This window comes from Campylobacter concisus (assembly GCF_002912895.1).
In the GTDB taxonomy this organism is placed as follows: Bacteria; Campylobacterota; Campylobacteria; order Campylobacterales; family Campylobacteraceae; genus Campylobacter_A; species Campylobacter_A concisus_G.
The window spans coordinates 1-57,671 of sequence record NZ_POZX01000002.1 but is presented as its reverse complement, the minus strand read 5'-3'; the positions used below and the strand labels follow the sequence as shown (position 1 = coordinate 57,671).

At 38.7% G+C, this 57,671-nt stretch carries 59 protein-coding genes (1 of these 59 running past the window's edge); 41 read left to right on the top strand and 18 right to left on the bottom strand.

Features of this window, described 5'->3' with window-relative positions:
- The 4 genes from CYP51_RS00315 to CYP51_RS00300 form a co-directional block, all read left to right on the top strand.
- Window positions 1-144, top strand: the 3' end of a protein-coding gene (locus CYP51_RS00315; protein ID WP_103623931.1) for an OmpA family protein. It extends 948 nt beyond the left edge of the window; the window shows 144 of its 1,092 coding nt (coding positions 949-1,092); its start codon lies off the left edge, out of view; its stop codon occupies window positions 142-144.
- Complete coding sequence (locus CYP51_RS00310) at window positions 137-988, top strand: pyridoxal-phosphate dependent enzyme (RefSeq protein WP_103623930.1); 852 nt, start codon at window positions 137-139, stop codon at window positions 986-988. The genes CYP51_RS00315 and CYP51_RS00310 overlap by 8 nt, the downstream gene beginning before the upstream one ends.
- Window positions 985-2,277, top strand: a complete 1,293-nt coding sequence (gene hisD / locus CYP51_RS00305) for a histidinol dehydrogenase (protein ID WP_103623929.1) — start codon at window positions 985-987, stop codon at window positions 2,275-2,277. The genes CYP51_RS00310 and hisD overlap by 4 nt, the downstream gene beginning before the upstream one ends.
- A gap of 84 nt (window positions 2,278-2,361) precedes the next feature.
- Window positions 2,362-3,117 carry a flagellin gene (locus CYP51_RS00300; protein ID WP_180997710.1) on the top strand — a complete coding sequence of 252 codons (756 nt, stop codon included), beginning with the start codon at window positions 2,362-2,364 and terminating at the stop codon, window positions 3,115-3,117.
- A gap of 228 nt (window positions 3,118-3,345) precedes the next feature.
- Here CYP51_RS00300 and rpoD read toward each other — a convergent pair whose 3' ends face one another.
- Window positions 3,346-5,202: an RNA polymerase sigma factor RpoD gene (gene rpoD / locus CYP51_RS00295; protein WP_103623928.1), complete on the bottom strand. Its 1,857-nt coding sequence runs from the start codon at window positions 5,200-5,202 to the stop codon at window positions 3,346-3,348.
- A gap of 150 nt (window positions 5,203-5,352) precedes the next feature.
- Between rpoD and CYP51_RS00290 the strand changes: the two genes are divergently transcribed.
- Together CYP51_RS00290 and flgG are read left to right on the top strand one after the other, a co-directional pair.
- Window positions 5,353-6,162 carry a flagellar hook-basal body protein gene (locus tag CYP51_RS00290; protein WP_072594622.1) on the top strand — a complete coding sequence of 270 codons (810 nt, stop codon included), beginning with the start codon at window positions 5,353-5,355 and terminating at the stop codon, window positions 6,160-6,162.
- Between the two features lie 15 nt (window positions 6,163-6,177).
- On the top strand, window positions 6,178-6,966 hold the full coding sequence (gene flgG / locus CYP51_RS00285) for a flagellar basal-body rod protein FlgG (protein WP_021091447.1): 789 nt from the start codon (window positions 6,178-6,180) through the stop codon (window positions 6,964-6,966).
- A 199-nt stretch (window positions 6,967-7,165) separates the two neighbouring features.
- Here the strand turns inward: flgG and CYP51_RS00275 are convergent, their stop codons facing one another.
- Window positions 7,166-7,609 carry a tetratricopeptide repeat protein gene (locus CYP51_RS00275; protein WP_103623926.1) on the bottom strand — a complete coding sequence of 148 codons (444 nt, stop codon included), beginning with the start codon at window positions 7,607-7,609 and terminating at the stop codon, window positions 7,166-7,168.
- A 103-nt stretch (window positions 7,610-7,712) separates the two neighbouring features.
- Here CYP51_RS00275 and CYP51_RS00270 point away from each other — a divergent pair, with 103 nt between their 5' ends.
- From CYP51_RS00270 to CYP51_RS00240, 7 genes are all read left to right on the top strand, one after another.
- On the top strand, window positions 7,713-8,375 hold the full coding sequence (locus CYP51_RS00270; RefSeq protein WP_103623925.1) for an AzlC family ABC transporter permease: 663 nt from the start codon (window positions 7,713-7,715) through the stop codon (window positions 8,373-8,375).
- Window positions 8,372-8,707: a branched-chain amino acid transporter permease gene (locus tag CYP51_RS00265; protein ID WP_103623924.1), complete on the top strand. Its 336-nt coding sequence runs from the start codon at window positions 8,372-8,374 to the stop codon at window positions 8,705-8,707. The genes CYP51_RS00270 and CYP51_RS00265 overlap by 4 nt, the downstream gene beginning before the upstream one ends.
- Before the next feature lie 115 nt (window positions 8,708-8,822).
- The gene (locus CYP51_RS00260; RefSeq protein ID WP_440588224.1) at window positions 8,823-9,839 is read left to right on the top strand and encodes a type II asparaginase; all 1,017 of its coding nucleotides are present in this window, start codon (window positions 8,823-8,825) and stop codon (window positions 9,837-9,839) included.
- A gap of 108 nt (window positions 9,840-9,947) precedes the next feature.
- A complete protein-coding gene (locus tag CYP51_RS00255) occupies window positions 9,948-10,547 on the top strand; it encodes a LysE family translocator (RefSeq protein WP_103623922.1) in 600 nt (199 codons plus the stop codon).
- Window positions 10,548-10,621: 74 nt separating this feature from the next.
- A complete protein-coding gene (locus CYP51_RS00250) occupies window positions 10,622-10,981 on the top strand; it encodes a DsrE/DsrF/TusD sulfur relay family protein (protein WP_103623921.1) in 360 nt (119 codons plus the stop codon).
- A 19-nt stretch (window positions 10,982-11,000) separates the two neighbouring features.
- Window positions 11,001-11,897 (top strand): DUF4299 family protein, encoded by an 897-nt coding sequence (locus CYP51_RS00245; protein WP_103623920.1) that lies wholly within the window; start codon window positions 11,001-11,003, stop codon window positions 11,895-11,897.
- A 167-nt stretch (window positions 11,898-12,064) separates the two neighbouring features.
- Window positions 12,065-12,916, top strand: coding sequence for a hypothetical protein (locus tag CYP51_RS00240; protein WP_103623919.1), 852 nt, complete (start codon window positions 12,065-12,067; stop codon window positions 12,914-12,916).
- Window positions 12,917-12,936: 20 nt separating this feature from the next.
- Here the strand turns inward: CYP51_RS00240 and CYP51_RS00235 are convergent, their stop codons facing one another.
- Window positions 12,937-13,896: an SLAC1 anion channel family protein gene (locus tag CYP51_RS00235; RefSeq protein ID WP_103623918.1), complete on the bottom strand. Its 960-nt coding sequence runs from the start codon at window positions 13,894-13,896 to the stop codon at window positions 12,937-12,939.
- A gap of 83 nt (window positions 13,897-13,979) precedes the next feature.
- Here CYP51_RS00235 and CYP51_RS00230 point away from each other — a divergent pair, with 83 nt between their 5' ends.
- The 12 genes from CYP51_RS00230 to glyS all read left to right on the top strand — a co-directional run bounded on the left by CYP51_RS00230 (window position 13,980) and on the right by glyS (window position 24,018).
- Entirely contained in the window at window positions 13,980-14,624 is a 645-nt protein-coding gene (locus CYP51_RS00230; protein ID WP_103623917.1) for a Crp/Fnr family transcriptional regulator, read from the top strand.
- Window positions 14,625-14,708: 84 nt separating this feature from the next.
- Complete coding sequence (locus CYP51_RS00225) at window positions 14,709-16,046, top strand: NAD(P)/FAD-dependent oxidoreductase (protein ID WP_103623916.1); 1,338 nt, start codon at window positions 14,709-14,711, stop codon at window positions 16,044-16,046.
- Window positions 16,047-16,056: 10 nt separating this feature from the next.
- Window positions 16,057-16,218, top strand: a complete 162-nt coding sequence (locus tag CYP51_RS00220) for a YgaP family membrane protein (protein ID WP_021091464.1) — start codon at window positions 16,057-16,059, stop codon at window positions 16,216-16,218.
- A gap of 4 nt (window positions 16,219-16,222) precedes the next feature.
- Window positions 16,223-16,405 (top strand): YgaP family membrane protein, encoded by a 183-nt coding sequence (locus CYP51_RS00215; protein WP_103623915.1) that lies wholly within the window; start codon window positions 16,223-16,225, stop codon window positions 16,403-16,405.
- 128 nt (window positions 16,406-16,533) lie between these two features.
- Window positions 16,534-17,019: a 3-isopropylmalate dehydratase small subunit gene (locus CYP51_RS00210; RefSeq protein WP_103623914.1), complete on the top strand. Its 486-nt coding sequence runs from the start codon at window positions 16,534-16,536 to the stop codon at window positions 17,017-17,019.
- A 4-nt stretch (window positions 17,020-17,023) separates the two neighbouring features.
- A complete protein-coding gene (leuB, locus tag CYP51_RS00205) occupies window positions 17,024-18,091 on the top strand; it encodes a 3-isopropylmalate dehydrogenase (RefSeq protein WP_103623913.1) in 1,068 nt (355 codons plus the stop codon).
- On the top strand, window positions 18,088-18,333 hold the full coding sequence (locus tag CYP51_RS00200) for a hypothetical protein (RefSeq protein WP_021091490.1): 246 nt from the start codon (window positions 18,088-18,090) through the stop codon (window positions 18,331-18,333). The genes leuB and CYP51_RS00200 overlap by 4 nt, the downstream gene beginning before the upstream one ends.
- A complete protein-coding gene (locus CYP51_RS00195) occupies window positions 18,330-18,746 on the top strand; it encodes a CiaD-like domain-containing protein (RefSeq protein ID WP_103623912.1) in 417 nt (138 codons plus the stop codon). The genes CYP51_RS00200 and CYP51_RS00195 overlap by 4 nt, the downstream gene beginning before the upstream one ends.
- Window positions 18,706-19,893 carry a CCA tRNA nucleotidyltransferase gene (locus CYP51_RS00190; RefSeq protein WP_103623911.1) on the top strand — a complete coding sequence of 396 codons (1,188 nt, stop codon included), beginning with the start codon at window positions 18,706-18,708 and terminating at the stop codon, window positions 19,891-19,893. The genes CYP51_RS00195 and CYP51_RS00190 overlap by 41 nt, the downstream gene beginning before the upstream one ends.
- Before the next feature lie 74 nt (window positions 19,894-19,967).
- A complete protein-coding gene (locus tag CYP51_RS00185) occupies window positions 19,968-20,447 on the top strand; it encodes a tRNA (cytidine(34)-2'-O)-methyltransferase (RefSeq protein WP_103623910.1) in 480 nt (159 codons plus the stop codon).
- Window positions 20,444-21,784: an endonuclease/exonuclease/phosphatase family protein gene (locus CYP51_RS00180; RefSeq protein WP_258032744.1), complete on the top strand. Its 1,341-nt coding sequence runs from the start codon at window positions 20,444-20,446 to the stop codon at window positions 21,782-21,784. Before CYP51_RS00185 ends, CYP51_RS00180 begins: the two co-directional genes overlap by 4 nt.
- A gap of 215 nt (window positions 21,785-21,999) precedes the next feature.
- Window positions 22,000-24,018 (top strand): glycine--tRNA ligase subunit beta, encoded by a 2,019-nt coding sequence (glyS, locus tag CYP51_RS00175; RefSeq protein WP_103623909.1) that lies wholly within the window; start codon window positions 22,000-22,002, stop codon window positions 24,016-24,018.
- 45 nt (window positions 24,019-24,063) lie between these two features.
- Here the strand turns inward: glyS and CYP51_RS00170 are convergent, their stop codons facing one another.
- The 6 genes from CYP51_RS00170 to alaS form a co-directional block, all read right to left on the bottom strand.
- Complete coding sequence (locus CYP51_RS00170; RefSeq protein WP_103623908.1) at window positions 24,064-25,635, bottom strand: phosphoethanolamine transferase; 1,572 nt, start codon at window positions 25,633-25,635, stop codon at window positions 24,064-24,066.
- A 78-nt stretch (window positions 25,636-25,713) separates the two neighbouring features.
- On the bottom strand, window positions 25,714-26,001 hold the full coding sequence (locus tag CYP51_RS00165) for a ComEA family DNA-binding protein (protein ID WP_103623907.1): 288 nt from the start codon (window positions 25,999-26,001) through the stop codon (window positions 25,714-25,716).
- 9 nt (window positions 26,002-26,010) lie between these two features.
- Window positions 26,011-27,939 (bottom strand): transglycosylase domain-containing protein, encoded by a 1,929-nt coding sequence (locus CYP51_RS00160; protein ID WP_103623906.1) that lies wholly within the window; start codon window positions 27,937-27,939, stop codon window positions 26,011-26,013.
- Window positions 27,936-28,478: a septum formation inhibitor Maf gene (gene maf, locus CYP51_RS00155; protein WP_054196864.1), complete on the bottom strand. Its 543-nt coding sequence runs from the start codon at window positions 28,476-28,478 to the stop codon at window positions 27,936-27,938. Before maf ends, CYP51_RS00160 begins: the two co-directional genes overlap by 4 nt.
- Entirely contained in the window at window positions 28,475-28,975 is a 501-nt protein-coding gene (locus CYP51_RS00150; protein WP_054196863.1) for a hypothetical protein, read from the bottom strand. The genes maf and CYP51_RS00150 overlap by 4 nt, the downstream gene beginning before the upstream one ends.
- Entirely contained in the window at window positions 28,972-31,530 is a 2,559-nt protein-coding gene (gene alaS, locus CYP51_RS00145) for an alanine--tRNA ligase (protein ID WP_103623905.1), read from the bottom strand. The genes CYP51_RS00150 and alaS overlap by 4 nt, the downstream gene beginning before the upstream one ends.
- Before the next feature lie 167 nt (window positions 31,531-31,697).
- On the opposite strand from alaS, the gene CYP51_RS00140 reads away from it, so the two are divergent.
- From CYP51_RS00140 to CYP51_RS00130, 3 genes are read left to right on the top strand one after another with little or no spacing between them, the layout of a single operon-like run.
- The gene (locus tag CYP51_RS00140; protein WP_103623904.1) at window positions 31,698-32,567 is read left to right on the top strand and encodes a Gfo/Idh/MocA family protein; all 870 of its coding nucleotides are present in this window, start codon (window positions 31,698-31,700) and stop codon (window positions 32,565-32,567) included.
- Complete coding sequence (hemH, locus tag CYP51_RS00135; protein ID WP_103623903.1) at window positions 32,564-33,520, top strand: ferrochelatase; 957 nt, start codon at window positions 32,564-32,566, stop codon at window positions 33,518-33,520. The genes CYP51_RS00140 and hemH overlap by 4 nt, the downstream gene beginning before the upstream one ends.
- A 50-nt stretch (window positions 33,521-33,570) precedes the next feature.
- Window positions 33,571-34,032 carry a response regulator gene (locus CYP51_RS00130; protein ID WP_103623902.1) on the top strand — a complete coding sequence of 154 codons (462 nt, stop codon included), beginning with the start codon at window positions 33,571-33,573 and terminating at the stop codon, window positions 34,030-34,032.
- A 53-nt stretch (window positions 34,033-34,085) separates the two neighbouring features.
- Here the strand turns inward: CYP51_RS00130 and CYP51_RS00125 are convergent, their stop codons facing one another.
- The 4 genes from CYP51_RS00125 to CYP51_RS00110 are packed head-to-tail and all read right to left on the bottom strand — an operon-like array spanning window position 34,086 to window position 37,726.
- Window positions 34,086-34,553, bottom strand: a complete 468-nt coding sequence (locus CYP51_RS00125) for a phosphatidylglycerophosphatase A family protein (protein ID WP_103623901.1) — start codon at window positions 34,551-34,553, stop codon at window positions 34,086-34,088.
- 8 nt (window positions 34,554-34,561) lie between these two features.
- Entirely contained in the window at window positions 34,562-35,743 is a 1,182-nt protein-coding gene (locus CYP51_RS00120; protein ID WP_103623900.1) for a sulfate adenylyltransferase, read from the bottom strand.
- On the bottom strand, window positions 35,721-36,611 hold the full coding sequence (locus tag CYP51_RS00115) for a response regulator (protein ID WP_103623899.1): 891 nt from the start codon (window positions 36,609-36,611) through the stop codon (window positions 35,721-35,723). Before CYP51_RS00115 ends, CYP51_RS00120 begins: the two co-directional genes overlap by 23 nt.
- Window positions 36,608-37,726: a bifunctional 2-C-methyl-D-erythritol 4-phosphate cytidylyltransferase/2-C-methyl-D-erythritol 2,4-cyclodiphosphate synthase gene (locus CYP51_RS00110; RefSeq protein ID WP_103623898.1), complete on the bottom strand. Its 1,119-nt coding sequence runs from the start codon at window positions 37,724-37,726 to the stop codon at window positions 36,608-36,610. The genes CYP51_RS00115 and CYP51_RS00110 overlap by 4 nt, the downstream gene beginning before the upstream one ends.
- Window positions 37,727-37,842: 116 nt before the next feature.
- On the opposite strand from CYP51_RS00110, the gene thiC reads away from it, so the two are divergent.
- From thiC to CYP51_RS00080, 6 genes are all read left to right on the top strand, one after another.
- Complete coding sequence (gene thiC, locus CYP51_RS00105; RefSeq protein WP_103623897.1) at window positions 37,843-39,174, top strand: phosphomethylpyrimidine synthase ThiC; 1,332 nt, start codon at window positions 37,843-37,845, stop codon at window positions 39,172-39,174.
- Window positions 39,168-40,268, top strand: coding sequence for an Mrp/NBP35 family ATP-binding protein (locus CYP51_RS00100; protein ID WP_103583459.1), 1,101 nt, complete (start codon window positions 39,168-39,170; stop codon window positions 40,266-40,268). Before thiC ends, CYP51_RS00100 begins: the two co-directional genes overlap by 7 nt.
- Window positions 40,269-40,406: 138 nt before the next feature.
- Window positions 40,407-40,673 (top strand): ACT domain-containing protein, encoded by a 267-nt coding sequence (locus CYP51_RS00095; protein WP_087583839.1) that lies wholly within the window; start codon window positions 40,407-40,409, stop codon window positions 40,671-40,673.
- A 9-nt stretch (window positions 40,674-40,682) separates the two neighbouring features.
- A complete protein-coding gene (locus CYP51_RS00090; protein ID WP_103623896.1) occupies window positions 40,683-42,020 on the top strand; it encodes a PFL family protein in 1,338 nt (445 codons plus the stop codon).
- A gap of 104 nt (window positions 42,021-42,124) precedes the next feature.
- Complete coding sequence (locus CYP51_RS00085) at window positions 42,125-42,814, top strand: cytochrome-c oxidase (protein WP_103623895.1); 690 nt, start codon at window positions 42,125-42,127, stop codon at window positions 42,812-42,814.
- A gap of 171 nt (window positions 42,815-42,985) precedes the next feature.
- Window positions 42,986-43,438 carry a hypothetical protein gene (locus CYP51_RS00080; RefSeq protein WP_103623894.1) on the top strand — a complete coding sequence of 151 codons (453 nt, stop codon included), beginning with the start codon at window positions 42,986-42,988 and terminating at the stop codon, window positions 43,436-43,438.
- An 85-nt stretch (window positions 43,439-43,523) separates the two neighbouring features.
- Here CYP51_RS00080 and CYP51_RS00075 read toward each other — a convergent pair whose 3' ends face one another.
- Window positions 43,524-44,126 (bottom strand): YagU family protein, encoded by a 603-nt coding sequence (locus CYP51_RS00075; RefSeq protein ID WP_103623893.1) that lies wholly within the window; start codon window positions 44,124-44,126, stop codon window positions 43,524-43,526.
- A gap of 163 nt (window positions 44,127-44,289) precedes the next feature.
- On the opposite strand from CYP51_RS00075, the gene CYP51_RS00070 reads away from it, so the two are divergent.
- Both CYP51_RS00070 and CYP51_RS00065 read left to right on the top strand, forming a co-directional pair.
- Window positions 44,290-45,489, top strand: a complete 1,200-nt coding sequence (locus tag CYP51_RS00070) for a 2,3,4,5-tetrahydropyridine-2,6-carboxylate N-succinyltransferase (protein ID WP_103623892.1) — start codon at window positions 44,290-44,292, stop codon at window positions 45,487-45,489.
- An 11-nt stretch (window positions 45,490-45,500) separates the two neighbouring features.
- The gene (locus CYP51_RS00065; protein ID WP_103623891.1) at window positions 45,501-45,995 is read left to right on the top strand and encodes a hypothetical protein; all 495 of its coding nucleotides are present in this window, start codon (window positions 45,501-45,503) and stop codon (window positions 45,993-45,995) included.
- Window positions 45,996-47,028: 1,033 nt separating this feature from the next.
- On the opposite strand, the gene CYP51_RS00060 is transcribed toward CYP51_RS00065, so the two are convergent.
- From CYP51_RS00060 to CYP51_RS00045, 4 genes are all read right to left on the bottom strand, one after another.
- Entirely contained in the window at window positions 47,029-47,442 is a 414-nt protein-coding gene (locus CYP51_RS00060; RefSeq protein ID WP_103623890.1) for a gamma-glutamyl phosphate reductase, read from the bottom strand.
- Window position 47,443: 1 nt separating this feature from the next.
- A complete protein-coding gene (locus tag CYP51_RS00055; RefSeq protein WP_103623889.1) occupies window positions 47,444-48,232 on the bottom strand; it encodes a peptidoglycan-binding protein in 789 nt (262 codons plus the stop codon).
- Between the two features lie 147 nt (window positions 48,233-48,379).
- The gene (gene glmS, locus CYP51_RS00050) at window positions 48,380-50,191 is read right to left on the bottom strand and encodes a glutamine--fructose-6-phosphate transaminase (isomerizing) (RefSeq protein WP_103623888.1); all 1,812 of its coding nucleotides are present in this window, start codon (window positions 50,189-50,191) and stop codon (window positions 48,380-48,382) included.
- 3 nt (window positions 50,192-50,194) lie between these two features.
- Window positions 50,195-52,690, bottom strand: coding sequence for an HD domain-containing protein (locus CYP51_RS00045; protein ID WP_103623887.1), 2,496 nt, complete (start codon window positions 52,688-52,690; stop codon window positions 50,195-50,197).
- A gap of 110 nt (window positions 52,691-52,800) precedes the next feature.
- Here CYP51_RS00045 and mqnE point away from each other — a divergent pair, with 110 nt between their 5' ends.
- Genes mqnE through CYP51_RS00020 form a run of 5 tightly spaced genes read left to right on the top strand, consistent with a single transcriptional unit; the run spans window position 52,801 to window position 57,551 of the window.
- Window positions 52,801-53,865 (top strand): aminofutalosine synthase MqnE, encoded by a 1,065-nt coding sequence (gene mqnE / locus CYP51_RS00040; RefSeq protein WP_103623886.1) that lies wholly within the window; start codon window positions 52,801-52,803, stop codon window positions 53,863-53,865.
- Between the two features lie 11 nt (window positions 53,866-53,876).
- Entirely contained in the window at window positions 53,877-55,169 is a 1,293-nt protein-coding gene (locus CYP51_RS00035) for an NCS2 family permease (protein ID WP_103623885.1), read from the top strand.
- 12 nt (window positions 55,170-55,181) lie between these two features.
- Entirely contained in the window at window positions 55,182-55,622 is a 441-nt protein-coding gene (locus CYP51_RS00030; protein ID WP_087580674.1) for a phosphoribosyltransferase, read from the top strand.
- 9 nt (window positions 55,623-55,631) lie between these two features.
- Entirely contained in the window at window positions 55,632-56,849 is a 1,218-nt protein-coding gene (locus CYP51_RS00025) for a hypothetical protein (RefSeq protein WP_103623884.1), read from the top strand.
- Window positions 56,850-57,551: a pilus assembly FimT family protein gene (locus tag CYP51_RS00020; RefSeq protein WP_103623883.1), complete on the top strand. Its 702-nt coding sequence runs from the start codon at window positions 56,850-56,852 to the stop codon at window positions 57,549-57,551.
- Window positions 57,552-57,671: the final 120 nt, after the last annotated feature.

Sequence of the window (57,671 nt, the reverse complement as noted above, 5' to 3'; positions counted from 1 at the left end):
AGCGGACGAAGCTATAATGAGCTGGTTTTTAAAGACGGAGCCGAGGACAAGGACGCTTCAAGACGTATAGAGATTAAATTTTCACTCTCAAACAAAGAGGCTATCAACGAGATAGAGAAATTTTTGGAGTTTAAGGGTGATTGATAAAATTCGCATAAGAGGGCGAGAATTTTGGCTTTTAAGAGATGATCTGCTAGGCGAGTTTAACGGCAACAAAGCAAGAAAGCTAGAGCATTTTTTAAAGGCCGATCTTAGCGGCATCAAAGCCATCGTATCTCACGGCTCAAGCCAGTCAAACGCGATGTATAGCCTAAGTCTTTTTGCCAAGCTAAAAGGGCTTAAATTCTACTACGTCGTCTCTCATCTAAGCTCAAATTTAGAGCAAGATCCAGTTGGAAATTTCAAATTTGCACTTGAAAATGGCATGGAAATTTTTGTAAAAGAGGAGCGTGAGAAATTTGCTAGAGAGCTAGCAAAGAGCCAAAACGCGCTCTTTATAAACGAGGGCGTAGCACAAAGCGAGGCCGAGCTTGGCTTCATCACGCAAGCAAATGAGATCAATGAGTGGAGCAAAAAAAGTGGCATAAGGCCTGATATATTCTTGCCCTCAGGCACAGGCACAAGCGCATGCTACCTAGCAAAGCACACCGATCTTAGGGTTTTTACAGCACCTTGCGTAGGGGATAGTGACTATCTAAAAAAGCAAATTTGTGAGTTAGATAAAGATAGCAAAGTGCAAATTTTAAATCCGCCAAAGAAGTATCATTTTGGAAATTTATACCCTGAGCTTTATGAAATTTGGCTTGAAGTGTGCAAAAGTGGTGTTGAATTTGAGCTTATCTATGACCCAGTGGGCTTTATGACGCTTTTTGCAAATTTAGACAAATTTGGGAGCGAAATTTTATATATCCACCAAGGCGGAATTTTGGGTAACATTACACAAAAACAAAGATACGAGAGAAAACTAAAAATAAAGGATCATAAATGAAGTTTTTACACAGCAGCGACGCTGACTTTGAGAGTAAATTTTCGCAGCTTGTTAGACGAAGTGACAACGACATGAGTGCCGTGACGCCAGTGGTTGCGGGCATAATAGACGAGATAAGAAAAGATGGCAATAGCGCGCTTTTTACGCAGATAACCAAATTTGATAAATTTAGTGTCACTGGCAAAAACGACATAATAATTGACGTAAAAGAGATGGAATCGGCCTACAACTCGCTAGATAACGCCCTAAGAGTGGCTCTAAATTTAGCCCACGACAGGATAAAAAGCTATCATGAGCGCACAAAACCAAGCGACTGGACTTACAAGGACGAGCACGACATCTTGCTAGGTGCTAAATACACTCCGGTTGATCGCGCTGGCCTTTATATCCCAGGCGGTAAGGCGGCATATCCTAGCTCACTTCTTATGAACGCTGTGCCTGCTATCGTGGCTGGCGTAAAAGAGATTGTGGTTTGTACTCCAGCACCAAATGGTAAGGTAAATCCTCTGCTTCTTGCTGCGATGCACCTTTGTGGCATAAAAACAGCCTTTAAAGTAGGAGGCGCAAGTGCTATTGCAGCAATGGCGTACGGAACTGCAACCGTACCAAAGGTCGATGTCATCACAGGACCTGGTAATATCTACGTGGCGACTGCTAAAAAGCTAGTTTATGGCGACGTAAATATCGATATGATCGCTGGTCCAAGTGAGATAGGCGTGATCGCTGATGATAGCGCTGATCCTCGCCATATAGCTATTGATATGCTCTCTCAAGCCGAGCACGATGAGATAGCAAGTGCCTTTTTGATAACACCGGTAGAGGCTTTTGCAAGAGCGGTGCAAAGACACATCGAAGATGAGCTAAAGACACTAAAACGTGAAGCGATTGCAGGCGCAAGTATAAGAAATAAAGCCGCAATCATTGTTGCAAAAGATATGAAGGAGTGTTTTGCTCTCATGAATGAGCTTGCTGTTGAGCATCTAGAGATCGCTACAAATGATGCTTTAAGTTATATCGATGATGTGACTCATGCGGGCGCTATATTTTTTGGACACTTTACGCCTGAAGCGATGGGAGATTATATCGCTGGACCAAACCACACATTGCCAACTGGCGGAAGTGCGAGATTTTATTCACCGCTTGGAGTTGAAAATTTTATGAAGCGAAGTTCGATCATTTCAGTGAGTAGAAAGGGTATCATGCATCTTGGCAAATCATGCATGCAGCTAGCTGAAGCTGAGGGGCTAACTGCTCATAAAAAATCAGTCGCAGTGAGGCTAGAAGAGTAAAGAAAAATGGATTTTATAGAGATTTTGCAACTTTTTATATAATTTATAGTAGAATCCATAGCGAATTATTAAAAAGGAGTTGTTATGAAGTTAGGAACTTATACTGCAAACCAGGCTTCAGGAAACTATTATTTAGATCAAGCAAAAAATAGCGAAAAGAAAGCGCTAAATGCTATATCTGCAAACAGCGAGATCAAAGCTTCAGGTGCAAATTTGCAAATCGCAGAGAGTTTGCTTTCGCAAACAAATGTCTTGAACGAAGGTTTGGCAAATGCAAACGACATGATTGGAATGCTTCAAATCGCTGATTCAACGCTTTTAAATTTAAGTAAAAGTACGGATAGAATAGGCGAGCTTTCAAGTAAGCTTACAAATCCTACTCTCTCAGCAAATGAACAAAAAGGCATAAAGGGCGAAATCAACGCACTAAGAAATACTATGAATGATAGCGTAAAAGAAGCTAAATTTAACGGCAAAAACGTATTTGATGCTGAGCTTGGATTTTTCACAGGCGAGAGTACAAAAAATATAAATTTAGGTACAAATGCGCTTCTAAATGTAAAAGATGACGGCTCAAATGCAGATGAAATTTTAAAAAATATAAATTCACTTCGTTCAGAGATCGGATCAACACAAAATACTGTATTTAGGGGTATGAATGCTCTAGCAGCAAGAAGTGTGGCAAATGCTAATAGTGTAGAAAATCTTGACAGCAGCGACATCGCAAAGAGCTTGGAAGAAAATTTACAAGCAAATTTAAAGCTACATGCTGCGAGCTTAGCCAAAGCTCATGATACTACGAGTTTGGCTGCAAAACTAGATAAACTTCTAGCCGAATAAATTTTTACCGGTCTTGCGCCGGTAAATTCTTTTTATCTAATCTTATTCTTTAAAAAATATTAAGTTTTTGTATTTTTAAGTTGGTCTAATGGTTAAATGAGGGCTGAATCCAGCCTTTCAATAATAAAATCAATGTAGATTGTTAGTGAAATTTGTTGCTAAAAAATTTTTAAATTTTATAAAGCTAAAGAGAAAGTCTTAAGGAAAATATCCAAAAGAAAAGGGCTTTTAGCCCTCAATGTAGTTTTTAAGTTTTCTACCAACTTTTGGGTGTTTTAGTTTTTTGATGGCTGAGCTTTCTATCTGGCGGACACGCTCACGAGTGACATTTAGGGCCTTTCCGATCTCTTCAAGTGTGCGGTCGCTCTCATCTTCAAGCAAACCAAATCTCATCGAAATAACCGCTTTTTCACGCTCATTTAGCTGCGAAAGCACATCGTCAATTTGCTCTCTAAGGTCACTTTTTAAAATTTGCTCTATCGGAGAAAGTGAGCTTTTGTCCTCAACAAAATCTCCAAATTTACCGTCTTCTTCGTTTGCGATCGGAGCTTCGAGGCTGATAGGCTCTTTTGTGATCTTGATGACTTGTTTTACCTTATCAACGCTTAGCCCAACCTCTTTTGCGATAACGCTTACATCAGGCTCTTTTCCCTCTTCTTGGAGGTATTTGCGGTTTATTTTGTTGATACGATTTATCGTCTCTATCATGTGGATAGGTATCCTAATCGTCCTTGCCTGATCGGCGATCGCACGCGAGATAGCTTGGCGGATCCACCATGTGGCGTAGGTTGAAAATTTATAGCCTTTTCTATATTCAAATTTATCAACCGCTTTCATAAGACCTATATTGCCCTCTTGGATGAGATCCAAAAATGGCAAACCCCTGTTTGTATAGCGTTTCGCGATACTTACAACTAGACGGAGGTTTGACTTAGCCATTCTAGCTTTTGCCTCATCAGAAATTTTCTTTCCACGTTTGATCTGCTCTAAAATTTCTTTTAGCCTTGTTGGCTCAAGATCAAAACCTTGCTTGCTTGCCTCTTTTGTAGTAAATAGCTTTTTGATCTCGACATAAGTTGAGACCATTGTAGCTTCTGGCACACGAGCTGCGATCTCTTCTTTGCTAAGCTTTATGATATCTTTTAAGATACTTTTGTGATTTTTCTTAAGTTCGTCGCTAAACATCGGCAAGCGGTACTCCAAGCGTTTTAGCTCTCTATCAAATTCATCATCGCTTTTAAGAGCTGTCTCCATTGATTTTACGATCTCACTGATTAGCTTACTTGTTGGACCAAGGTCCATCAGCTTCTCTTTTAAAATTTTCTTTTTAAATGCAAGCGTCATCTTTGATGCTGTGTCTTCGCTCTCAACTTTATCTTGTTTGTTTGCAGTCTTTAGCCACTCTTTTTTAGCTTTTTCGAGGGCCTTAAAGCTCTCTATAACTTTTTCGGCGCGTTTATCGTTTTTAGCTGATTTTTTAGGAGTTTCGTTCTCTTCGTTCTCTTCATCTTCCTCGTCTATATCGTCTTCGCTATCTTCATTTTCTTCGTTTTCACTCTCGTCTTCAAAGCTCTTAAAAAGCTCTTTTACACGGCGTTCTCTGTTGATGAGTGGCTCTTTATAGTCAAGTATGAAATCAATCAAAAATGGCACTGAACAAAATGCATCGATAATGATATCTTCGCCAAGCTCAATCCTTTTGCTGATCTCAACTTCCTCATCTTTTGTAAGAAGCGCGATCTGACCCATCTCTCTTAGATACATCCTGACAGGACTATCAGATCTTGACCACTCTAAAAGGTCACTTTCGCCTGAAAGATCGAGATCCTCGTCGATATCTTGATCACTTTTTTGAGCATTTTCTTGACGTTTTTTAGCATCAGCTAAATTTCTAAGCTTTGCAGCCTCAGCAGATGTGATGAGCTGGACTTTATTTGTTTTTGCTAGTTGTTCTATCTTTTTTACTATCGTAGCAGTCGGAGCTTTGTCTAATAATTTTACTAATTTTTCGTATGTCAAAAAGCCTTTTGCATTTTCAGCGAAAAGCTCTTCTATCTGAGAAAAAGAGTCTTTTGCGACGCTCATAAATTTCCTTTCGAATCGTCTAATTGTGATTTAAGTATTGTTTAAAAGAAAGTGGATTATACCCAAATTTTGTAAATGTGTATAAAAACAAAGTTGGAACGATGATTGCTTAGTAAATTCTAAACAATCAAATTTTGATTAGGAAAATTTATGCAAAATGGTTATTATCAAGCCACTGCTGGCATGGTAACGCAGTTTAACAGACTAAATGTGATCTCAAACAACCTTGCAAATGTAAATACGATCGGCTACAAGCGAAACGATGTGGTTATCGGTGACTTTGCAAGAATTTTTAAAGAGACACAAGATGAGCTCCCACTTAAAAATCACACAAAAGATGGAGCTAAATTTTTAAATAGAACGCTTGATCGCGTGCCACAAGTGAGCGAAGAGTACACCGACTTTAGCGCTGGTGGCTTTAAATACAGCTCAAACACGCTTGATTTTGCGATAAAAAGAGATGACGCATTTTTCTTAGTCGATACTCCAAATGGCGTAAAACTTAGCAAAAATGGCTCTTTTAGTCTTGATGGCGACGGATATATCGTCACAAAAGAGGGCTATAAGGTGCTGCCAAGTGGCTACGAGGCACAAAATCCTGGCCAAAGAGGTATCCAAGTGCCACAAGGTGAGGTGCTAACTGCTGATAAAAATGGAAATTTATACTCAAATAACAATCAATTTTCTAAATTTTTTATAGCTCAGCCAAGAGAGATAAGAGATCTAAAAAAGGTTGGAGATAATCTCTTTGAGAGTAGAAATTTTGACGACATCACGGAACTTGACGAGGCTGATAGCGTGATGCAAGGATATGCCCAGATGTCAAATGTAAACCCAGTTTTAGAAATGGTCGGTCTAATAGAAACCCAACGCCTAGTTGATATGTATCAAAAGGTTATGACAAGCCACATGAACGATCTTAACCAAGATGCTGTTCAAAAACTAGCCCTAAAAGCTTAATAAAAGGATAAAACTATGATGAGATCACTTTACACTGCGGCTACTGGCATGATAGCACAGCAGACGCAGATAGACGTAACCTCACACAACATTGCAAACGTAAATACTTATGGATACAAGAAAAATAGGGCTGAATTTGCTGATCTTATGTATCAAGTCATGGAGTACGCAGGTACGGCTACAAGTCAGACTACTACAAGTCCAACTGGTATCGAGGTGGGTCTTGGTGTGCGTCCAACGGCGATAAATAAAATTTTTTCTCAGGGCTATTTTAAAGAGACTAGCAACAATCTAGATATGGTAATAGCTGGCAACGGCTTTTTTCAGATTCAGCTGCCTGATGGCACGACAGCCTATACTAGAAATGGTGCTTTTAAACTTGACGCAAATGGTACTATCGTAAATAGCGATGGCTATCAGCTAATCCCTCAGATTACCGTGCCTGCGAATGCGACGCAAATTTCTATAGGCACAGATGGCACCGTATCAGTGCTCCAAGCAGGCGAGAGAGAGATGGCTCAAATAGGTCAGATCGAGCTAGCAAATTTCATAAACCCAGCCGGCCTTCACTCAATGGGTGATAACAACTATCTAGAAACAAGCGCTAGCGGTAACGTGGTGGTAGGCGTTGCAGGACTTGACGGACTTGGTACGATCAGACAAGGGTTTGTTGAGATGAGTAACGTTCAGTTGGTTGAAGAGATGACCGATCTTATCACTGGCCAGCGCGCATACGAGGCAAACTCAAAGGCGATAACTACGAGTGATTCGATGCTTGAAATAGTAAATGGACTTAAAAGGTAGGTAGTATGAACGCGACTCTAGCTATCGTTGGGCTTATACTGCTTTCTTTTACGCTTGAGGTATTTTACTTTTTAAATAAAACGCCAAAAGGCAAGGACTCGATAAAATAGACTCATTAATTTGGGCGAAACTAAAATTTGGCACATCTCGTCTAAAATTTCTACTTTTAAGAGCAAGAACAAAAGCATCTTTTGCTTAATTAAAAATTTTTAAGCATACTGCATGCTTCTTCCAAATCAAGCTCACAGGCTTTTTTGCAGTAGTTTTTTGCTCTATTTTTATCTTGCAACATACCAGCATCTCCAGTTTCATAGATGAGTGCAAGAGTATAGCAAGCAAATGCATTTTTTAGTTCGCAAGCCTTATTATAAAGCCTAAGCCCTTCTTCTTTCTCTTGCGCTAGAGTGTCTTTTTGTAGATGTATATTTCCCAAAAATATACAGCTATGTGGATTGCCTAGCTTGCAGGCCTTGTTTGCCATAGCTGCCATTTTATCACGCTCATTTTTGTCAAGGTAGATATATATAAGATCTGTGCAGCTTTCTATGTTGTTTAAAGCACATTCATTTTCAAGCTTGGTGGTATCTAAATTTTTACCCCAAGAAAATAGAATACAAAATAAAATTAGAATTACCTTTTTCATCTTTTGGCTCCATAAATTTTTATCATTTTATAAAATTTAACTCTATTTTTACTCTTATTTTTAAATTTTTGCTAATATTTCGGCTTCTTATGAAGGTAAAAATTTGACATTTAACTACGTTTTTAAACTATCCATTCCTATCTTTATGGGTTTTTTCCCTCTTGGCATCGCCTTTGGCATTTTGGCTAAAAGCATGGGCATTAGCGCATTTATCGCTGTGGCGCTTAGTATGCTTGGATATGGCGGAGCAGCGCAGTTTATGATGCTTTCGCTCTTTAGCGTCGGCACGAGCTATGTTGAGGTCTTTATCGTGAGCTACCTTGTAAATTTGCGCCACACTTTTTATGGAATTTCACTTTTAAAAGAGTATAGCGGGATCAAATTTAGGCTCTTAAACATCGCTTTGCTAACAGATGAGACCTTTGCGATATTTAAAAATTTAGGGCTAAAAGAGGCTAGTGAGCGAAGCTTTGTCTTTACTTGGCTAAATATCCTATCTTGGTCATACTGGGTGGCTGGAACGCTACTTGGTTCTATACTTGGTGACTTTATCAAGGCCGATACAAGAGGGCTTGAGTTTAGCTTAACAGCGCTTTTTACAGTAGTCGTCATCGAGATGTTTAAAAATGATAAAAATTACCGCGTGCTCTTTGCGGCGGTCTTTTTTGGCGTGCTTGGAGTGAGCCTATTTCCAGCTAAATTTGTGCTTGTTGGCTCGATGGCGCTTTGTTTTGTATTTTTGCTTTTGTTTAAGGATAAAATTTGATAAGTGTAAGCTCAAGTGAGATGGTGCTTTTTGTGGCGGTGCTTTTAAGCGCTCTAGCTACTTTTATAACGAGAGCGACGCCGTTTTATGCGTTAAGAAACTATAAGTCAAACCCTTATTTAGACGCCATTGAAAAGCACATGGGTATGATGATAATGGTCGTTCTGGTCTGCTACGGGCTAAAAGATACTAAATTTAGTGAGTTTCCTTACGGCTTAAGCGAGATAGTGGCGGTTTTGACAGCTGTTTTGGTGCATTTAAAGTTTAAAAACGCCCTTCTTAGCATAGTTGTCTCAACTGGAATTTATATGCTTTTGATAAGAATTTTTTAAATAAATATAAAATTTATAAGTTAATAATTTTTTTAAATAAATGGCATTATAATGACTTTGTAAATTTTAATGCAAAGGAGCTAAAATGCGTTTAATCTTTAAGGCGGTGTTACTCATGATTTTAGGTGCTACTTTAGCGGTTGCAAAGCCAACCATCTACATACTAGCTACTGGTGGAACGATAGCGGGAAGTGGATCAGGATCGCTTGATGCGAGCTATACTTCTGGAACTGTTACGGTCGATAAACTGATCGCAGCCGTGCCAGATATCAACAAGATCGCTACCATAAAAGGTGAGCAAATTTCAAATATCGGCTCACAGGATATGAACAACGAAGTTTGGCTAAAGCTTGCAAATAGAATCAACGAGCTTCTAAATAGCGGCAAAGCTGATGGTATCGTCGTTACTCACGGCACAGATACTATGGAAGAGACGGCGTACTTTCTAAATTTAGTCGTTAAAAGCGACAAGCCAGTCGTGCTTGTAGGTGCAATGAGAAATAGTGGCTCACTAAGTGCAGATGGCCCACTAAATTTATTTAACGCTGTAAATGTAGCTATTAGCAAAGATAGTGTAGGCAAGGGCGTTGTGGTTACTATGAATGATGAAATTCACGCCGGTAGAGAGGTAACCAAAACCAACACAACAGGCGTTGATACATTTAAATCACCAAACAGCGGCAAAATCGGCACAGTCTTTTATGGCAACGTAAAATACTATATGAATCCGATCAGAAAACACACGGCAAAATCAGCATTTGACCTAGAGGGCGTAAAAGAACTTCCTAGAGTTGATATCATCTACTCTCACGCAAATGACAATCCTGACTTTGTAAAAATAGCTGTTAAAAACGGCGCAAAAGGCATCATCAGCGCTGGTCTTGGCAACGGCAACCCTTACTTTAGCGTACTTGACGCACTTGGCGAGGCTTCAAAAGCTGGCGTAGTGGTAGTTCGCGACTCACGTGTAGGAAGTGGCGAGACGACCATGAACGGCGAAGTAGACGACGCAAAATACGGCTTTTTAACAAGCGATAATCTAAACGCGCAAAAAGCTAGAGTGCTTTTGATGCTTGCACTTACAAAAACAAGCGACAAAGCCAAAATTCAAGAGTATTTCTTAACTCACTAAAAAAGAGGCGGCTTAGTCCGCCTTTTAAATTTAAGCTATAAATTTGATCGCTGGATCTGATCTATAGCTTAAATTTTTATATTTGTTAGCTAAATTTCAAGGCTTTTTATGGACTTCTTACTCTTTTTCGCCACGCTTGCTCCTATCTCGCTAATGCCAGGCATCAACATGACCTATGCGATGAGTATCGGTATGGGCTTTGGTTATAAGCACTCGCTTATTATGATGACCTGGCAGCTTCTTTCGCTTGCTTTCGTGGCATTTTGCTGTATGCTTGGCGTAGGCGTGATGCTTCATCATTTTGAGTACGCATTTAAGGCATTAAACATCATCGCAGGCCTTTATATGCTCTATCTTGGCGCGATGCTTCTTTTTGGCAATGGCGAGCTTAGCATAACAAACGTCTCAAATTTACCAAGCAAAAAGCAGATGTTTATAAACGGCCTCATTGTTTGCATCACAAATCCAAAGGCATGGATATTTTTCTCGGCTTTACTGCCTACATTTTTGGATAAAGAAGATCCCTTTAGCCTAACTCGTATGTGCGCGATCACGGCAACACTCGTTTTCATCGAGTTTTGCTTGCTAAATATCTATGCGCTTGGCGGAGCTATGCTAAAGAAATTTTTACAAACGCACCTAAGGCTGCTTGAAATTTGCACCGCCATTATCGTCTGCACGATCGGCGTACTTTTACTTTTTAGATAAATTTAGCCTCTTTTTATATAGCTTGGCTAAAATTTGCTCGGTTTGCGCTACATTTTTGGCAAAAGGAGAAAAAGATGAAAAAATTTCTATTTATACTTACAAATCAACCATACAACGGTACCGATAATGCTTACAACGCATTAAGGCTAGCTAAAACGCTAAAAGAAAAAGGCGAAGAGGTTAGAATTTTTCTAATGAACGACGCGATCGATCTTGCGCGAAATAGCACCAAAAAGCCGGAAGACTACGACGTAGATCTAGTAGCGATGTTAAAGGAGCTTTACGCTAGCGGCGATATGTTAAAGGTTTGCGGTAGCTGCCAAACGAGGTGCGGTTTGCATGCGGGAGAGCCTTATTTCGAGGCTGAAGTGAAAGGCAGCATGGATATCTTGTCCGAGTGGGTTAGGCAGTGCGATCAAGTGATGACATTTTAGAGTAGGCGAAAGAGAATTTATGAGCGTAACATTTAAGGTAAGAAATAAAAAGAAGCTTTTCGGCGGATATGAAAAGGCGCTAAGCGAGCGTGAAATTTCAGAGTTTATAGACGGATTTTGCTTTTTTAATAGCCAAAACGACGAGCCGAGCGAGCTTTCGCTAAACGAAAACGTGATGATCGCTGGCGTATGGCAAAAGAGCGCTCGTGGCTTTGAGCTAAGCTACGAAGACGGCAAATATATCGTTCGAGTCTGTACTCCAAGCGGCGTTGGCGACTGGCAGACGGCGATTTTGTTTCTTTCTAAAATTTCAGCCAAAACCGGCTCGAAAATAGAGTGCGACAATGAAGAAATTTACGATAGCGAGCAAATTTTAAAATTTGATTATGAAGCCGACATAATGTGGGGACTTGAAGCTCTAAAGGACGCAAAAGAGAAAAATCAAACGCTTTATATCTCTGGCCTGGAGCGCGACGTGGCGTTTGATGCGGTTATGATAGATGAAATTTTTGCAAGCGCTAGCCCTGCGGCTAAATTCGATGAGATGATGAGGCGGGTGCAATATCTTGACGCTTATAGCGCAAGAGAGAATTTATACGAAGATAAAGACGGCAACGAAATTTTTGGCGCATATACGCTTAGCGAAAATTTACCGACTATCTTGCCTTACGCTCCCTCTCCGTCGTGGCAGGCGCAAGAAGTTCTAGGAGAGCGCAAGGTCTCGCGCTGGATACTTACGCTAGTAGTCGGCGTATACGATAGGGACGCGCACGTGCTCGGCGAATGCGAATATGGCGCTTTTATGGCAAATTTGCCAAAAGAAAAATATCGCTTCATAGACGCCGCAAATATACTGGTTGAGCCGCTTAGCGAAGAAGAGATGAGAGAAATTTTTAAAAAGGCAAATGAAGCTTAGGTTTAAGTTAATAAACCGCAAGGAAATGAAAATTGCCTCAGGCTTGCTTAAAAATTTAAGTCGGTTTCAAGCGCGGATTTAAACTCGTAAAAGATAGAATTTTACTGGTATTGCCGCTTTTTAGCCTAAACTAATCTAGGCTTTGCGTGATTTGAAAAAGGATAAAAATGAAAATTTTAAAGGCTATTTTAGCGGCGGCATTGGCGGTTTGTTATCTAAACTCGGCCGTTTTACCGCAAAACGACTGGAGCAAAAGAGAGCTAAAAGGCGAGGTAAAAAGCATGACGGCTACGGAGTACGAATACTCAATGGACGGCTCCGGGACGCTAGAAAATACGCGCGTAAAGCGGACGGAGTTTAACGAAAACGGCTATATAGTGCAAGAAACCGAGCATATAAACGGCGTATCGAACGGCTCGGTTTTGTTTGAGTACGGCAAAGACGGGCTAGTGCGCAAAAAGTATCAAGATAGCGCCGTTTATCTCTACGAATACGAATTTGACGGCGAAAATTTAGTCGCGACGGCCAAAGAGCAGCATGTGGAGGATAGATTTTACCCGTGCACGGAGAAAACCACTTACGGCAAGGACGGCAAAATGATCGCTCGGGCGGCGTATTCGGGCGGGACGCTAGTGACGGACGATAGCTACGTCTACGACGAAAAGGGCGTTTTAACGCGGATAGAAAATAATATGGAGCCGCGCCACGGTATAGAGATAAGCTTCGAGCGCAAGCCAAACGGCGAATACGAAAAAATCACGCAAGCCCCGGGCTCAAAATGGGTTTATTACTACGCCGCAAACGGCGACGAGATGGAGTATACGTCGGTAAATTACTTCGGCTCTGAGGCAAAAATCTGGCAAATCTTGCAGTTTAAGGATATAAGCAGGGATGAGCGGGGAAATTTGACGCATAAAACCTCGGTCAAATTTAAGCCAGCGGACAAATACTACGAAAACGGCGACATAACGGAAATCGGCCTATATAAAAAGCTAGAAATCAGCTACGAATACTACTAAAGTAAATTTTTGAGCTAAGGCTATTTTTCCGAAAAAATTTCGCCGTTTATTATAGATTTAACCGTTAAAAACCCGACTATCAAAATCGAAGCGACTAGAGCCGTAAAAGCGCCGACGCCTAAAACTAAGTAAAAATCGCTTTGCGTAATTTCGTAAGCTTTTAAAAACGCTATGGAGCTAGCGGCCGTCGGGAAGGTAAAAGCCCACCACGATAGGGCGAATTTGAGTTTAATAAATCTTTTATACGAAAAAAGTATAAGCGCCGCGAAAAACACGTTTATATTAAGCAGTATCGCCGCAAAAGCATCGAATCGCTCGGTTAGCTTTACGTATCCCAAAAATGCCATAGCCGGCGGCGCTAGCGTAATGACTAGCGTCGGGACGAATTTGTCGGCTAACTTATCGCAAAAGACTAATCTGTAAAATATAACGGCGAATAAAATAATCCAGAAAAATAGCCCCAAACTAAAATAATACCAGATCGCTTGAGATTTTTCGGCTATGATCGGGATTAGCAAGTTGCCCACTACGGGGATAAACCATGCCGGATTTAGCGTCGCGATATCGAATTTTTCGTCGATCCAAAAAGAAATTACGTAAAGCGTAAAAATCGTTTGCAAGCCTAAAGCCGCGTAAAAAAGCGAGTAGTATAGTCGCGGCGCGTCTTTGTAGGCTAGAGCTAAAAGAAAAAGCGAGATGATGAATCCGCCGAAAAAATTTATCCTTATAGGGTGCGAAAATTCGGCCTTTACCTCTTCTTTAAATTTTAAAAGCTTAAAGAGGTAAAACGCCGAAAGTAGGCAAAATACCGTGCAGTCTAGCGCTCTAAGCGCCGAGAATATCTCGCCCGGTAAATCAAATATCTCGCTTAATTTCTTATAAGCCGCGCTAAGCCCTCCAAGCCCCATAGTACCGGCAAAAAGCATAATCGGAAGCGATTTTATTTTGCTTTGCGAGTCGTTTTTCTTAATGTCGTGCATTGTTTTTCTTTTCGTATTAAATTTTTATGCAATATTACCTATAATAAGGCTAAATTTGTGTAACGAAGTCACGAAAGGACAAAATGCTAAGCGAAGAGTTAAAAGAAATTTTGCGCGAGAGATTTACGAATAATTTCGATCTAGCAAGCGAGGATCTAAATGCGATCTTTGCTAACGCGTATCTAAAAACCGTAAAAAAGGGCGATATATTTTACTCCGGAAACGATTGCTTTGGATTTATCCTTATACTAAAAGGCGTTTTAAGGGCATTCGTATCGTCTAACGCAAAGGAAATAACGATATTTAGGCTAACTAAAGACGAGAGTTGCGTGCTGTGCGATACGTGTTCTATAAATTCGCTAGAAAATAAAGTAAGCGTCGAAATCGAGCAAGATAGCGAGATCATCGTTATTCCGGCGCGAATTTACAAGCCTCTTAAAGAAAAATATCCGAGTATTTTAAATTTTACTCTAAAAATCATAGCCGATCGGTTTGCTAGAACCATAAACGTTATGGAGCAAGCTTTGTTTTCGCCGCTTTCGGCGCGGATTATGAATTTTTTATCTCAAAGCATCGAAAATCTAAACGAAAATTTTATAAAAATAACTCACGAAGAGCTGGCGAATCATCTAGGAAGTGCTAGAGAAGCGGTATCTAGGGTGCTTAAAGAGCTTGAGAGAAGCGGGCAAATAACGCAAAGCCGCGGCGAAATAAGGCTAGTTTCTTAAAATTCTCGTTTTAAGGTAACATTGTTACGGATAGGGCGGCCTTTTTTAGGTAGCATTTCATAAACTCGTTTTAAAGGAGAATTTATGAAAGGACTGCAAAGAAGAGACGCTTTAAAGCTAATGGGGGCCGCGGGACTAGCCGCGAGTATGAGCGGTTGCTCGGTAACGGGCGGCGAAAACGACGATATAAATTCTAAAATCGTCATAATGGGCGCGGGACTTAGCGGTATCGCGTTGGCGGCTAAACTTAGAAGAGATATGCCTAACGCCAAGGTAATTCTCGTGGATAAAGACGAGAAATTTTACTACCAGCCGGGCTTTACGCTAATCGCCGTTGGAATTTACGAAGCTAACGACGTCGTTTACGAAAAAGCGGATTATATCCCGCAAGGAGCCGAGTGGATACGCAAAAACGTATCGGAAATAAAGCCCGAAGCCAATCTACTCGTCTTAGATGACGGGAGCGAGCTGGGATATGATTATCTAATCGTAGCAAGCGGCGTGGAATACGACTTTGAAGCCGTTAAGGGGCTAAGCTTAGAGGATATTAACGATACGAGCGGCAACATATCCTCCGTCTATACTCTACAAGGCGCCGTAAAGAGCAACGGGCTGATGAAAAAATTCTCTCAAAACGGCGGCGCGGCTGTATTTTGCGATCAAAAAACCCCGATGAAATGCAGCGGCGCTAATAAAAAAGTAACTTGCATGAGCGAAGATAGGCTGAGGTTGGCCAGCAACCGCGATAAAGGCAGCGTTAATCTTTACGTCGGCGGCGGTAAGCTTTTCGGCGATCCGACTTATGCCGCGGCGATGACTCAAATAATGATAAAAAGAAAGATAAATTTTAATCTCCGTCATCAAATCGTAGCCGTCGATAAAAGCTCAAATACCGCTACTTTCGAGTTTTGGACGGCATACAGGCAAAGCGGCGAAGATAAAATCGCGTCCGAGCTAATCGACGTAAAATACGACTGGCTTCACTTGCCGCCTAAGCAAAAAGGAAGCGAAATTTTAGCTCGCGCCGGCCTAACTAAAGAGGGCGACAAGCTAAATTTTTTAGCCGTCGATAAATACAGCCTGCAAAGTACAAAATTTAAAAATATATTCGGTATCGGTGATATTTGCGGATTTGCGGCCGGCAAAACGGGGGCTAGTGTTAGGAAAATGTATCCGATCTTAGCTAAAAATTTAGCCGATACGATAAAAGGACGAGAACCTAGCGAGAAATTTACCGGATATACGGCTTGCCCTTTTATCACCAAATACGGCAAGGCTATAATGGTAGAGTTCGACTGGGAGGGAACGGCTCCGACGTTAGAGTGCTTCGGCGCTACCAGAGAGAGCTATATGAGTTGGCTGGTTAAAATTTACGGATTTAAACCTATGGTTATGAACGGAATGCTAAAAGCTTTAGCTTAAAGGAGATAAAATGAGCGTTTTAGATAAAACTATACGTTTGATTATAGCGGCGATTTGGTTTTTTATTTTCGGATTTATTTGCGACTGTTGGTTGTGGACGGTCGGGCTAATTCCGCTTTTAACGGGATATTACGGCTACTGCCCACTTTATAAAATTTTTAAGAAAAGGTAAAAATATGGTAAGCACCAAAAGTAGAATTATTAGGGTCATTCTGGGGCTAGTTTTTATGGTGGCAGTTTGGTATTTTTATGAGAGCTACTGGGCGTTAATCGGCCTAATTCCAATCATTGTCGGTGTTACCGGATTTTGCCCAGCGTGTAAATTCTTAGGTAGGTGTTCTTTAAATTTAAAAAGATAAAAGGGGCGTTTAGCGCCCTTTACCTTGCCCTTTAGCCGTTTAAATCGCAGACTTTATTTGCGATTTGATGAATTATTTAGTTACTTTTGGCTAAAATCAGCTCAAATTTACATAACAAAAGGTTAAAGATGAAAGAAGGCAAGGTTTGGAAATTTGGCGATAATATCGATACTGATATCATCATCGCTGCTAGATATTTAAACACCTCCGACGAAAACATTTTGGCAAAGCATATTATGGAAGATGCTGATCCTAACTTCAGTACCAAAATAGATAAAGGCGATATCATTGTAGCAGGCGAAAATTTTGGCTGTGGTAGCTCTCGTGAGCACGCTCCTATGGCGCTTAAAGCTGCTGGCATTGGTGCTGTAATAGCTAAAAGCTACGCGAGAATATTTTATAGAAACAGCTTTAACACAGGACTTTTGATACTTGAGATAAAAGAAACAGATGAGATAAACGCTGGTGATAAGCTAAAAATAGATGTTGATAACGGCGTGATCGTAAATTCAACCAGTGGCAAAGAGTATAAATTTAGCCCTATACCGCCTTTTATGCAAGAGCTTTTAAATGCTGGCGGACTTATAGAGTATGCAAAAGCAAAGATGGAATAAAAGCATGAAAAAGTATAAAATTTGCGTTATAAAAGGCGATGGGATAGGCCCTGAAATAATCGACGAAGCGATAAAAATTCTAGATGTCGTAAGTGCTGAGTTTGGTGTAAAATTTGAGTACGACTATAAGCTTATGGGCGGAGCAGCCTACGACGTTTTTGGCGAGCCATTACCAGATGAGACTCTAAGCTCAGCGCTTAGTAGCGACGCTGTGCTTTTTGGAGCGATCGGCGGCGAGAAATGGGACAGCCTGCCAAGACACCTAAGACCAGAGAGTGGGCTTTTAAAGATTAGAAAAGAGCTAGAGGCTTATGCAAATTTACGCCCAGCTATTGTTTTTGATGAGCTTGTGGATGCTAGTACTCTAAAGCCAGAAGTTCTAAAAGGCGTTGATTTTGTCGTGGTTCGTGAGCTAACAGGCGGACTTTATTTTGGCGAGCCTAGAGAAAAAGGTGAAGATAGAGCGTTTAATACGATGGTTTATTCTAAAATGGAGATAGAGCGCATTGCAAAGATCGCTTTTGAAACAGCAATGCTTCGTAAGAAAAAGGTCTGCATGGTCGATAAGGCAAATGTGCTTGAGACAAGTCAGCTTTGGCGTGAGGTGACTAGCGAAGTGGCTAAAAATTACCCTGAAGTAGAGCTTAGCTTTATGTACGTCGATAACGCAGCTATGCAACTAGTAAGAGCTCCAGCAAATTTTGACGTCATACTTACTGAAAATTTATTCGGCGACATCTTAAGCGACGAAGCAAGTATGGTTTGTGGCTCGATAGGACTTTTGCCAAGCGCTAGCATGGGCGGTAAAGTGGGAATTTACGAGCCGATACACGGCTCAGCTCCAGACATTGCAGGGCAGGGCATAGCAAATCCGATCGCAACAATTTTAAGTGCAGCTATGATGCTAAGATACGCATTTAGTGAAAATGAAGCCGCAGATGCGATAGAAAATGCTGTGAAAGAGGCACTTGCAAAAGGTTATAGAACAAAAGATATCGCTGCTTTTAATGCGGTTGAAATTTGCTCAACTAGCGAGATAGGCGATGTTATCGCAGGATTTATCAAAAAATGAAAAACACAATCACTGAAGCACTGATCTATGAAGCTCAGGGGCTAAAAGATGATGCACTTGAAATTTATAAAAATATCTTAAAGCAAGATCCGTCAAACAAAGATGCCCTTAGTGCGATAAACCGCCTGAGCGGACTTCGCAAAGAGCGAGCGATAAAAAACGAGCAGATGAAAGAGTTTTTTATAGCGATGAAAAGTGATGAAGAGATAAATGAATTTAAAAGGTGGTTGATAAGATTATGAAGCTTGATGATATCGCTAGAATGGCAATCAGTGAGGTTAGCGCTGAGCTTGAGAAAATAGAAGCATTGCAAAGTAAAAAGCAAGAAGAGCTCGAGCGTGAGAATCTAAAAAAAGAGCTTTTGGCCATAGAGAATAATGAAAATGCGCTAAATAACGAGCTAAAAGTTGAGGCAAATTTACAAAATGAGCAAGCATTTGAGGTAAAAGAGGAACCAGTAAGTCCAATAAAAAATAGAGAGGTGAGCGAAGAGAAAATTTTCTTAGCAAACCTTGCTGAACGCATAGAAGTGCTTTTTGAAGGGCTTAAACAAACTAGTGAACAAAATCTTGCTTCAAGGCTTGAACTAACGACAAAATTTTTAGAATTTACCCTTGCAAATATCGAAAATAGACTCCAAAATCTCTCAAAATAAGCCATTAGATGGCTCAAAAAATGAGATAAAAATCAAGAATAAAATTTATAAAAATAGCGAGCTAGACTTTTTTAGGTCGCTATTTGCCCCATTTACTTCACGTGTCTATCTAGTTGGTGGCTGCGTGAGAGATGCGTTCTTAGGGCGAGAAATTTACGATTATGATATCGAAGTTTATGACATTGAGCCTACTAAATTTAATGAGCTAATGGCTAGCATAGGCGCTAGTGGTGTTGGTAAAAGCTACTTTATCTACAAATACAAAAACTACGATATTGGGCTTCCAAGAAGCGAGAGCAAAACTGGAAATTCGCACAAAGACTTTGCAATAAGCTATATTAACAATCCCAAAATAGCGAGTCTTAGGCGAGATTTCACGATAAATGCCATGATGATGAATATTTTTAACGGAGAAATTTTAGACTTTTACGGCGGAAAGCAAGATCTGGCAAACAAGACATTAAGGCACATTGATAGTGAAAAATTTAAAGAAGATCCGCTAAGGATACTTCGTGGCGTGCAGTTTAGCGCGAGGCTTGATTTTAGCATAGCTGATGAGACGCTAGCCCTTATGACAAGCCTTAGTTTGGAGTTTTTAAGCAGAGATAGGATAAATACTGAGCTTATTAAATTTTTTCGCGCAAAGTATCTAGAAAAAGGAGCTTACTATCTTTTTGAGCTTGGACTTTTTAAAGAAATTTTTGGCGTGCAAATTTCTAGGTATGATTGGTTTTTAAGTGATCTTAAGAGTGCTAGAGAATTTGTGGATGATGAGAGATTATTTTTGTATCTATTTTTTGGCAAATTTGAGCTTGGCACAAAAGAAATTTTAGAGAAAATGCGTCTACCAAAGAGCTATTTTTCTATCTTAAAGCAGCCTTATTTTAAGGACATGCCAAGCGATAAAGAGCTAATGCAAATTGCCCTAAACATGCCCATAAAATCATGGCTTGGAGCCTATAATAAAGAGCGGATAGAGCGTGCCAAGAAGCTTGGAATTTATGAGGCAAAATTTGACGCGAAAGTCGATGTGGCAGAAATTTTATCAGCTGGTTTTAAAAACGAAGAGATCGCAAAAGAGATAAAACGTAGGCAAGAGCTTGAAATTTCAAAATATCTAAGCGAGCGTAAGCCTAGAAAAGATTAGTCTTTAAAACTCTTAAAAGCCCATTTTGGCTAAAATAGGCTAGTTTATAACACTTTTTAAGGCAAAGAAAGCTTATGTTTAACATAGTCTTAGTTCATCCTCAGATACCGCAAAATACTGGAGCTATCGGCAGAATGTGTGTTAATGCAAATTTAAAGCTGCATATCGTCAAACCTACCGTATTTGACCTGAGTGAAAAGGCTGTTAGACGAGCGGGGCTTGACTACTGGAAAATTTTAAATCCAAAAATTTGGGATAGTTTGGAAGAATTTTTAGAAGCAAACTTAAACCACAAGGATAGATTTTTCTTCGCTACCACAAAGACAAATAGGCTTTACTACGAGGCTAGGTTTAAGCCAGGAGATTTTATATTTTTTGGCGGAGAGAGTACCGGGCTGCCAAGAGAATTTATGGATATAAATTTTAAAAACGCCATAACCATACCTATGGGGAAAGAGGGCAGAAGTCTAAATCTAGCTATGAGTGCTGGTATCATCGCGTATGAGGCGATCAGACAAAATATCGATAAATTTTACTTTAGGAGTGAGATTTGAGAGTAGTCTTTGCTTTAGTTTTTACCATTTTAGTGGCATTTTCGAGTGAAATTAGCATCGCAACTTATAATGTGCAAAATTTATTTGATTGCAAAGATGATGGTAGCGAATATCTTGATTTTAAAGTAGGCGTATCAAAGTGGGACTGCGAGGCGGCTGATTCAAAACTACAAAAAACAAGACAAGTCATAAATGCACTAAATACAGACATTATCGCACTTCAAGAGATCGAAAATGAGCAGGTTTTAAAAGCTCTAGTAAGTGATAGCGAGTATAAATTTGTAAGCTTTACAAAGGAGAAAAACTCGCCTGTTGGGCTTGGGCTTATTTCAAAGTTGCAGCCAAGTGGCAGTGAAATTTTTAAAGTTCCAAATGTAAAGACAAGAAATATTTTAAGGGTTATTTTTGAGACAGAAGGTAAGAAATTTAGCATATTTGTAAATCACTTTCCAACTTATAAAAATGGCATAAATATGCAAAAAAAGGCTGAGAAAACGTTAAGAACGGCTCTGGGTAAAGAGAAAAACGTGATTATTTTGGGTGATTTTAACTCGCCCTTTGGACAAAAGTCTATCCTAAACGACATCATCGCAACGAGAAATTTTTATGATCTTTATAAAGAGCTTGAGCCAAAAGATAGATATTCTCACGCAGTGCACGGTAAAAAAAGAGCGATCGATCATGTTTTGCTTTCGTCCAGTTTTATGGAAAATGGCGATCTAAGCTATGTTAGTGGTAGTTTTGAAGTCTTTAAACCAAGCTTTGCAGTCGATGAAAAAGGCTTTGCAAAGAGCGACCTTTACTCGGACCACTTTGCATTAAAGTTTAAAATTTCAACTGAATCAAGCTCAGTGAAAAAAGGCTTTGTGAGTAAAATTTTTAAAAAAGATGAAAACAAAGCCAATAAAAAAACAAGTGAACAAAGCTATAAGACGGCTGATGTAGATACGCTTTTTGATCATCCAGAAGCTGTACCAGTCGTGATTGAAAAAGCGGTTGTTGTCCTAAAAGATAAGCATGGCTTTATTATCTCGAAAAATCACCGTGGAATTTATGTCTATGATCCTAAAAATAGTGTTATTGTAGGCGAAGAGCTAGATATTTTAGTAAGGCGAATGAAAATTTATAAAGATGCGCTTGAAGTCAGCTCTTATGAGATCATAAATGAGCATGGCACAAAAGATATTAGCGAAAATTTACTAGATTCATCGCAATTAAGCGAAGCTAGAAGTGGTGATGTCTTTGCTGAAATTTCGGGCAGACTAGAGAGGAGCTATCTGCATACACCATACGGTAAGATCAGGGTTTATAGTAAGAAAAAGCTAAAAGATGGCTAGTATAGTTTTGAAAATGCGAGAGTTAAAATTTACAAGAGAGAAAACCAAATCGTTGTGGAGTAGAGAGTGCAAATTTTAGATATTTTTATGATTACGGCGTTCGTTTTATTTCTTATTTTTATGATAAGAGGCGTCATTTTGCAGTCACAGGAGAAGGAGAGGGCAAGAAAAATGGTAAGAGAAAAAAGAGAAAATTTTAATAAAAAGAGTGAAATATGAAAGAGTTATTATTAGAAATTGGAGTTGAGGAGCTTCCAGCGATACCGTTTTTAAGGGAGCTGCCAAATATCAATGCTAAATGGCAGGCTGTGCTTGAAAAATATAATCTTGTAAGTCCTTTTAAATTTTATTATACGCCGCGTCGTTTGGTCTTTTTTCATGAGAAATTTCCACAATCTCAGCCTGACAGCGTGGCTAGCTTTATCGGTGCGCCAAAGCAAGTGGCACTAAAAGACGGAGTCTTTACAAAGGCGGCACTTAGCTTTGCAAATAAATGCGGCATAGATGAAAGTGAGCTTAAATTTAAAGAGATAGACGGCAAAGAGGTGCTCTACTACGAAAAAGAGGTAAAGGGCGAGCCGATTGCCAAGATAATGGGCGAGATGGTTGAGGAGTTTTTAAAGAGTCTTAACTTTGGCAAGTCTATGCGTTGGGGCAATGGTGAGTTTGAGTTTATCCGCCCGATAAGATCGTTTTTGTGTTTGCTTGGCGATGAGGTCATAAAATTTAATAAATTTGGCGTAGAGAGCGGTGATTCAACCTATCCACATAGAAGTATCAGCTATGACAAGATAAAAATTTCAAATATAAAAGAGTATTTTGAAGGCTCAAAGAGCCGTGGTGTCGTGCTTGAAGCAGGCGAGAGAGAAAAAATAATCCTTGATGAGTTTGAAAAAATTAGCCAAAAAAGCGGGCTAAAGATCGAAATCGATAAAGACTTGTTAGCTGAAGTTGTGGCGATTACCGAGTATCCGACAGCACTTCTTGGCTCGTTTGAAAAGGAATTTTTGGAGGTGCCAAGTGAGGTCATCATCACTTCTATGAAAGAAAATCAGCGCTACTTCCCAGTCTTTAAAGATGGTAAGCTCGCAAATGGCTTTGTAGTCGTAAGTAACGCCATCACAAAAGACTACTCACTCATCATCAAGGGCAACGAAAAGGTGCTAAGGGCAAGGCTAAGTGATGCGATGTTCTTTTGGCAAAGCGACCTAGCGCACGAATTTAGCCCAGAAAAACTAAAAAATATAACCTACCTAAAAGAGCTTGGAAGTATCTATGAAAAAGAGCTTAGAGAGCTAAAAGTGGCCAAAAAACTTGCTAGCAACTACGACGAGCTACTCAAAAAAGAAGCTGGCAAGTATGGAGCCAAGCTTGAGCGAGCTGTGATGTTAAGCAAGGCTGATCTTACAACGCAGATGGTTTATGAGTTTACCGAGCTTCAAGGTATCATGGGCGCTTACTATGCAAAGGCTAAAAACGAGGATAAAGACGTCGTTCTAGCCATAAAAGAGCAGTATTTGCCAGACGGCGAGGAGGCGCAGTGCCCAAGCAAGGTCTTTAGTTCGGTTGTGGCGCTTTCAAATAAGCTTGATACGCTAATGGGGCTCTTTAGCATCGGCAAAATACCAAGCGGCACGAAAGACCCATACGCTCTAAGACGCGCGGCAAATGGCGTGATAAAGATCGTTTTGGCGCATAATTTGAAATTTAACGTAAAAGAAATTTTAGAAGATATCGCAAAAGACTATAAGAAATTTGATGTTGAAGTGCTTATAAATTTCATCCTTGATAGGCTTTACACCTTTTTTGATGCAAATGTTTCTATCGTAAAAGCGTGCATAAAAAGCGGCGAAAAGGATATCTTGGAGCTAACAAAGATGATGGAGGCACTTGCTAAAATTTCAAGCGAGACAAGCTTTAGGGAGAATTTCTCAACGTTTAAGCGCCTTGCAAATATCATCAAAGATGATAAATTTAGCAAGGTTGATGAGAGTCTCTTTGAGATAGATGCTGAAAAATCCCTAAATGACGCATTTAGAGCAGTTGATAAGAGCCTAGCGTATGAGCCAAGGCTAAAAGCTCTATTTGCTCTAAAACCTCAAATAGATGAGTTTTTTGACAAAGTTATGATAAATGTTGAAAACGAGAAAGTGCGAAACAATCGCATAGCAATCATCGGTCAAATTTATAGTGAGATACTAAAAGTAGCTGATATAAAAGAGATCAGCTTTTAAATTTACGCCAGCTTCAGGCTCTTGCTTGGGCTGGCTTTAAATTTACTACCTAAAAATATCAAATTCTGGCTCATAAGCCTTAGTTTTTACCCCAAAATATCCAAGCACTGAGCTAAAGATAAAATCATGTGAAAGGCTCTCATCTTTTCTAATTTTTAGCCTTTTTAAAAGTTCTCTATCGCTTGAAAAGACGATGGCTGGGATATGTTTTTGCTCATCTGGAGCGATGGAGTAAGGCAGACCATGTAAATATATGCCATTTTCGCCTAGGCTCTCCCCGTGATCTGAGAAAAAGAACATAGTGACTTCAAATTCATCTTTTCTTGCTTCAAGGGCGTTTATCAGCTCACTTTGTAGATAGTCCTCATATAAAATAGTGTTGTCGTAGGTATTTGCTATCTCATCTGGTGTGCATTTATTTAGCTCGGCAGTGTCGCACGTTGGGGTAAATTCTTTAAATTTGCTTGGGTAGCCTTTGTAGTAGATAGGGCCGTGCGAGCCTTGCAGATGTAGTACGATAAGGGTAGTGGAATTTGCATCTTCGATGACCTTTTTTGCTTCATTAAATATCACTTCGTCAAAGCCTTCTGCTCGATGATCTGAAGTATGGTTTTGATCAAGATTGTCACAAACGCCCTTGCAACCGCCGCTATTGTTGCCAAAAAAGTATGTTTTTATACCAAGTTTATTGATGATATCAACTAAATTTTCACGAGCTTTTACTTCACGGTTACTAAAATTTTCTCGCTTTAAGTCCGAAAATAGGCAAGGCACACTAGTTTCTGTGGCTGTTCCACATGAGTAGAAATTTGTAAAACTTACTACATCTTTTTGTTTGGTAAATTTATTCGTATCATTTTTGGTGTAGCCATTTAGTGAGTAGTTTCTACTTCTTTGCGTCTCGCCAACTATCAAAACTAAAATTTTCTTTTTATCATCAGCTAGTGCCGCATCATCTGCTACATAAGTAAAAGGTAGTGGTTTTTGTGTGAGCGATTTTACTAGTTTTATAGCTGAGTAGATGGGATAGTATGGGAGTAATGCGGTCCTTAAATTCGAGTGTTCTCTAAAAAATGGTATAAAAATTTTAGACGTTAATGAAAATATGATAGCTATCGCAACTATAGAAAATGAGATAATTTTTGCTCTTGATTTAAGCTCATTTTTGAAACTACCATAGTTAATTTTTACAAATAATACATATACGCAAGGTAAGATGGTTGTAAAAATTATCCAAAAAACTAAACCTGTACTAAAGTAACTAAAAGCTTCTTTGGTATCGGTATGTAGGACGTTTAATAACATATCTTTATCTATAATAACACCATATGCTTGCATAAAGTAAGCAGATATGCCACTTGCTAAAATCAAAATAATCGCAACTGGCTTTAGTGAAAAAGGCAAAAATAAAATACAAAAAATACTAGCGAAAACCAAGATAAAGACAATTGCAAATATAAGAAAAAAGAATATAGAAAAAGAAAATTGATTATTTTGTAGAAAGCCTGAAAAAACGCCCTTGTATAAAAATATATAATTTATAAAAAATATGTAAGCAGTAAATAAAGTTAGAAACTTTAGAAAACTGATACTTTTAAATTTATTAATATTTAGCATCTCTAACCAGCCTTTATAAAAAGTCATAATAATAGGACTCAAGTGTAAATGGCTAGAAAATTTAAATAAAAAATAAGATTATTTTTTCTTGTCTTTGGAGTTTTTTACTTCAGATTTTTTGACTTTTGCGTTCTCTTTTATGCTAAGTTTTGCCTTAACTTTTTGCATATCGTTAAAACCAATACCTTGGACTCTTTCAAGTTCATCGATGCTTTTAAATTTATGGGCTTTTCTGTATTTTATAATGTTTAACGCTTGGCCTTTGCTTAGCCCAAGCTCCATTAACTCGTTTTTGCTGGCCGTATTTAGATTAGCGCCATATGCAATACTTGCAACTACCAAACAAAGTAAAATTTTAATCTTCATATTATCTTCCTAAAATAATAATCCATCGTTTTCTTGATCTTGTATGATGTCATTTGCCGGTATATTTTGAGGTAGTGGTGAGTCGTTTGTGTAGTATTCGTCACTGCCACCATAATAGCCTTTATAAACACCGTCTGGCTGCTCAAATGCACGTCTTAAAGTAGGATAAAGCTTAATGTAGCCTTCCATAAATTTCTTAAACACAGGTGCGGCTGTTCTACCACCGCCCTCAATCTTTTTCATAGGGCCGTTGTCGTCATTTCCGTACCAGATTATCGCTTCGATATCAGGCGAGTAACCACAAAACCAAGCATCGATGTTATTGTTTGTTGTGCCGGTTTTGCCTGCTATTTGGATGCCGTTTATTTTAGCGTTGCGTCCAGTACCGTTATTTACGACATTTTGAAGAAGTGTCGTCATCAAAAATGCTTGTTCTGGTTTTAGCACTTGCTTCTTTTGAGGCTCATAGTCCATCGACGCGCCAAAGCTATTTTCTATATGCTTAATGAGCGTAGGCTCGACCACTTCGCCATCGTTTGGAAACATCGAGTAAAATTTCGCAAAGTCAAGTGGCGAAATTCCAAAGCTACCAAGTGCGATTGATAAATTTTCAGGGATGTCGTTAAAGCCCATATCTGTAAGCTGTTTGCGAACTGAGCTAAGACCAAGATCGTTTAGTAAATTTATGGTTGCGAGGTTGCGAGACTGGGTTAAGGCTGATTTTATCGTGATGTAGCCTTGAAAACCACCGCTATAGTTTTTTGGCGTCCATTCTTTGCCATTGCCCATGTCAAACGTCCTAGCGATATCAGCTACTTGAGAGACGACCGAGTAGCCGCTATCAAGGGCTATTTGATAGATAAATGGCTTAAAGCTAGATCCTGGCTGGCGCTTGCTTTGTGTCGCTCTGTTGTAGCTACTTTTTGCGTAGTCGATGCCGCCAATTAGAGCTAAAATTTGACCGCTTTGTGGATGAGTGACGACGATAGCGCCATTTAGCATCTCTGGATTTGCCTTTTTATCTCTTTTTAAAATTTCATTGTAGCCATAGACTAGGGCGTCTTGAGCGATCTTTTGCACGTTTAGATCGACGGTGCTTTGTATCTTGTAGCCGCCAGTTTTTATATCGTCAAATTTCTTTGAAGCCTCTTTTATGATCTCATCGACCACGTAAGGGGCTTTATTTCTTGTGAGTGTGTCATCAAAGACCGCTGGCTCTTCAAGCACGCCCTTGCGGTACTCGTCCTCATTTATCCAGCCGATGTTATACATTCTCTCAAGCACTCTATTTGCACGGCTAAGTGATAGGTCAAGGTGCTTTGTAGGATCATAAGTGCTTGGAGCTTTTGGCAAGCCAACTAGCATGGCAACTTCTTTTATGCTTAGCTCATTTAGCTCTTTTCTAAAATATCCCTCAGCTGCTGTTTTTATGCCGTAGTAGCCATGTCCAAAATAGACGTGATTTAGGTATCTTTCTATGATATCTTCTTTGCTAAGCTCGCTTTCAAGCTTCATAGCAAGCACGATCTCTTTTATCTTTCTTGTAAATTTCTTCTCACGGCTTAGAGCCAAATTTTTAATGAGCTGTTGTGTTAGTGTTGAAGCTCCCTCGACTAGTTTTCTAGCTTTAATATCTTTTATGGCAGCCCTTGCCATGGCTTCTACGTTTATGCCGCCGTGCTCAAAGTAGCTCGTATCTTCGATAGCCACAAGTGCTTCGATGACACGCGGCGGGATGTCGTTATATTTTACGTAAATTCTATTTTCTTCAAAGATATTTGCGATGAGTTCGTTGTTTCTATCAAAAATTTGCGTTGTAAGCTTTGGTTTATAATCAATAATAACGTAAGCATCAAATCTAACTTGCGAATAAAAATATAAAAATGCTCCACCAAGCGAAATGGCAACTATAAAGATAAATACCAAGATATATTTCATAAAAATGCCTTTAATATTTTTAAATTTAGTCCCATGGCCGTGCTAGTTTCGCCGTGTTGGGAGATGATGTATTTTTTATTAAAATTTTCTATCGTCATGGCTCCAGCCTTACCTCGCCACTCGCCACTTTCTAGGTAGCTTTTTAAATCTTGCTCGCTAAATTTAGCAAATTTATATGTGGTCTTGCTCACGTTTATAAGCTCAAATTCGCCTAAAAATATCATCGCCGTATAGACGCTACATTCGTTGCCACTTTGTAAATTTAGCATAGCAAGCGCCTCATTCTCGTCTTTTGCTTTACCTAAAATTTTATCTCCACACGCCACACAGCTATCTGCAAAGAGCAAATTTTTAAGACCTACATTTTCTTTTAAAAATTGCTCTTTTTTGGCTTTTACAACATTTTGGACATAAATTTCAGGCTTTACATTTTTTTCTATCTTGCTCTCGTCAAACTGGAAAGAAATTTGAATGAAATTTATGCCAGCATCTTTTAATAAATTTGCCCTTGTTGGTGAGCTTGAAGCAAGTGTTATCATAAAAACACCTTATAGCTTATGCCAAGATAAATAGCTGCTAGGGAAGCTAATAAATTTAGCGGTGTGAAGTAATAAATTATAACGATCAAACTCTCATTTAGCTCGATCATTTCATGCGATCTTAGTGCTTTTAAGGCCTTTTTGTATCTATAAAATATATAGCTTAAATTTAATAGCAAAAATAGTTCTATTGCGCATTTTGTTGCTACCATCGCACTTGCCATAGGGTTTGTCAAATTTGCATCATAAAATCCAAAAATTATAACTATGCTTGTCGCTATCACGCAAAGGATTAGTATGAAAATCGCAATACCAAAGCGTCTTATAATGTGAAGTAAGATGTGATAGCGTTCCTTGTCTTCAAATTTATTTTTTATAAAGTAACTTCCAACAAGCACAAGACCGGCTTGTAGCCCCACAAAAAGAGCTACAAAGCATACATGCAAAAATAGTACTACTTGGTCAAATTTTATAAAAGCTATATCGTAATGACTCATTTTTCTAAGGCTTGCCTTGCGTATCCAAGTGAATCTTTTATCGCATCTTCTATCATTGATGCATTTTTGCCACCAGCTGTTGCAAAGTCATCTTTACCACCGCCATTGCCGCCTAGAATTTGTGCTGCAAATTTTACCCAAGCACCTGCCTTTAAAGGAGCGTTTTTAACTCCAGCTGCAAGAGAAATTTTACCACTCTCATCAGCTTGGATTAGCAAAATAGCAGCACTTTCATGCTCATTTTTAAACTCGTCTATCAAGGTTTTTATATCTCCACCATCTACGCTTGTAACGCAAAGTTTGGTTTTATTTATATCTAAATAGACTAGCTCATGAGAATTTTTAGCATTTTTTAGTTTATCTTTTAAAACTCTTAGTTCATTTTTTAGCTTTTTGACCGCATTTAGTGGCTCAGTGCTCTTTAACTCATCTTTTAGCTCATCAAGCTCAGCTCTAAATGATTTTGCTAAATTTAGCGCAGCCCTTGAGCAAACAGCCTCTATGCGCCTAACACCAGCACTTACGCCGCTCTCTTTTGTGATGAAAAATGATCCTATCTCATCTATATTTTTAACGTGTGTGCCACCGCAAAGCTCTTTGCTGACGTCGCCAAAGCTCACAACTCTTACTTTGTCGGCATATTTTTCGTTAAATAGTGCGATAGCTCCACTATTTTTAGCATCTTCAAGTTTCATAAGTTCTGTTTTTGAGTTAGCACCATTTAGTATCCACTCATTTACCAAATTTTCGACCTTTGAAATTTCTTCGCTAGTAAGTGCTTTTGGATGAGAGAAGTCGAACCTTAGCCTATCTGCTTCTACACTTGAGCCAGCTTGAGCGATATGCGTGCCAAGCACGTTTCTAAGGGCCGCGTGAAGTAAGTGTGTGGCGCTGTGATGACGTGCGATCTGGGCTCTATCACTGCCAACTTCAAGCTCTGCTTCATCACCAACTTTTAGCGCCGCATTAGTTTTTACTAAAGATAAATTTAGTCCGTGGAATTTTTGCGTATCAAGCACATTTGCTTTACCAATTATCTTGCCGCTATCGCCGCACTGACCACCGCTTTGAGCGTAAAATGGAGTGACATCAAACATCACCCAGCCCTCTTTGCCAGCATCTAAGCTATCTACATTTTTAAATTCTTCATCAAGCAGGGCTAAAATTTTACTTTTACTCTTAAGCTCTTCGTAGCCTATAAATTTATTCTCGCCAAAATTCTCAAGTAGCTCTTTAAAATCGCCCTTCGCACTCTTGTCGCCACTGCCTTTCCAAGCAGCTTTTGCACGTGCTTTTTGCTCGCTCATAAGCTCATCAAACCTTGCCTCATCGACTTTTAAGCCTTTTTCTCTAAGCATATCAGCTGTTAGGTCAAGTGGGAAGCCAAATGTGTCATAAAGCTTAAACGCAGCCTCTCCGCTAAAAATTTCTTTTGTATTTTTAAGCTCACTCTCAAATAGCTCTAAACCACTCGCGATTGTCGCCAAAAATCTCTCTTCTTCAAGCTTTATCTGCTCTTTTACAGCCGCTTTTTTATCGTTTAGATAGGTGTAGTGTCCGCCCATAAGCTCGCAAACTTTATCGACAAGCTTATACATAAATGGCTCTTTTATGCCTAGTAAGTATCCATGGCGGATCGCGCGGCGTAAGATACGGCGAAGCACGTAGCCACGGCCTTCTTTGTCAAACGTCGTGCCTTGAGCTAGCAAAAATGTGACTGAGCGGATGTGGTCGCTTATGACGCGGTAGCTAGCGCCACTTTCATAGACGTATGGCTTGCCGCAAAGCTTTGCCACTTCGTTTATAAGCGGCATAAAAAGTGTGCTGTCGTAGTTGCTAAATTTACCTTGCAAGATAGCTGTAACGCGCTCAAGTCCCATGCCAGTATCGATGCTTGGCTTTGGTAGTGGGCTTAGTTTGCCATCCGCGCTTCTTTCATACTGCATGAAAACAAGGTTCCAGATCTCTAAAAATCTATCTCCATCGCCACCCATGTAATCTTCTGGCGTGTTAAAGTGCTCAGCGCCTTGATCGTAAAAAATTTCACTGCAAGGGCCGCATGGTCCAGTATCGCCCATTTGCCAGAAGTTATCATGGTCGCCAAAGCGGTAAATTCTCTCTTTTGCGATGTGAGTGCTCCAAATTTCAAACGCCTCATCGTCGCTTTCATGAACGGTTACATAAAGCTTATCTTTTGGTAGTTTTAGCACTTCTGTGACAAATTCCCAAGCGTAAGCAATCGCCTCTTTTTTGAAGTATTCGCCAAAGCTAAAGTTGCCAAGCATCTCAAAAAATGTATGGTGGCGCGCTGTGTAGCCGACGTTATCAAGGTCGTTGTGCTTGCCTCCAGCTCTTATGCAGGTCTGACAGCTAGTGCGGATAGGTGGTGTTGGGCGTGGCACTTCACCTGTGAAAATGCTCTTAAATGGCACCATACCAGCGTTTGTGAAAAGTAGTGTTGCATCGTTTGGTACGAGTGGTGCAGAAGCTACTACTTCGTGACCTTTTGATTTAAAAAAATCAAGATATGCCTTTCTTATATCTAAATTTTGCATTTTTATCCTCGTTAGTTTTAAATTTTGCTCGATTTTAGCTAAAAATCGTTTGTAAATTTATAAAAAAATACAAAATTAATTTTTGCTTAATATATTTTATAAATTTATTTGTTTAAAAGCGACTTGCAACTAAAATAGCCTAAAAATTTATAACTAAAAGGTCTTTAGTGAAACTCAAAATTGGCATTGTTGGATACAATCTAGCTGGCAAGCGGCACTATATGGAGCTGAGGCGTTCTGACAAATTTGAAGTTTGTGGAGTTTTTGATAAAGAAAATAGAGATGATACTTGCAGAGCTCCGTTTTTTGATGAGTTTAAGAAATTTATAGAAGTAGCTCAGCCACAAGCCATTGTACTTTGTTTGCCACAACACGAGATTGTAGAGGCATTTTGTCAGTGTGCAAAATATTGTCAAAATATATTGATTTCAAGGCCTATATTTAAAAGCGTAAGTGAATTAAAAGAGATTAAATATGCCTCAGTTGTAAATAAAGTAAGAGTTTGTACTGGTGTTGATGAACGTTTTAATCCAACTATTATTTCGCTAAAAAAGGCGCTTTTAAAAGAAGAAGAAATTTACAGTATCTCAATCGCACATTTTAAACCACTTTGTGAGGGAAATATTATAAACGAGCTTTCGCTTTGCGATATAGATCTTGCTAAAAATTTAGTAGGTAGCGAAGTTTGCAATTTCTTTTATACTCAGGCAAATAAAACCAATACCAAAATATGCGATAATGTTGGAATTAACATTAAAATGAAAAATCAAATTTTAGTAAATATTACCGATTCGTTTTGTGGTTCATTAGAACGTTTCAAAATAGAAGTAAATGCCAAAGAAGGTGTTTATTTTGGCGATCTTATTGATTATAAGCTTCATAGAGTTAATGAAAATGGTCAGATGAATTTAAAAACCGATCCCTTAAACAATGAAATAAAAGCCCAATACGATGCCTTTTATGACCTTTGTCAAAGCGGCGAAAACATCGAACTTTCAAGTATTGACGATGCTATAAAAATTAAGGAGTTGTTTTGAAGAAAAAGGCACTTTTGCTTTTAAATATGGGTGGGGCAAATAGCCTTGCTGATGTAGAAATTTTTCTAAAAAATATGTTTAACGACCCTTATATTTTGGGTATAAAGAATAAATTTTTAAGAAAATTTGTAGCTTTTATGATCACAAAAGGTAGACTAAAAACGGCTAAGCATAACTACGAACAAATAGGCGGCAAATCGCCTATTTGCGAGCTTACAGCTAAGCTTTGCGATAAAATTTCAAGCTTACAAAATGAGTTTAGTGCGATTGATTTTGCGATGAACTATACTTCGCCTTTTACAAAAGATGTGCTTAAAAAATACGAAAATTTTGATGAGATAGTGCTTTTGCCACTTTATCCTCATCATTCGCAAACTACAATAACTTCGAGTTTAGATGATTTTAAAAAAGCAAAAGATGAGCTAGAGGTAAAGGCTAAAATTTTGCTTTGCGGACCATTTTATGATGATGAAATTTATAATAAAATCATAATCTCGCATATAAGTGAAGCTATAAATAATATAGATGTAAGCGATGCGGAGCTTATCTTTTCGGCTCATTCGTTACCTCAAAAAATTATCGATAAAGGCGATGTCTACGAAAAACATATAAATGAGCATGTGCAAATTTTAAGTAAAATGATAAAAGATAGTGGATTAAACTTCAAGGAGATAAATTTAGCATACCAGTCGCGTCTTGGACCTGTAAAATGGCTAGAGCCCTCACTAAATGAAATTTTGGCAAAGTGCAAGAGTAAAAAGGCTCTTATCTATCCACTCTCTTTTTGTATAGATAACTCTGAGACCATTTTTGAGCTAGTTATTGAGTATGCAAAGATCGCAAAAAAGCTAAATTTTAGCTTCTACAAGGTTGTTTGGTGCCCAAATTTTAGTGATGAGTTTGCTAGTTTTATCTTACAAAAAGCAAAAACAGCCAAAGAGATTAACTTTTAGGAATAAATCTTGCTTATAAAATATATCTCAATACAGTAAAAAGGAGATATATGAAAGTACAAAATAACGACATAATCGATTATTTATTGCAATCAGGCTCAAGCAAAACTAAGGATAAAAAAAATAGTTTTGATGAAATTTTAAGCCTTGCTATGGATAAGATCGCAAGCGATGCAAAAATTTCAGATAAAGTTGAACAGTTTAAAAAAAGGCTTACTGAAATCGGTGCAGTTGGTTTTATAAGTGAGCTAAATTCTAACAAAATAGAAGAGAAAATAGCCCAAAAGAAAAAGGAGCTAACTGAACTTCTAGGCATAGATGATCCCGCAAAAACACAGGATCAAAAAAATGAGCTACTTAAAATAATGGATAAAATTTTGAGCGATTACCGCAAAGAGCTAAATGTAGCACTTGCCAATCAGGCTCTACTAGAGAAGCAAAAAAATCTTAATAGTAAGAATAGTAACTCGGTTAATCTAAGTTCTGTTTTAAATGAGCTAGGACTTGCTTAAAATTTATATAAAAGATATTTAAGCCTATATAACTTTGCCAAAAATCTATATTTTTACGGCAAAGTTATGCCAAATTTTATAGCAGCCCCGTATATTATTGCGCTAATTATTCCAGCAAAAAAACCAGCTACCATATCATCGCCCATTACGCCAAGGCCACCTTTTACATTGCGGTCGATCCTACCTATTATCGAAGGCTTTTTGATATCAAGCACTCTAAAAAACACAAGCGAGAGTACGAGTTGAGAGATAGTAGCTCCGCTAATGGCAATAGCAAGCCAAACTCCAGCAACTTCGTCTATAACGATAAAACTTTCATCGTGAGAATTTACCTTTTTTTCAAAATCATCTATAACACTAATGCTTACCAAAAACAGCAAAATGCTAGCTAATAAAAGTGTGGTTGAAGATAAAAAATAAAGTACAAAATAAGCTACCACTGCACCAGCTATAGAGCCCCAAGTGCCAGGTGCTTTTGGCAAAAGTCCAAAACCAAAAAATGTTAAAAATAGTTTTTGCATAAATTTCCTTAAGTGAGTGATGACGTTTGATAAAGTTTCATAAGCTCTTCGTAAAAATCGCGATCAGTCTTGTTTTCAAGTAGTCCTGAATTTACGAAAAGATCATCACAAAGCTTTTGTACGTCTTTGAAACGATTTGTAAAGAGTTTGCTTAAAACTATTGCAGAAATTTCTGGTCGCACGAGAATAGCTGGAGGCATGATACCGTTAAACAGCAGCTCTTTTATAACATCTGGATGGTACTTGATCTGGTGATGTTGTCCATGCGGGCAACTTTTGGTGCTAACTAGTGTCTTGCATTTATTGCAATAAACTAGCTCTGGCAGCACGATTATCTCTAAATTTAGGTCGTTTTTATAAATATCAAGAATCGTATGAGCTTCATTGTGATCAAAAAACATTCCAATCCCTGAGTGGTTTTGTCCGATGACTAGCTTATTTGCCCCAAATCTTGAAGCAGCGATGCACTCAAGTGTTGGGTTTGCATGTGAGCTAAAAAGAGTCGTATTTTTTAGAGCAAAGACAAAGACTTTTTTTATCGGCAAATAATTTTGTATAAAATAATCTAGCACTTGCTTTCTAATCTCGTAATCAACGTGTTTTTCTTCGCGTGTTCGTATTAAAAAAATGATTACTAAATCAGCCTTATCGATAGTCATTCTAACAAGGCGCTCGTGAGCTCTATTAAATGGATCAGCCGTTAAAAAGACCGCCGTTATCTTTTTAGCGCCATCTTCTTTTATTAGATCGTTTAGTGCATTTTTGCTTATTTGCATACTTTCATCATAAAGCTCAAATTTACCGCTAATACCGTATTTGCCCAAATTTAGCTCTTTATCATTGCTAGCTTCATTTGCTAAAAATATATTTTTAGCTCTCATGTTCTCGTCAAATTTAAAGACCTTGGCAACATTGATGTGTCCAACGATCTTACCATCAAGACTTAGATTTACCTTTTGTCCAGAAGTAAGCTTGCTAGCAATATTTTGATTTAGCTCGCCAAATGGAGCAAATCCAAAAGAATACGGCATCGGCTCGCCATTAAAATAGCCCTTTTTGCCCACCTCTTTTATCTGTTCATCATCCATAAGTGAGTCGTAATCTGAGAGAATTTTATTTTTTATTAACTCCAAAGCACCAAAAACTTCGGTATTTATAGAAATTTCACTATTTTTTCTTGCTGACGTCATATTTCTTTCTCTTTTCCCAAAGTGATTTTCTAGAAATTCCAAGCTTTTTGCTAAGTTCTGTATCAGGGAATTTATCTTGATAATTAACGATTATGTACTTTATATATTCATCGATCGTAACGATCTCATCGATATTGAAATTTTTATCGCGACCTGAAAGTTCAAGCTCGTCAAATGGTGCTTTTTGTGCAAAATCGCTAGTTGAGATCGCGACCTTTTTCTTTTTACAAATTTCTAAAATTTTCTCTTTTTCTTCTTGTTTTAGCTCCTCTAAATTTGTTATATAGATTAGCTCATCACCATTTTTGGCTAGTGCCTTTTCAAGCTCAGATAAACAGGCTTTGCCTAAAAATAAAAATGGTAATTTGCAAGCTTTTACGTAGTTAAATATAAATTTATCGCTGTATCCGCTTTTGCTCGATTTTAAAAGCAGTGGAAATTTTATCTTTTTTGCCTCAAAACTAGAAATTTCATACTCTTTTAAAGCGTAATTTACGTAGCTTTCGTAGTTCTTGATCTCATTTTTGAAATTTCTAAATTCCTCAAAGTGCTTTATCTTTCTAACCAGCTCTTCTATCATAAATGGCTTTTGGATGTAATCAACCGCACCTGCCTGAATCGGTTTTAGCACAGTGTCGCTGTTGATATAAGCGATTAGTAAGATGATGATAGAGTTTTTAAATTTTTCGATAACAGGGTAAAAATCCTGCCCTGGAAGTGTGGTAGAAAGTAACACTACATCAAAATTTTCAAACTTCAATGCCTCTTTTACGCTTTTAGCGATCTCGCAGTCGTAGCCAAAGTCAGCTAGTTTACTAGCCATCGAGCCAGCTAGGTAAATTTCATTTTCTACTATTAAAATTTTCATATTTGTGTCCAGTTGTAAAATTTAAGGCTAGCACTTGCCATGACAGCGATACCTTCGCATCTACCGATAAAGCCAAGCCCCTCAGTCGTCGTCGCCTTTACATTTATGCGGCTGCGGCTTAAATTTAGAGCCTGAGCGATGTTTGCCTCCATTTTTGATTTTAGCTTTGAAAGTTTTGGCTTTTGCGCCATTATCGTAATATCAGCGTTTGTTAGCACAAAGCCCACGCTTTGCACCCTTTTGTAAGCTTCCTCAAGCAAGTAAATAGAGCTAATATCTTTAAATTTAGCGTCCGTATCAGGAAAAAGCTCGCCTATATCGCCAAGTCCAGCAGCTCCTAAAATGGCGTCAGTCAGTGCATGAAGCGCCACGTCGCCGTCACTGTGTGCTTTTAGTCCAAACTCATAGTCGATCTTCTCGCCACAAAGAATCAAAGGACGACCCTTTTCAAACTCATGCACGTCAAAGCCATTTCCAACAAAGAATTCATTTTCGGGCTCTTTTAAAGCAGAAATTTTAGCAAGATCCTCTTTATAAGTGATCTTTCTTGCCATCTCATCGCCTAAAATTTGCCAAACGCTTGCGCCAATGGCTCTCATAGCTGAGCTATCATCTGTATAAATTTCACCGCTGCTAAGAGCTTTTTTAAGAAGTGCTGTACGGGAGAGTTGTGGTGTTTGGATAAGCTTCACTTTATCTCTATCAACCACATTTTCGCCAAGATAAGCAGTGTCTGCGATCTTTAGCGCCGGAACTACACAATCAGCCTGACTTGCTGCCTCTATAATTTTGTGAAAAAGCTCACTTGAGATACAAGGGCGAGCAATGTCGCTAACTAGGACAAATTCGCTATTTACTAGCTCAAGCGCGTTTTTTAGGCTATCTTGCCTGGTTTCGCCGCCATCAACAAATTTATAATTTGGAGCAAATTTTGACATATATTTGCACTCTTTGCTAACGACAATGATCTCTTTAAATGTGTAAAAGTTACTCAAATTTTTAGTGGCAAATAGCCAAAGTGGATCACTTCCTATTCGAAGCCATTGCTTCTTTACTGGTAGCTCAAAACGGCTAGAATTTCCTGCTCCAAGCATTATAAGTGATATATCAAGCAAGATAACTCCTTTGAAAATTGTTACAGAATTATACATCTCAAAACTTCAAAATTTCTTTTTAAAAAAGTAAATTTTTAAAAGCTTATTTAGTTAGTTTAAATCAAAAAAGGACTAAAATGAGGCTTTTAAAAATCAAAAAAAGGCCTTATATGAGAGATAAGACGCAGATGTATTATGCTAGGCGCGGCGAGATAACGCAAGAGATGAGCTATGTGGCAAGGATCGAAGGGCTTAGTGAAAATTTAGTGATGGATGAGGTTGCAAAAGGTAGCATCATCATACCAGCAAATATAAATCATAAAAATTTAAAGCCAATGGGCATAGGGCGGAAGCTAAAGACAAAGGTCAATGCAAATATCGGCAACTCAAGCTTAAGCAGTGACATTTGCGCTGAGCTTAGAAAGCTTGAAATTTGCTTAGAATTTGGCGCTGATACGGTTATGGATCTAAGTACGGACGGCGATTTGGACGCTATTAGAAGTGCAATCATTGAGCATTCAAGCGTGCCAGTTGGCACAGTGCCTATGTATGAAATTTTAAAAGAGGCAAAAGAGGTTACAAATATCACAAATAAGCTCATTTTAGAGATACTTGAAAAGCAAGCGAAGCAAGGGGTTAGTTACTTTACGATACACGCTGGATTTTTGCGCGAGTTTTTGCCGCTTGTCAAAAAGCGAAAAATGGGCATAGTAAGCCGCGGTGGCAGTTTAAGCGCAAGCTACATGTCAAAGCTAAATAAGCAAAATCCATTTTATGAAATTTTTGATGAAATTTTAGAAATTTGCGCTAAATATGATGTCTCGCTCTCGCTTGGCGACGGACTTCGCCCAGGCTGCCTTTTTGATGCGACAGACGAGGCACAGCTTAGTGAGCTAAAGGTGCTTGGAGAGCTTACGCTTCGTGCGTGGCAAAAAGATGTGCAAGTAATGATCGAGGGCCCTGGTCATGTGCCATTAAATCAAATTGAGTATAATATGAAAATCGAACAAGAGCTCTGCCATGACGCCCCATTTTACGTGCTTGGGCCGCTTGTCTCAGACATAGGTGCAGGATACGATCATATCACCTCGGCGATCGGTGGCACAATGGCAGCATATCACGGCGCTAGCATGCTTTGCTACGTGACACAAAAAGAGCACCTTGGCTTGCCAAACGAAAATGACGTAAGAGAGGGCATCGTAGCTCACAAGATAGCAGCTCATGCCGCAGACGTCGCACTTGGCAAGGCGGGAGCTATAGAAAAGGATCACGAGATGAGTGATGCTAGATATGCATTTGACTGGAACAAGCAGTTTGAGCTAAGCTTTGATCCAAAAAAGGCCAGAGAACTTCACGATGAAAGCTTGCCAGAAGATGCGTTTAAGAGCGCTCATTTTTGTTCGATGTGCGGACCAAAATTTTGTGCATATAAAATTTCAAAAGATCTAGAAAAAGGAGAAAAATGTTAAATAAAGAAGAGGTCTTAAATAGACTAAAAGGCGTCATATATCCGGGATTTGAGAAGGATATAGTTAGCTTTGGCTTTGTAAAAAACGTAGAAATCGGCGAGAAAATCTTAATCGAAGTCGAGATCGTTAGCTCAAATCCTGATGTGGCAAATGAGCTAAAAACAGACATCAAACGTGTCATGGGCTCAAATGAGTACGTGCTAAATTTGATCCAGCCAAAGATACCTGAGGAGAAAAGTAACACTCAAAGTGGCAAAAATATCGCGCCACAAGTTAAAAATTTCGTAATGGTAAGCTCTGGCAAAGGCGGCGTTGGTAAATCAACCACAACGCTAAATTTAGCCATCTCAATGGCAAAACTAGGCAAAAAAGTGGGCATCTTAGACGCTGACATCTACGGACCAAATATCCCAAGAATGCTTGGCGAAGTAAATACTCAGCCACAAGTCGTTGGTAACAAGCTAAAACCGATACTTAGCCACGGAGTTGAGATGATGAGTATGGGCGTTTTGATGGAAGAGGGCATGAGCCTCATCTGGCGTGGCTCGATGATAATGAAAGCGATCGAGCAGCTGCTAAAAGACGTGCTTTGGAGCGAGCTTGATGTATTGTTTCTAGACATGCCTCCAGGAACGGGCGACGCGCAGCTAACTCTAGCTCAAAGCGTGCCGGTAACGGCAGGTGTCTGCGTCACAACGCCACAAGTGGTAGCGCTTGACGATAGCAAACGTGCGCTTGATATGTTTGAGAAGCTTCACATCCCAATCGCTGGCGTCATCGAAAATATGAGTGGTTTCATCTGCCCAGATAATGGCAAAGAGTACGACATCTTTGGCAAAGGCACGACTGAAGAGGTAGCAAAGGCTTACAACACGCAAATTTTGGCTGAAATCCCTATCGAGCCAGCTGTTCGCGTGGGCGGCGATAATGGTAAGCCAGTTAGCTTTTACGAGCCAAACTCAGTCACTGCAAAACGCTACGAGAGTGCGGCTGCTAGACTTTGGGAAGTGATAGAGAATATAAATAGTGATGGCGGAGCTGATAACTCAGCGATCCAGCCAGTAAATGACGGCAAGAGTGCTTGCTCGAAGTAAAATTTACAAAAGATAAAATTTAGAGCAAATTTTAAAATTTGCCAGTTTGAATTTGGCTACCAAAATTTAGCTTTGCTTAATGCTTAGTTTAAATTTTGGAGCCAAAATACAATCATTTAAAATTTAATAGGAGAAAACATGAAAGCGATCGTAACCGTAGTCGGAAAAGATAGAGTCGGCATCGTTGCTGGCGTCTCAGCAAAGCTTAGCGAGCTAGGACTAAACATAGATGATATCTCACAGACTATTTTAGATGAGTTTTTTACGATGATGGCGGTGGTTTCAAGTAATGAAAATAAGGATTTTACGGTCCTAAGAGAAGAGCTTAATAAACTTGGAGAGAGCCTAAAAGTAAAGATAAATATCCAAAGTTCCGCTATCTTTGATGCGATGCATACAATCTAAGGAAAAACAATGGACATCAAAAACGTAACCGAAACGATCTCGATGATCGAAGAGCAAAATTTTGACATCAGAACGATCACGATGGGCATTAGTTTGCTTGACTGCATCGATCCTGACATCAACAAAGCTTGCGACAAAATTTACGTAAAAATCACCACTAAAGCCAAAGACCTAGTCAAAGTGGGCAACGAAATTTCTGCTGAGCTAGGCATACCAATCGTCAATAAAAGAGTGAGTGTGACGCCTATCTCGATAATCGGCGCCGCAACGGACGCAAAAGACTACGTAATGATCGCAAAGACGCTTGATAGAGCGGCTATTGAGGTTGGTATTGATTTTATAGGTGGTTTTTCAGCTTTAGTTCAAAAGGGATATCAAAAGGGCGATGAAATTTTGATAAATTCTATCCCGCAAGCACTTTCCCAGACTTCAAAAGTATGCGCAAGTGTCAATGTCGGCTCAACGAAAACTGGCATAAATATGAGTGCGGTGCGTGATATGGGACGCATCATAAAAGAGACAGCAGCAGCTTCGGAGATGGGGTGCGCGAAGCTTGTCGTTTTTGCAAACGCAGTCGAGGATAATCCTTTCATGGCTGGGGCATTTCACGGCGTGGGCGAGGCTGATGTGGTGATAAATGTTGGCGTTTCTGGCCCTGGCGTGGTAAAAAGAGCCCTTGAAAAGGTACGTGGAGAGAGCTTTGACGTGGTAGCTGAGACTGTGAAAAAGACGGCATTTAAGATTACTCGTATCGGTCAGTTAGTTGGTCAAATGGCGAGCGAGCGCCTTGGGGTTAAATTTGGTATCGTCGATCTCTCTCTTGCTCCAACACCAGCCGTTGGAGACTCGGTAGCTCGCGTGCTTGAGGAGATGGGGCTTGAGGCTGTTGGTACGCATGGCACGACTGCGGCACTTGCTTTGCTAAATGACGCGGTCAAAAAAGGTGGCGTCATGGCGTGCAATCAAGTTGGCGGCTTAAGCGGCGCATTTATCCCGGTCTCAGAAGATGAGGGCATGATAGCTGCGGTGCGCGCGGGATCACTAAATTTAGAAAAGCTTGAAGCTATGACAGCGATATGCTCGGTAGGACTTGATATGATCGCCATACCTGCGGATACTCCAAGCGAGAGCATAGCTGCTATGATCGCTGATGAGGCGGCTATCGGCGTGATAAATCAAAAAACAACGGCCGTTCGTATTATACCTCTTGGACGTGAGGGTGATATGATCGAGTTTGGAGGCCTTTTGGGAAGAGCGCCTGTGATGAAGATAAATAAGGCTTCAAGCGCCGACTTCATCGCTCGTGGCGGACAAATTCCAGCTCCAATTCATAGTTTTAAAAACTAATCTTCAAAGTCCGCTTTAAATTTGCGGACTTTTTCTTAAATTTATCCTAATCTTTTCAACTGCTTTTAGTTGAAATAATAAAAATTTTAAACCAAGGAGCTAAAATGAAAATTTTATCACTGCTTACGGCACTACTTTTTGGAGCGGTATGTGGCTTTGCAAACGATGGCAAAGTAAGAAGTATCGACATCTACGTCACGCCTTACTACTCAGCAAATGCTGGCAAGGTGGAGTACGTTAAGGTCTATGACAAGATAGATGAGCTTTTAAAAAGTGGCAAAGAAGAGGACTTCAAAAAGGCTGAAAAGATCGTGCAAGACGCCCCACAAATGGTCTCTCCGATAACTCTTTTTGTTCTCTCAGCTCGCGCTTATGATCTTGGACTTCGCGATGATGCGGTATTTTGGTTTTATGTGGCAAAAAACCGCGTGATCTTGCTAAGAGGCATTATAGACATGGAGGGCGAGAAATTTACTGATGTGGTGGCTGCGATAGGGGCGTTTATGAAGCTTGTTGGCGACGTGGTCAATCCTTATGCATTTTGCGATATCAAAAAGCAACAAGAGATCGCTGATAAAGCGCTTGAATGGACTAAGAAAAATGCCTATGAAGCGATGTTTTCGCCAGAATTTAGCTCGCCTCACGAAGATAGAAAAGCAGCACTTGCAAAAAGCATAGAAAAGCTAGAAGCGCGCAATAAAAAAGAGAAAGATTACTTTTTAGATAAAGATAATCTTGCTAACTTTAAAGCTATGCGCAAGCAAAATGGCACTGATGAGAAATTTTGCTTTTAAATAGCGAGAAAAACTGAAAATTTGCTTGTAAATTTAGCTTTTACTTTATGCTAAAAGGGCAAATTTACAAGCTATTTCTATTTTAGATGATAAATTTTAGCTCACTACAAATCTGCTTAAATTTGGCTCTTTTCATAGGAGTAGCAAAACTACAAAAAATGAGAATAAAAAATGACTTTAAAATTTGGCGAACTTGAAAAAGTTGCAACAGATGATGGCTTTATCTGGTATGCGGAGACGTGGCTAAAAAGTAAAATCTTTGATCAGGTGCCATTTTGCCTTGTTAGCACAGATGGGGCAGACGTGGATAATGAGACGATTTTGCTTGCGCAGAGTATCGCTCAGGGTATCGACCGGTACATAAAAGACGCACTTACGTTTTTGCGAGAGAAGCTTAAGCAAAAATGCCTTTTGAACAAGGATGAGCTTAGAGCGCTTGAAGTGCCAGTTTGCGATCTGCCGTTTAGCTCGCCTCAATGCACCTTTTATGCGCATGATAAGCAGTGGCTGATGAGGTTTGCCGATGGTGCGCTTGATATTTGCGAGCCTTTTGGTATTGGGGTGATTTTTGAAGGTGAAAAGCCACTTCGTTTAGAAAATTTAGAGCTTAGCCAGGAGTGCTAATCGCGGATAAATTTTGCTTTTAAATGGTGAGATAAATTTAGTTGCTGTTTTAGGTTTTCTAGCCCAAAACAGCAAAAATTTGCATTTATGCGTTGCAGCAGCAATAATCACTTGGATCTTTTTCTTTTGTGATCCTAGCTCTTAGGTCGTGACGGATAATCTCTATCGACCAGAACCATATCATGTGACCGACAAATTCAGATACATGTTCGTACCAAGGGAGTGTCCAAAGTGGCGGAGTAAGCCCCAAAATAGGTAGTGTGATCACGTGAACAGCGATATTTACGATAATGCCAACTAGTAAGCCTTGCCATATTGTAATCTTTGGAAATTTCTCAGCCAAAATACAATAAGCAACCGCAAAAACGATCGAAAATAATATATGCGTCATCATTACGTAGTTAAACGCATGCCCTGCAAACTCGTAAATGGCGGCATTTGGATCGGCTACGCCCAAATAATCCCTTAAAAATACATAAGGCGGATTTAAGAAATTTCTAGAGCAATCGATCGCATCGGCTGCTCTAATGGCACTCTCTGGCCCGCAAGCAGCGTTAAACATATCCATCGGACTTCTTGGAGGAAGTGGGAATTCCGCTCCCCATTTGACAAAGGCTGAGACAACACCAGCGATAAGGCCGATTAACGCAGCCAGAGCAAATCTAGGTTTTGTTACTAAATTTGACATTTAAACCCCTTCTTTAAATTTGCAAAATCTTATTGCAATTTACTTTATGATAAGATTAATCATTATTAAAAATATAAAAATATCTAAAAATTTTAATGGACTTAAAATCATAAAATTTTTAGCCATTTTTGGCTAGACTAAGAAAAAATTTAAAGGAGAATAGATGTCTAAAGAGTTTAAAGATGCAAATGAATTTAAGGAATTTTTTGAAGAATTTAGAAAAAAAGATGGCTACAAAGATCCGCTTGCTTTTGGTATCGCTAGGATCGATCGTGGACAAAAAAATACAGATAAAATTTTGCAAGCGACTTTTGCTGTTGTAAATTACAAAGAGAGCTTTTTAAGCGCGGCTGCTTATATTTATGCTTTGCAAAAATGTGATGTTAAAGTTGATTTTAATGGCTCTGAATTTATAGCTGATCTTACGCCAAAAGTGGTGAAAAAAGCTAGCAAGCTCTTTAGTGTCTTTGAAAAAGAGATAAGCTCTCATAAAAATGTACAAAATTTACATGCCGTAAAAATGGCATTTGATGACGATCTTGAACTAAATGAGAATAAATTTAAACTTGTGTTTTTGTTTGATGATGCAAAACCACTTAGTGTAGAGGCCGTATATCTCAAGCTTTACTTGATATCGCTTGGCAAAGTCGCACCTAGAACGATCGTGCTTGATGGAGCTTTTGGTGTGTTGCCAAATGTTGTATGGACTAGCCAAAATACGCCAATTGAGCTTGAATGGCTAAGAGAAAATGAAATTTCTCTAAAGATGTTTGGCGAATATCCAGCGATCGTTAGCGTCGATAAATTCCCAAGATTTTTAAGCCACATCATCCCAGCTGATAATACGAGAATTTTAGACTCAGCCAAGGTTCGCATGGGTGCTGCCGTGTATCCTGGCACAGTCGTTATGCCAGGTGCTGCCTATATCAACTTTAACGCAGGCACGACTGGTGGCGTGATGGTTGAAGGCAGGGTCAGCAGCTCTGTCGTAGTTGGCGAGGGCAGTGACGTAGGCGGAGGGGCAAGTATACTTGGCGTGCTAAGTGGCACAAACGGTAACCCTGTAAGCATTGGCAAACACTGCTTGCTTGGGGCAAACTCAGTTACGGGCGTGCCTCTTGGCGATAACTGCATCGTGGATGCTGGCATAGCGGTGCTTGAGGGCACAAAGGTCTATATATCAGCTAGCGAGCGCGAAAAGTTAGCTAAGCTAAATCCAGAGTTTAAATTTGAAGCTGAAATTTACAAAGCACTTGAGCTTGGCGGGCTAAACGGACTTCATTTTAGACAAAATAGCCAAACAGGCCAGATCACTGCAAGTGCGAGCAAAAGGGCGATCAAGCTAAATGAGGCACTTCACTAAAAGGAGCTAGCATGAAAGTTGGCATTTTGATGTTTGACAAGCTAAATCTATTAAGCTTTGCTAAAATTTATGATTTTTTACATAAATTTGAGGATTTTAGTATCAAGACCTACGCCCTAAAGCCTGAGATAATCGATGAATTTGGCGTCAGGCTTCATCCAGAAATTTACGCTGAGAGCCTTTATGGTGTGGATATCTTAGTCGTGCCAGATGGCGTTGGAGCACTTGGATTAAGATACGATGAGATATTTTTAAGCTGGGTTAAAAGCTCAGCGAGTGCAAAATTTAAGATAGGTTTTGACCTTGGTGTACTCATCCTTGGTGGGGCTGGATTTTTGGAAGACAGAGAGGCTTGCATAAGGGGCGGATACAAAAATGCACTTAGTGACTACTGCGATGTTAATGATGCCAAGATGTGCGAAAGTAGGGGTGTCATAAGCGTTAGTGAATTTGATGATAGAATTAAAGAAAAGCTGGCAACGATACTGGGTAAAGATAAATTTTAATGGCTTTGACTCTTAAATTACAATAGAAATTTTATATTTTTAGTAAGCTTATAGCTTGTTTATAGCGCTATTTACCGCTTGTAGGTGTGCTACATTATCCACTCTATGAAATCAAAATTTAAATTATTTCCAAGCTTTGTTATCTGCTCTAAAATTTCATAATAATTTTTCTATTTGCTTAAATAATGCTAGAGATAGAAAATGGCTTAATACCATCTTCTCTTAAAAAGTAGTGTGCCAAAGCCCTTGTCATGCATCCATTACCATCATCATAATGGATGGATAATCAAAAACTAAAGATGTGCAATAAAACTTTTTAGATATACGTTTTCAAGGCTTTTGTTGATAAAATTTTAAAAGTTCTCATCTCATCTTCTATACCTCTACTGGCAAGGCTTTATAGTGGATTTGTGTGTTTTTAGCAAGTCTGAGATAATCTGTATGTCATTATCTCTAAAATTAGCTCTTTTTATCTTGCAAGTTTTACCATAACTATATTCGAATAAGGTATTATTGTACCAACCATGTGGTCTCCTTCAAGGCTCATAGGGATTTGCTTAAATTTATATCAAGCAAACGCGAGACTAGATTATAGCTATGTCTAGTTGCATGAGTGCCAGCTCGCCAGTCAAAATTTTTGTCTAACATCTTTTTTATAGGTGAGTGAATACTTATACCATTGAGCCTTTCTCGATGAGTAGATAATCTAATCTTCTAGAACACTGATTTGTGCCTTTAAAAGATCGTTTTTGCAGATCTCGCTTGTTTTAAATTTTTGTGATCTTGCTCTAGCTTATTTGTAAGGATATCCATTGTTCCTTTATAGAAAGAAAATTTTATGCAATTAGGATACTGTCATGTCAACTAGTTTTACATTATTTTTCTAAAAGTAAGAGTAGTATTTTATATTTTTTGCTCAACGTATGGAACTTATTTATAGCAGCAAAATTTGATATATATATATATTGCTTTTGATTTGTTATTTGTAAAAATCGTTTTTATTAGAATTAAGCCAGGGTTAAGGCTAGATAAGTTATCTACCTAACCTATAATCTCTTCTAGCATCCTTGTAACCACGCCTATAACCACGATCAAAACCATCATCGTAGTCGTCATCGTTATAGTAGCTTCCACGAAAATCACGCTGGAATCTATCATATCTATTTTGATAGTATGGACGGTATTCAGGAGGATATGGCGCATAGTTTGGATCAACAGGATAGTAGCCATTTGTACGGCAACTATCCTCATCGAATTTTTCTATTCCATTACGAAATTTATAGCTTTCTATTTTTTTATCAAAGCTATCAATACTTCTTATGTCGCCATAAAATTTAGCCATTTCTCTTTGATTTATAAGACCACAAAGCCTAGCTTCAACTTTTTTTTCATAACTCATAGCAAACAAAAAAGTCAATGAACAAAATAAAATGGCTAAAAATTTCATGTTATTCTCCTACTTTTAGACTTCCGCCTTTTCCAAGACCACCTTTTACGGTTTGTGCTTTGTAATCTTTTAGGGCAATAACTAATTGATTCATCGAATCAAGAAAAGCATTTACAAGTGTTTTTCCCTCAGGTGTTCTTGAATATACGCCAAGTCCCGCGCCAAGAGAAGCGCCAGCACTGCCGCCCATGCCAAAGAAGTCAGTGCTAGAAGCTGAGCCAATAGCTGCCGCTAATTGAACACCTGAACGATTTTCTATAAGAACCAATGTGGTTTGTGTCTCTTTTGTTGAAAAACCACCAGCTATAGCACCTGCTACACTACCAAAAAGTGCTTCAACAAGAGCACCTGTACCTCCCGTATCTTCGTTACTAAAGAAAATTTCAGGGCGAATAGTATAATCAGCTGCTACCATTTTACCTTTGCCAAAACCAGAACTGCTACGTAGTTCGCCTGATCTATCAAGTGCACGCTCTTGCATCATATTATCCATCATAGCGCCACGTTCAACTATAACAAAACAACCAGTTTGTTGTGCAAGAAGACGCAAAACCGGAATAGTTGATGTGAGCTTGTAGTTGTGTGTTAAATATGAATACCAATCAGAATTTTGGTCTTCATAAAACGCAAGTGTTCCAAGAGTGCTACTGCATTTTTCTATTTTTGTGTTAGCATTATTGTTATTGCTTCCAGCAGCACTGCCAGTTACACCGTTGCTATTGCCAGTCGCACAACCGCTTAAAAGTAAAACTCCAAGGCCCACGCTTAGTAAAGATGAACTTAACTTCATTTTTATCCTTAATATTTAAGTTGGTTTTTTAATATTATATATAAGCAAATATTATAAAAATATTAATATAAGATTTATGTTTAGTAGCATAATGCAAAACTACTTTTATAAAAATTTAAGTAGCCAGCAAGATGCCAGCCACACGAGTTATTCGACAGTTACGCTTTTTGCAAGATTTCTTGGCATATCGACATTGTTGCCAAGTCTAACAGAAATTTCAAGTGCAAGTAGCTGAAGCACTAGCATCATCTCGAAAAATTCGCTCATATAGTGATCTTGAACGCTTGTTTTTACGTAGTCATCGCTTAGCTCAAACTCAAGTGGGCTTATCGCCAGGATGTAGGCATCTCTTGCGGCAAGCTCTTCTACATTGCTCTTTGTCTTTTCATAAAGTAAATTTTGAGGCATTAAAGCGATCGTAAATAGCTTCTCATCTGCAAGTGCGATAGGGCCGTGCTTCATCTCACCTGATGGATAGCCCTCGGCGTGAAGATATGAAATTTCTTTAAGCTTTAGCGCACCTTCAAGTGCTAGCGGATAGAAGATGTCTCTACCGATGAAGAAGAAGCCATGACCGTGCAAATAGTGCTTGCTTAGGCGGTGAAGCTTCTCTTGAAGAGAGTTATTGATATTTAAAATTTGTGGAATGTGAAGAAGTGTTTTGATCTCGTGATCAAGCTCTTTTTTGCTGATAGATTCTTTTGCTGCCGCCATTTGAAGCACAAGCATCCAAAGTACGATGATCTGCGTTGCAAAGGCCTTTGTGCTTGCCACACCTTTTTCGATGCCAGCACGAGTTAGAAGAGTATTGTCAGCTAGTCTAACGATAGATGAGTTATCAACATTACAAATAGCAAGCGTTCTAAGCCCAGCCTCTTTTGCTATCCTAAGTGCCTCAAGAGTATCGGCTGTCTCGCCACTTTGTGAGATGACGATGAAGAGCGAGTTTTTGTTTAGATAAGGCTTTCTGTATCTAAATTCACTTGCCACTTCGACCTTTGTTCTAACTTTAGCAAGTCTTTCAAAAAGATAGCTTGCGGTTAGCGCTGCATGGTAGCTAGTCCCACACGCACAAAGCACAACATCATCGATATTTTTTAGATATTCATCGTCTAAATTTTCAAGGGTGACTTTGTGGTTTTTAACCCTGCCCATGATGGTTTCAGATACGACTGCACCTTGCTCGTAAATTTCTTTCTCCATGAAAAATGTATAGCCCTCTTTTTGGGCATAGCTTTTGTCTTTTGGCAAGGCATTAAATGTTATGCTTGCCTTTTTGCCGTGTTTAAAAACGGCAATCTCGTCCAAGCTCACGTAGCCGTAATTATTGTCATCAAGATATGCCACCTCTGTTGCATTGCCGATAAGTGGAGCGTCAGATGAGGCAAAATATAGCTCTTTTTCATTACTCTTTCCTATTGCCATAGGAGCGGCATCTTTTGCAAAAAATATCTTATCAGGTGCAGTTTTGGTGATAAGTAGCGTCGCATAAGCGCCTCTAAGCTTTGCGATAGTTGCCTCATAAGCTTTAAATGGGTCTTTTTTCTCTTTTAAAATTTCTTCAAAAAGGTGCACGATCACCTCAGTATCGGTTTGGCTGACAAATTTAACGCCCTTTGCTTCAAGCTCATCTTTAAGCTCTTTGTAGTTTTCGATGATGCCATTGTGAACGACAAATGAGTGCTCGCCAAGGTGCGGGTGAGCGTTTATCTCAGTTGGTTTGCCATGCGTCGCCCAGCGTGTGTGACCTATCGCCACGCCAAAGCCAGTTGATGTAAAGTCCTTTGTCTTTAGGGCTAAATTTTCAAGCTTGCCGACCGCTTTAAAGAAGTCGATCTTGCCATCACTCATCACAGCCATGCCAGCGCTGTCGTATCCACGATACTCAAGCTCTTTTAGACCGCTTAAAATGACCTCTTTTTTCTCTTTATCTCCGATGTATCCTACGATTCCACACATGTTTTACTCGCTTATTAATAAATTTAATATCTCTTCGCCTTTGCTCTCAAGTCGCTCATTTTTCTCGATCAAAAAGAGATTTCTCGTTCTATTTTTGACCGTTTGGATTCTGGCACTCGTGACTTGAAAATGAAGCCTATCAAAAACACTCATCACATAAGCCATTAGCCCACGCTGATCTTTTGCGTTGATGCTAAGTTTGGCGTAATCTTTTGAGTGATTTAGCTCGAAGTTTATCTCATCTTTGTTAATGTTTGGTTTCAAAGGCTCTTTTAAAACCTCGCTATTTAGGGATTTTAGAGCTAAATTTTTAGTAATTTCAAGCTCCTCTTTTTTAACATTTTGGTTAAAATCAAGCCTGATATAAAATTTTTTCTCAAATAGCTCAAAAATTTCCATATATGCTAGGTCAAATTTGGCAAATTCATAGAGCAGGGCGCTTAAATTTAGGCTCTTTTTTGTATAAATTTGAATGCTTAAATTTTTAGAGTTGTTTATAAAAATTTCTGTCGTATCTAAGCTATCTGCAGCCTTGCTTAAATTTATGATCTCACTCGCACTATATTTTATAAAGACAAGATTTGATGTGATTTTAAAAATTTTCTCTTGCAAGCTTGGTTCAAGTGCCAAAAACTCGCTATTTCGTTTTATAGACTGCTCTTTTTTTACGCGCCTTGTCGCTTCGTCTAGTAAATTTTCATCGCTAAATGCACTAAGAGAAATTTCATAAAGCTCTCTTAAAAGCTTTGCTGTGTAGGCATTATAGAGCCTCTCATTTGTGGCGTTTATCACGCAGTAGCTAAGGATGTAAAGTAGTTTTAAAACCTGCTTGTCGCCAAGCTTTGAGATAAAAGCAAATATAACGCGTTGTGAATAAATGTCCTCTCTGTTTGAGACGTTGCTCATTAGCGTGTGGTATTTTATCAAGATGACGCCGATATTTACGGCTTTTTGGCTTAAATTTAGCTTGTTTGCGTAAGCTCTAAAGATATTAGCGCCGATATTTGCGTGATCTTTGCCAAGCCCCTTGCCAACGTCGTGCATTAAAGTCACGATCTTTAGCATCGTCTTGCCCTCCAAGCAAAGCTCGGTATAGAGATTTTTTATAAATTTATCTTTTATATTTTCAAGAAATTTTACGCTTAAGATGCTATGTTCATCGACTGTAAATTCGTGATAGCCGTCGTACTGAGCTAGCTGGCTGATGTGCTCCATTGGTTTTATTAAAATTTGTATCATTTGTGCATCGAGCAATGACTTTAAAATAGCGTAGGAATTTTTTCTTAAAAATATCTTTTTAAACTCGCTTATAGCACGCTCTAAGCCACTTTTTGTGATAATGGCTCGCTTGATGTAAAAGATCGCGCTTATATCAAATTTATAATCCACATCTTTTAGCTCTAAAAGCTCGGTTATTAGATTTTCAATGAGAGCTGGCTTTTTATGAAGCGGCACGTAAATAACGCCATTTATCTCGTAAAAGCCATTTTTTAGCCTTGCAAATTTTCTCTGATCAAAATTTAGCTCACTTTTAAAAAATGGCCTGCAAAGAGAAGCGACGATAAACCTCGAATAAATAGCGACATTATTCATCGAGCTTAGCATTTTTTGGCTGATAACGCTTTCATTGTCTTGAAGTTTTTTAGACTTTGTTTGCATAAAATTTGTCGTGATCTCAACACTTGAAGCGCTAAAAGTATCAGAATTTTGCGTTAAATTTAAGGTAGTTAGTAGGCTTAGTAAAAAGTCTACATTTAGGTTAAAGCTAGCGATCTCTTTTTCATTCATCACTTTTAGGGCTTGTGATCTAACTGAAATATCGCTATCTAGGCAGTTTAGTATACAGTTTAGGTGATAAATTTCATCGATCCCGCCAAAGCCACTTTTTAAATTTGGCTCTTGGGCTAAGTAGCTGATGCTAGAAAACGGCAAAAATGCCTTTAAATGGTAGTTTAAAAAGGCTTTTTTATCAAATTCTTTTAATTTTACGATCTCGCTTTTTACTAGACGGTAGAGACTTTTTGAACCACAGATATATCGGACTTGCGATGTTTCGCTTTTAAATTTGAGATCGTCTTTGTAATTTATAAAAATTTCATCTAACTCAACACTTTTTATATAAAAATTTATTCCAGAGCTACTTAAAATTTCGCTAAATTCTTTTAAGAAATTCTTTATGTTGTAGCCTTTTAAATTTTTATAAACTAGTAAAATTTCAAGCTCACTATTTGTGCTAAGTAAGGTTTGGGCGTATTTTCCAGTAGCTAAAACACTAAAGGCAAAGCTGTCATTTTGTGGCACAAACTCATCAAAAAATTCTCGCATAGTTTCATTTAAATAAGATTTTATAAAATCATCATATTCTTTGGCTAAAAAATTTGCAAAATTTCTACCCTGATTTTTTTGAAAATGTTTTGGTAAATTTGCCTTAAAATCAAGAAATTTCTCTTTGATTTTTAAATAATTGTCGCTATATTTGGTACTTTTATCAGCCAGCATTTAATGTTTCCATTGTTAAAAATATCTTGGCAAATGTTACATAATTTTTGCAAAAACAAAGCTTTATTTGCCTATAATAAAGCCTTAAGTTCAGCTTTAGGACGATACAAATAATGAATCTATTACAAAAACTAGAAAGTGGCGAGAGATTAAGCAAACAAGAGGCTTTTTCGCTTTATGAGCTTGATCTTTTTACCTTGGCTAAATTTGCCGACAAAAAACGCAGAAAGCTGCATGGCAACAAGGTCTTTTTTAATGTAAATCGCCATATCAATCCAACAAATATCTGTGCTGATATCTGTAAATTTTGCGCATTTTCAGCTCACAGAAAAAATCCAAATCCATACTTAATGAGCCACGAAGAAATTTTAAAGATTGTTGATGAGAGCGTGAGTCATGGCGTAAAAGAGATACACATCGTATCAGCTCACAACGCAAAAAGTGGCTGGCAGTGGTATTTAGAGATTTTTAAAAAGATAAAGGCAGCTCATCCAGAGCTTCATGTAAAAGCGATGACGGCAGCTGAGATCGACTTTTTGTCAAGGCATTACGGCTTAAGCTACGATGAGGTGATAGAAAAGATGCTTGAATACGGCGTCGATAGCATGCCAGGTGGTGGGGCTGAAATTTTTGACGAAGAGGTCAGGGCTAAAATTTGCAAAGGCAAAGTAAGTAGCGAGAACTGGCTAAAGATCCACAAAATGTGGCACGATAAAGGCAGACAAAGCAACGCAACAATGCTTTTTGGCCACATAGAAAGCCGTGAAAATAGGATCGATCACATGCTAAGGATCAGAGACTTGCAGGACAAAACTGGCGGATTTAACGCGTTTATCCCGCTTGTCTATCAAAGAGAAAATAACTACTTAAAAGATGTTAAATTTCTAGGATCGGCTGAAATTTTAAAGACTATGGCGATCTCACGTCTTGTGCTTGATAATGTCCCACATATCAAAGCTTACTGGGCTACTTCGACGCTAAATTTAGCGATGATAGCTCAGGAATTTGGTGCTGATGATCTTGATGGCACGATAGAAAAAGAGAGCATCCAAAGTGCAGCTGGCGCAAATAGCGCAAATGGCGTTACATTAAAGACATTTTGCGATCTCATAAAGACATCTGGTTTTACGCCGGTTGAGCGTGATAGCTTATATAACGAACTTAAAATTTACTAAAGGAGCTTGGGGTGAAATTTTTTGACTTAGCACAAAACAAAACGAGTGTGAAGCAGGAATTTGGAGCAGGACTTACGACATTTTTGGCAATGATGTATATCGTGCCGGTAAATGCGATCATTATGAGCAAAACTGGTATGCCTTATGAGGCACTAATTACGGCAACTGCGCTAATTACCATCTTTTCTACGGTATTAAATGGTCTTTGGGCGAACACGCCAGTTGCGATGAGCGTTGGCATGGGGCTTAACGCTTATTTTACATTTGGTCTTTGCATCGGTATGAAAGTACCTTGGCAAACGGCTCTTGGCGTTGTTTTTCTAAGCGGCGTGATATTTGTCGTCTTGTCTTTTACAAATTTTAGAATGTGGATAATTAGATCCATCCCACTTGACCTAAGAAGAGCGATAAGTGCTGGCATAGGTACCTTTATCAGCTTTGTGGCGTTTCAACAAATGGGCTTTATCGTAAATAGCGACGCAGTTTTGGTTGGTATAGGAAATTTCAAAGATACAAACGTACTTCTTGGCGTTTTAGGACTATTTTTAGTTATTTGCTTTTGGGCGTGGAAGATAAAGGGCGCGTTTATCCTAGCTGTGCTTGTCACTTCAGTGATCGCTTGGGTGCTTGGCATCGCTCCTCATCCAACAGAAATTTTCTCAACTCCAGCCTCTATCTCACCGATATTTTTAGAGCTTGACATAAAAGGTGCCTTTAGCTTAGCCTTGCTACCAGTTATTATCACATTTTTTGTGACCGATCTTTTTGACTCGATAGGTACTCTAGCTGGCGTTGGTACAAGGGCTGGAATTTTTGATGAAAACAAAAAAGATGGCGTCGTAAAACTTGAAAAAACTCTTGAAGCTGATGCCGTTGCTACTGCAGCTGGCTCGCTTGTAGGTGTAAGTACGACCACATCGTTTGTAGAGAGCGCAAGCGGCGTAGAAGAAGGTGGCAGGACTGGTCTAACGGCTGTATTTTGCGGACTTTTATTCATACTTACACTATTTATGTTGCCACTTTTTAAAGCTATCCCTGGCAATGCCATCTATCCGATCCTCGTAATGGTCGGCGTGCTTATGTTTGCTGAGCTTGCTAGTATAAATTTTAAAGATCCAGCTATTGCGGTTGCAACATTTTTCATAGTTGTGCTCATCCCGCTTACTTACTCGATCACAAACGGCCTTGCATTTGGCTTTATGTCATACGTCATAGTTAAGCTCATAAAGAGAGAATTTAGCGATATAAATTTAGGTGTAGTTGTGCTAGCGCTCATTAGTTTTATCGTATTTTTAGTGCATTGATAAGGAAGAAAGATGATATTTTATAGCTATGATGAATTTGCTGTTGATACTAAAAAGATGGCAAAACAGATAAAAGATGAATTTGATCCAGAGGTGATACTAGCTGTGGCAAGAGGCGGTCTAACGCTTGGCCACTCGCTAGCCGTTGCGCTTGAAAATAGAAATTTATTTACCCTAAATTCTATCCACTATGAAGATACAAACAAGCTTGATACGATTAATATCTTTAACGTACCAGATCTTAGCAAATACACTAAAATTTTGCTCGTCGATGATATCATCGATAGTGGTGAGAGTATGGTCGAGATAAAAAGAGAGCTGCTTAAGCGTTATCCAAATTTAGATATCAAAATAGCGACCGTCTTTTACAAAGAGAAGGCTCTGCTTTTGCCAGAATTTAAGGTAAAAGAGGCTCACGATTGGATTGAGTTTTTTTGGGATATACATATTTAAGGAAAATTTTTGCTAGATAAATTTAGAGAATTTGTTGGACATCACGTCGCCTTTAGCGTATTTTTAATATGTTTGATCGATTGCATATTTTTACTTTATACGGCAAATTCTCTTAGTATAAGTTATAGCGAAGCTGAAATTTTTTTTAACAAACAAAATTTTCTTTGTCATGTTTTAAACTTAAGCGTTCAAATTTTTGGTCAAACAGATATTGCTCTAAGATATGTAATGATCGCTTTTCATGTCATAAGCGTCGTTTTAATGTATAAGATAAGCAAATTTTACATTAAATTGGAGTTTGACAGACTTATTGCAGTATTGCTTTTTATCTTACTTCCTGGTACGCTAGCTTCAGCCCTTATCGTCAATAATGCTGGGCTTTGCGTTATGCTGGCGCTCCTATGTATATACTTTTTCCATATTAAAAATAAAATTTTATTTGTAGCATTTTTTTGTCTTTCTTTTTTTATAGATGGCGATTTTTTGATATTTTACGTAGGATTTTTTATATTTTCACTTTATAAAAGGAAGCCGCCACTTGCTTGGCTAAGTGCTATTTTGTTTTTGCTAACACTTTACTTTTTTGGTTTTGATACAAATGGTAGGCCAAGTGGGCACTTTATCGATACTTTTGGTATCTTTGCCGCTGTTTTCTCGCCATTTATTTTTATATTTTTTGTCTATACGATTTATAGAATTTGGGTTAAGGAAAAGAAGGATCTCTTATGGTTTATTGCAATTTGCTCATTTTGCTTTTGTATGATGGTCTCTGTGCGCCAAAGACTGGAGCTTGAGCAGTTTTTACCGTTTTGCGTGATCGCAACGCCACTTATGGTAAGAGTTTTTTTTAATTCGTATCGTGTAAGATTGCCAAAATTTAGAAAAGGCTATAAAATTTGCACGACCTTAGTGATGCTTTTTTTAGCCTTAAACTGGTCTATGATCGTATTTAATCAAATTTTTTACCTATTTTTAGATAACCCAACAAAGCATTTTGTCTATAAATTTGATGTTGTAAAAGAGCTTGCTGCTAAATTAAAAGAAGTAGAAATTAAGGATTTATACACTGATAATAAAAAGCTTGCATTAAGACTTAAATTTTATGGTATAGATGTAAGAGATGAGTCTAAAAATTTATTAGTAAACGCCGATCTAGATGGAAAATCAAAATTTTGCATAGAAAAAATGGGAAAAGTAATTGCAAATTTTGATGTAAGAGGCAGGTAGATGCATAAAAACAAGGGTTTTACTGTTATAGAGCTTATCTTTGTAATCATTGCCGTTGGCATACTTGCAGCAATGATCATACCAAGGCTAGAAATAAACGGAGCCAGGGAGGCAGCTACACAGATGCTAACGCATATAAGATACGCCCAACACCTTGCCATGCAAGATGATAAATTTGTTCATTCGGAAAATGAAAAATTTTGGTTTAAAATGAGATGGGGGATAGCTATTAATGACACTAGTTTGCAAGAGTGCTCTGTAGATGAGCCTGGGGCTAAATCTTGGAAATATAGTATTTTTTATGATAAAAGAGGTAGTGGTAATAAATTTAGTGGTAACTTAAATTCCAAAGAAGAGGTTACCATCGATACGCAAAAGCCAAATAAATTTTTAAGTGCGGGCTGGAGAGGCATTCCTCAATCCTATTGTAATAAAATTAATATAGATTTAAATATTGAAAAAAAATATGGCATAAAATCAGTTAAATTTGTCGGTAGTTGCGGAAAAGGTAAAATGCAAACCATTGATTTTGACGAATTAGGTAGGCCCATGAGAGTGGTAAGTGTTACTGGCAATAAAGGAGCAAAAAGGCCTTATTCAAGACTATTAAAAGGTGATTGCAAGATAATTTTAACAGATAAAAATAACAATGTAGCCTCTATAAATATAGAAAAAAGAAGTGGATACGCATATATAAACTAAACCCTTAAACCTATAATAAAAATACATAACTTAAAATTTAAAAGTGACAAACAAATTTTTCTAAAATTCCCTAATTATTTCAACTATCTTTAAGTATTGCTCATATATAATTCCAGCTCA

Coding starts and splice junctions, on each gene's coding strand:
- hisD (WP_103623929.1), top strand. CDS start 985: ATGAAGTTTTTACACAGCAGCGACGCTGACTTTGAGAGTAAATTTTCG.
- CYP51_RS00300 (WP_180997710.1), top strand. CDS start 2,362: ATGAAGTTAGGAACTTATACTGCAAACCAGGCTTCAGGAAACTATTAT.
- rpoD (WP_103623928.1), bottom strand. CDS start 5,202: ATGAGCGTCGCAAAAGACTCTTTTTCTCAGATAGAAGAGCTTTTCGCT.
- CYP51_RS00290 (WP_072594622.1), top strand. CDS start 5,353: ATGCAAAATGGTTATTATCAAGCCACTGCTGGCATGGTAACGCAGTTT.
- flgG (WP_021091447.1), top strand. CDS start 6,178: ATGATGAGATCACTTTACACTGCGGCTACTGGCATGATAGCACAGCAG.
- CYP51_RS00275 (WP_103623926.1), bottom strand. CDS start 7,609: ATGAAAAAGGTAATTCTAATTTTATTTTGTATTCTATTTTCTTGGGGT.
- CYP51_RS00260 (WP_440588224.1), top strand. CDS start 8,823: ATGATTTTAGGTGCTACTTTAGCGGTTGCAAAGCCAACCATCTACATA.
- CYP51_RS00255 (WP_103623922.1), top strand. CDS start 9,948: ATGGACTTCTTACTCTTTTTCGCCACGCTTGCTCCTATCTCGCTAATG.
- CYP51_RS00250 (WP_103623921.1), top strand. CDS start 10,622: ATGAAAAAATTTCTATTTATACTTACAAATCAACCATACAACGGTACC.
- CYP51_RS00245 (WP_103623920.1), top strand. CDS start 11,001: ATGAGCGTAACATTTAAGGTAAGAAATAAAAAGAAGCTTTTCGGCGGA.
- CYP51_RS00240 (WP_103623919.1), top strand. CDS start 12,065: ATGAAAATTTTAAAGGCTATTTTAGCGGCGGCATTGGCGGTTTGTTAT.
- CYP51_RS00235 (WP_103623918.1), bottom strand. CDS start 13,896: ATGCACGACATTAAGAAAAACGACTCGCAAAGCAAAATAAAATCGCTT.
- CYP51_RS00230 (WP_103623917.1), top strand. CDS start 13,980: ATGCTAAGCGAAGAGTTAAAAGAAATTTTGCGCGAGAGATTTACGAAT.
- CYP51_RS00225 (WP_103623916.1), top strand. CDS start 14,709: ATGAAAGGACTGCAAAGAAGAGACGCTTTAAAGCTAATGGGGGCCGCG.
- CYP51_RS00220 (WP_021091464.1), top strand. CDS start 16,057: ATGAGCGTTTTAGATAAAACTATACGTTTGATTATAGCGGCGATTTGG.
- CYP51_RS00215 (WP_103623915.1), top strand. CDS start 16,223: ATGGTAAGCACCAAAAGTAGAATTATTAGGGTCATTCTGGGGCTAGTT.
- CYP51_RS00210 (WP_103623914.1), top strand. CDS start 16,534: ATGAAAGAAGGCAAGGTTTGGAAATTTGGCGATAATATCGATACTGAT.
- leuB (WP_103623913.1), top strand. CDS start 17,024: ATGAAAAAGTATAAAATTTGCGTTATAAAAGGCGATGGGATAGGCCCT.
- CYP51_RS00200 (WP_021091490.1), top strand. CDS start 18,088: ATGAAAAACACAATCACTGAAGCACTGATCTATGAAGCTCAGGGGCTA.
- CYP51_RS00195 (WP_103623912.1), top strand. CDS start 18,330: ATGAAGCTTGATGATATCGCTAGAATGGCAATCAGTGAGGTTAGCGCT.
- CYP51_RS00185 (WP_103623910.1), top strand. CDS start 19,968: ATGTTTAACATAGTCTTAGTTCATCCTCAGATACCGCAAAATACTGGA.
- glyS (WP_103623909.1), top strand. CDS start 22,000: ATGAAAGAGTTATTATTAGAAATTGGAGTTGAGGAGCTTCCAGCGATA.
- CYP51_RS00170 (WP_103623908.1), bottom strand. CDS start 25,635: ATGCTAAATATTAATAAATTTAAAAGTATCAGTTTTCTAAAGTTTCTA.
- CYP51_RS00165 (WP_103623907.1), bottom strand. CDS start 26,001: ATGAAGATTAAAATTTTACTTTGTTTGGTAGTTGCAAGTATTGCATAT.
- CYP51_RS00160 (WP_103623906.1), bottom strand. CDS start 27,939: ATGAAATATATCTTGGTATTTATCTTTATAGTTGCCATTTCGCTTGGT.
- maf (WP_054196864.1), bottom strand. CDS start 28,478: ATGATAACACTTGCTTCAAGCTCACCAACAAGGGCAAATTTATTAAAA.
- CYP51_RS00150 (WP_054196863.1), bottom strand. CDS start 28,975: ATGAGTCATTACGATATAGCTTTTATAAAATTTGACCAAGTAGTACTA.
- alaS (WP_103623905.1), bottom strand. CDS start 31,530: ATGCAAAATTTAGATATAAGAAAGGCATATCTTGATTTTTTTAAATCA.
- CYP51_RS00130 (WP_103623902.1), top strand. CDS start 33,571: ATGAAAGTACAAAATAACGACATAATCGATTATTTATTGCAATCAGGC.
- CYP51_RS00125 (WP_103623901.1), bottom strand. CDS start 34,553: ATGCAAAAACTATTTTTAACATTTTTTGGTTTTGGACTTTTGCCAAAA.
- CYP51_RS00120 (WP_103623900.1), bottom strand. CDS start 35,743: ATGACGTCAGCAAGAAAAAATAGTGAAATTTCTATAAATACCGAAGTT.
- CYP51_RS00115 (WP_103623899.1), bottom strand. CDS start 36,611: ATGAAAATTTTAATAGTAGAAAATGAAATTTACCTAGCTGGCTCGATG.
- thiC (WP_103623897.1), top strand. CDS start 37,843: ATGAGGCTTTTAAAAATCAAAAAAAGGCCTTATATGAGAGATAAGACG.
- CYP51_RS00100 (WP_103583459.1), top strand. CDS start 39,168: ATGTTAAATAAAGAAGAGGTCTTAAATAGACTAAAAGGCGTCATATAT.
- CYP51_RS00095 (WP_087583839.1), top strand. CDS start 40,407: ATGAAAGCGATCGTAACCGTAGTCGGAAAAGATAGAGTCGGCATCGTT.
- CYP51_RS00090 (WP_103623896.1), top strand. CDS start 40,683: ATGGACATCAAAAACGTAACCGAAACGATCTCGATGATCGAAGAGCAA.
- CYP51_RS00085 (WP_103623895.1), top strand. CDS start 42,125: ATGAAAATTTTATCACTGCTTACGGCACTACTTTTTGGAGCGGTATGT.
- CYP51_RS00080 (WP_103623894.1), top strand. CDS start 42,986: ATGACTTTAAAATTTGGCGAACTTGAAAAAGTTGCAACAGATGATGGC.
- CYP51_RS00075 (WP_103623893.1), bottom strand. CDS start 44,126: ATGTCAAATTTAGTAACAAAACCTAGATTTGCTCTGGCTGCGTTAATC.
- CYP51_RS00070 (WP_103623892.1), top strand. CDS start 44,290: ATGTCTAAAGAGTTTAAAGATGCAAATGAATTTAAGGAATTTTTTGAA.
- CYP51_RS00065 (WP_103623891.1), top strand. CDS start 45,501: ATGAAAGTTGGCATTTTGATGTTTGACAAGCTAAATCTATTAAGCTTT.
- CYP51_RS00060 (WP_103623890.1), bottom strand. CDS start 47,442: ATGAAATTTTTAGCCATTTTATTTTGTTCATTGACTTTTTTGTTTGCT.
- CYP51_RS00055 (WP_103623889.1), bottom strand. CDS start 48,232: ATGAAGTTAAGTTCATCTTTACTAAGCGTGGGCCTTGGAGTTTTACTT.
- glmS (WP_103623888.1), bottom strand. CDS start 50,191: ATGTGTGGAATCGTAGGATACATCGGAGATAAAGAGAAAAAAGAGGTC.
- CYP51_RS00045 (WP_103623887.1), bottom strand. CDS start 52,690: ATGCTGGCTGATAAAAGTACCAAATATAGCGACAATTATTTAAAAATC.
- CYP51_RS00030 (WP_087580674.1), top strand. CDS start 55,182: ATGATATTTTATAGCTATGATGAATTTGCTGTTGATACTAAAAAGATG.
- CYP51_RS00020 (WP_103623883.1), top strand. CDS start 56,850: ATGCATAAAAACAAGGGTTTTACTGTTATAGAGCTTATCTTTGTAATC.